This is a genomic window from Thauera sp. SDU_THAU2 (assembly GCF_038260575.1).
Taxonomy (GTDB): domain Bacteria; phylum Pseudomonadota; class Gammaproteobacteria; order Burkholderiales; family Rhodocyclaceae; genus Thauera.
In genome coordinates, this window is sequence record NZ_JBBWUN010000001.1 from 1 (window position 1) to 54,195 (window position 54,195).

General features: G+C 65.8%; 60 protein-coding genes and 17 pseudogenes (2 of these 77 cut by a window edge). 53 read left to right on the forward strand and 24 right to left on the reverse strand.

Annotated features, from left to right (window positions below; all coding sequences use genetic code 11):
- Positions 1–57: 57 nt before the first annotated feature.
- Positions 58–417 carry a hypothetical protein gene (locus AAFL97_RS00005; protein ID WP_341643190.1) on the reverse strand — a complete coding sequence of 120 codons (360 nt, stop codon included), beginning with the start codon at positions 415–417 and terminating at the stop codon, positions 58–60.
- 40 nt (positions 418–457) lie between these two features.
- On the opposite strand from AAFL97_RS00005, the gene AAFL97_RS00010 reads away from it, so the two are divergent.
- From AAFL97_RS00010 to AAFL97_RS00025, 5 genes and pseudogenes are all read left to right on the forward strand, one after another.
- A complete protein-coding gene (locus AAFL97_RS00010; protein WP_341643191.1) occupies positions 458–1,036 on the forward strand; it encodes a hypothetical protein in 579 nt (192 codons plus the stop codon).
- A complete protein-coding gene (locus tag AAFL97_RS24290; RefSeq protein WP_445954430.1) occupies positions 1,005–1,319 on the forward strand; it encodes an acetate--CoA ligase family protein in 315 nt (104 codons plus the stop codon). Before AAFL97_RS00010 ends, AAFL97_RS24290 begins: the two co-directional genes overlap by 32 nt.
- Positions 1,202–1,446 (forward strand): annotated as a pseudogene (locus tag AAFL97_RS00015) (acetate--CoA ligase family protein); the annotation flags it as partial. The gene AAFL97_RS24290 and the pseudogene AAFL97_RS00015, both read left to right, overlap by 118 nt.
- 451 nt (positions 1,447–1,897) lie before the next feature.
- Positions 1,898–1,981, forward strand: a pseudogene (locus tag AAFL97_RS00020) (enoyl-CoA hydratase-related protein); the annotation flags it as partial.
- A gap of 101 nt (positions 1,982–2,082) precedes the next feature.
- A complete protein-coding gene (locus AAFL97_RS00025; protein ID WP_341643252.1) occupies positions 2,083–2,499 on the forward strand; it encodes a hypothetical protein in 417 nt (138 codons plus the stop codon).
- A gap of 120 nt (positions 2,500–2,619) precedes the next feature.
- Here the strand turns inward: AAFL97_RS00025 and AAFL97_RS00030 are convergent, their stop codons facing one another.
- Together AAFL97_RS00030 and AAFL97_RS00035 are read right to left on the reverse strand one after the other, a co-directional pair.
- Complete coding sequence (locus tag AAFL97_RS00030) at positions 2,620–2,805, reverse strand: hypothetical protein (protein WP_341643193.1); 186 nt, start codon at positions 2,803–2,805, stop codon at positions 2,620–2,622.
- 325 nt (positions 2,806–3,130) lie between these two features.
- Positions 3,131–3,292: pseudogene (locus tag AAFL97_RS00035) on the reverse strand (transporter substrate-binding domain-containing protein); the annotation flags it as partial.
- Between the two features lie 12 nt (positions 3,293–3,304).
- Between AAFL97_RS00035 and AAFL97_RS00040 the strand changes: the two are divergent.
- Positions 3,305–3,451, forward strand: coding sequence for a hypothetical protein (locus AAFL97_RS00040; protein WP_341643195.1), 147 nt, complete (start codon positions 3,305–3,307; stop codon positions 3,449–3,451).
- Between the two features lie 343 nt (positions 3,452–3,794).
- Here AAFL97_RS00040 and AAFL97_RS00045 read toward each other — a convergent pair whose 3' ends face one another.
- Genes AAFL97_RS00045 through AAFL97_RS00060 form a run of 4 tightly spaced genes read right to left on the reverse strand, consistent with a single transcriptional unit; the run spans position 3,795 to position 6,115 of the window.
- Positions 3,795–4,535 carry a polysaccharide deacetylase family protein gene (locus AAFL97_RS00045; RefSeq protein ID WP_341643196.1) on the reverse strand — a complete coding sequence of 247 codons (741 nt, stop codon included), beginning with the start codon at positions 4,533–4,535 and terminating at the stop codon, positions 3,795–3,797.
- Entirely contained in the window at positions 4,535–5,167 is a 633-nt protein-coding gene (locus AAFL97_RS00050) for an SDR family NAD(P)-dependent oxidoreductase (RefSeq protein WP_341643197.1), read from the reverse strand. The genes AAFL97_RS00045 and AAFL97_RS00050 overlap by 1 nt, the downstream gene beginning before the upstream one ends.
- Positions 5,164–5,361 carry an SDR family NAD(P)-dependent oxidoreductase gene (locus AAFL97_RS00055; protein ID WP_341643198.1) on the reverse strand — a complete coding sequence of 66 codons (198 nt, stop codon included), beginning with the start codon at positions 5,359–5,361 and terminating at the stop codon, positions 5,164–5,166. The genes AAFL97_RS00050 and AAFL97_RS00055 overlap by 4 nt, the downstream gene beginning before the upstream one ends.
- Position 5,362: 1 nt before the next feature.
- Positions 5,363–6,115 carry an IclR family transcriptional regulator gene (locus AAFL97_RS00060; protein WP_341643199.1) on the reverse strand — a complete coding sequence of 251 codons (753 nt, stop codon included), beginning with the start codon at positions 6,113–6,115 and terminating at the stop codon, positions 5,363–5,365.
- Between the two features lie 189 nt (positions 6,116–6,304).
- Here AAFL97_RS00060 and AAFL97_RS00065 point away from each other — a divergent pair.
- The 6 genes and pseudogenes from AAFL97_RS00065 (at position 6,305) to AAFL97_RS00090 (ending at position 10,264) form a co-directional block, all read left to right on the forward strand.
- Positions 6,305–7,028, forward strand: a pseudogene (locus AAFL97_RS00065) (SDR family NAD(P)-dependent oxidoreductase).
- Positions 7,025–7,249: a hypothetical protein gene (locus AAFL97_RS00070; RefSeq protein WP_341643253.1), complete on the forward strand. Its 225-nt coding sequence runs from the start codon at positions 7,025–7,027 to the stop codon at positions 7,247–7,249. The pseudogene AAFL97_RS00065 and the gene AAFL97_RS00070 overlap by 4 nt, the downstream one beginning before the upstream one ends.
- Entirely contained in the window at positions 7,146–7,748 is a 603-nt protein-coding gene (locus AAFL97_RS00075; RefSeq protein ID WP_341643200.1) for an ABC transporter permease subunit, read from the forward strand. The genes AAFL97_RS00070 and AAFL97_RS00075 overlap by 104 nt, the downstream gene beginning before the upstream one ends.
- Positions 7,748–8,467 (forward strand): ABC transporter permease, encoded by a 720-nt coding sequence (locus tag AAFL97_RS00080; RefSeq protein WP_341643201.1) that lies wholly within the window; start codon positions 7,748–7,750, stop codon positions 8,465–8,467. Before AAFL97_RS00075 ends, AAFL97_RS00080 begins: the two co-directional genes overlap by 1 nt.
- A complete protein-coding gene (locus AAFL97_RS00085; protein ID WP_341643202.1) occupies positions 8,464–9,492 on the forward strand; it encodes an ABC transporter ATP-binding protein in 1,029 nt (342 codons plus the stop codon). The genes AAFL97_RS00080 and AAFL97_RS00085 overlap by 4 nt, the downstream gene beginning before the upstream one ends.
- A complete protein-coding gene (locus tag AAFL97_RS00090) occupies positions 9,431–10,264 on the forward strand; it encodes a M20/M25/M40 family metallo-hydrolase (protein ID WP_341643203.1) in 834 nt (277 codons plus the stop codon). The genes AAFL97_RS00085 and AAFL97_RS00090 overlap by 62 nt, the downstream gene beginning before the upstream one ends.
- Before the next feature lie 186 nt (positions 10,265–10,450).
- Here the strand turns inward: AAFL97_RS00090 and AAFL97_RS00095 are convergent, their stop codons facing one another.
- The 3 genes from AAFL97_RS00095 to AAFL97_RS00105 are packed head-to-tail and all read right to left on the reverse strand — an operon-like array spanning position 10,451 to position 11,563.
- A complete protein-coding gene (locus AAFL97_RS00095) occupies positions 10,451–10,651 on the reverse strand; it encodes a hypothetical protein (RefSeq protein WP_341643204.1) in 201 nt (66 codons plus the stop codon).
- Positions 10,648–11,019: an oxidoreductase gene (locus AAFL97_RS00100; protein WP_341643205.1), complete on the reverse strand. Its 372-nt coding sequence runs from the start codon at positions 11,017–11,019 to the stop codon at positions 10,648–10,650. The genes AAFL97_RS00095 and AAFL97_RS00100 overlap by 4 nt, the downstream gene beginning before the upstream one ends.
- The gene (locus AAFL97_RS00105; protein ID WP_341643206.1) at positions 10,946–11,563 is read right to left on the reverse strand and encodes an oxidoreductase; all 618 of its coding nucleotides are present in this window, start codon (positions 11,561–11,563) and stop codon (positions 10,946–10,948) included. Before AAFL97_RS00105 ends, AAFL97_RS00100 begins: the two co-directional genes overlap by 74 nt.
- A 276-nt stretch (positions 11,564–11,839) precedes the next feature.
- On the opposite strand from AAFL97_RS00105, the gene AAFL97_RS00110 reads away from it, so the two are divergent.
- The 4 genes and pseudogenes from AAFL97_RS00110 to AAFL97_RS00125 all read left to right on the forward strand — a co-directional run bounded on the left by AAFL97_RS00110 (position 11,840) and on the right by AAFL97_RS00125 (position 17,794).
- Positions 11,840–12,412, forward strand: a complete 573-nt coding sequence (locus AAFL97_RS00110) for a hydantoinase/oxoprolinase N-terminal domain-containing protein (protein ID WP_341643207.1) — start codon at positions 11,840–11,842, stop codon at positions 12,410–12,412.
- Between the two features lie 76 nt (positions 12,413–12,488).
- Positions 12,489–15,642: pseudogene (locus AAFL97_RS00115) on the forward strand (hydantoinase B/oxoprolinase family protein).
- A 151-nt stretch (positions 15,643–15,793) separates the two neighbouring features.
- Positions 15,794–16,597: an NAD-dependent epimerase/dehydratase family protein gene (locus tag AAFL97_RS00120; protein ID WP_341643208.1), complete on the forward strand. Its 804-nt coding sequence runs from the start codon at positions 15,794–15,796 to the stop codon at positions 16,595–16,597.
- A 198-nt stretch (positions 16,598–16,795) separates the two neighbouring features.
- Entirely contained in the window at positions 16,796–17,794 is a 999-nt protein-coding gene (locus tag AAFL97_RS00125; protein ID WP_341643209.1) for an NAD(P)/FAD-dependent oxidoreductase, read from the forward strand.
- A gap of 87 nt (positions 17,795–17,881) precedes the next feature.
- On the opposite strand, the gene AAFL97_RS00130 is transcribed toward AAFL97_RS00125, so the two are convergent.
- Both AAFL97_RS00130 and AAFL97_RS00135 read right to left on the reverse strand, forming a co-directional pair.
- Positions 17,882–18,454: a FadR/GntR family transcriptional regulator gene (locus AAFL97_RS00130; RefSeq protein WP_341643210.1), complete on the reverse strand. Its 573-nt coding sequence runs from the start codon at positions 18,452–18,454 to the stop codon at positions 17,882–17,884.
- On the reverse strand, positions 18,451–18,612 hold the full coding sequence (locus AAFL97_RS00135; protein WP_341643211.1) for a GntR family transcriptional regulator: 162 nt from the start codon (positions 18,610–18,612) through the stop codon (positions 18,451–18,453). Before AAFL97_RS00135 ends, AAFL97_RS00130 begins: the two co-directional genes overlap by 4 nt.
- A 290-nt stretch (positions 18,613–18,902) precedes the next feature.
- Here AAFL97_RS00135 and AAFL97_RS00140 point away from each other — a divergent pair, with 290 nt between their 5' ends.
- Together AAFL97_RS00140 and AAFL97_RS00145 are read left to right on the forward strand one after the other, a co-directional pair.
- Complete coding sequence (locus tag AAFL97_RS00140) at positions 18,903–19,652, forward strand: SDR family NAD(P)-dependent oxidoreductase (RefSeq protein WP_341643212.1); 750 nt, start codon at positions 18,903–18,905, stop codon at positions 19,650–19,652.
- Positions 19,645–20,384 (forward strand): annotated as a pseudogene (locus AAFL97_RS00145) (SDR family oxidoreductase). Before AAFL97_RS00140 ends, AAFL97_RS00145 begins: the two are co-directional and overlap by 8 nt.
- A 199-nt stretch (positions 20,385–20,583) precedes the next feature.
- Here AAFL97_RS00145 and AAFL97_RS24295 read toward each other — a convergent pair.
- The 7 genes and pseudogenes from AAFL97_RS24295 to AAFL97_RS00175 form a co-directional block, all read right to left on the reverse strand.
- Positions 20,584–20,763: pseudogene (locus tag AAFL97_RS24295) on the reverse strand (aspartate racemase/maleate isomerase family protein); the annotation flags it as partial.
- A gap of 666 nt (positions 20,764–21,429) precedes the next feature.
- A complete protein-coding gene (locus tag AAFL97_RS00150) occupies positions 21,430–22,041 on the reverse strand; it encodes a ribonuclease activity regulator RraA (RefSeq protein WP_341643213.1) in 612 nt (203 codons plus the stop codon).
- Positions 22,042–22,144: 103 nt separating this feature from the next.
- Positions 22,145–22,930: an SDR family oxidoreductase gene (locus AAFL97_RS00155; protein WP_341643214.1), complete on the reverse strand. Its 786-nt coding sequence runs from the start codon at positions 22,928–22,930 to the stop codon at positions 22,145–22,147.
- A gap of 10 nt (positions 22,931–22,940) precedes the next feature.
- A complete protein-coding gene (locus AAFL97_RS00160) occupies positions 22,941–23,354 on the reverse strand; it encodes an amidase family protein (RefSeq protein ID WP_341643215.1) in 414 nt (137 codons plus the stop codon).
- A 145-nt stretch (positions 23,355–23,499) separates the two neighbouring features.
- Positions 23,500–24,081: pseudogene (locus AAFL97_RS24300) on the reverse strand (amidase family protein); the annotation flags it as partial.
- A gap of 213 nt (positions 24,082–24,294) precedes the next feature.
- Positions 24,295–24,753, reverse strand: coding sequence for a RidA family protein (locus AAFL97_RS00170; RefSeq protein WP_341643217.1), 459 nt, complete (start codon positions 24,751–24,753; stop codon positions 24,295–24,297).
- Complete coding sequence (locus AAFL97_RS00175; protein ID WP_341643218.1) at positions 24,750–25,883, reverse strand: M20 family metallopeptidase; 1,134 nt, start codon at positions 25,881–25,883, stop codon at positions 24,750–24,752. Before AAFL97_RS00175 ends, AAFL97_RS00170 begins: the two co-directional genes overlap by 4 nt.
- 434 nt (positions 25,884–26,317) lie before the next feature.
- Between AAFL97_RS00175 and AAFL97_RS00180 the strand changes: the two genes are divergently transcribed.
- The 10 genes and pseudogenes from AAFL97_RS00180 (at position 26,318) to AAFL97_RS00225 (ending at position 34,084) form a co-directional block, all read left to right on the forward strand.
- Positions 26,318–27,214 (forward strand): glycine betaine ABC transporter substrate-binding protein, encoded by an 897-nt coding sequence (locus tag AAFL97_RS00180; RefSeq protein ID WP_341643219.1) that lies wholly within the window; start codon positions 26,318–26,320, stop codon positions 27,212–27,214.
- A 66-nt stretch (positions 27,215–27,280) separates the two neighbouring features.
- Positions 27,281–28,288 (forward strand): quaternary amine ABC transporter ATP-binding protein, encoded by a 1,008-nt coding sequence (locus AAFL97_RS00185; protein WP_341643220.1) that lies wholly within the window; start codon positions 27,281–27,283, stop codon positions 28,286–28,288.
- A gap of 20 nt (positions 28,289–28,308) precedes the next feature.
- Positions 28,309–28,902 (forward strand): hypothetical protein, encoded by a 594-nt coding sequence (locus AAFL97_RS00190; RefSeq protein ID WP_341643221.1) that lies wholly within the window; start codon positions 28,309–28,311, stop codon positions 28,900–28,902.
- Positions 28,875–30,266 (forward strand): ABC transporter permease subunit, encoded by a 1,392-nt coding sequence (locus AAFL97_RS00195; protein ID WP_341643222.1) that lies wholly within the window; start codon positions 28,875–28,877, stop codon positions 30,264–30,266. The genes AAFL97_RS00190 and AAFL97_RS00195 overlap by 28 nt, the downstream gene beginning before the upstream one ends.
- A 28-nt stretch (positions 30,267–30,294) precedes the next feature.
- Positions 30,295–31,773 (forward strand): GMC family oxidoreductase, encoded by a 1,479-nt coding sequence (locus tag AAFL97_RS00200; protein WP_341643223.1) that lies wholly within the window; start codon positions 30,295–30,297, stop codon positions 31,771–31,773.
- The gene (locus tag AAFL97_RS00205) at positions 31,734–31,886 is read left to right on the forward strand and encodes a GMC oxidoreductase (RefSeq protein WP_341643224.1); all 153 of its coding nucleotides are present in this window, start codon (positions 31,734–31,736) and stop codon (positions 31,884–31,886) included. Before AAFL97_RS00200 ends, AAFL97_RS00205 begins: the two co-directional genes overlap by 40 nt.
- A gap of 38 nt (positions 31,887–31,924) precedes the next feature.
- A pseudogene (locus AAFL97_RS00210) lies at positions 31,925–32,512 on the forward strand (FAD-dependent oxidoreductase); the annotation flags it as partial.
- A 44-nt stretch (positions 32,513–32,556) separates the two neighbouring features.
- Positions 32,557–33,207, forward strand: a complete 651-nt coding sequence (locus AAFL97_RS00215) for an FAD-dependent oxidoreductase (RefSeq protein ID WP_341643225.1) — start codon at positions 32,557–32,559, stop codon at positions 33,205–33,207.
- A gap of 11 nt (positions 33,208–33,218) precedes the next feature.
- Positions 33,219–33,632 carry a LysR family transcriptional regulator gene (locus AAFL97_RS00220; RefSeq protein WP_341643226.1) on the forward strand — a complete coding sequence of 138 codons (414 nt, stop codon included), beginning with the start codon at positions 33,219–33,221 and terminating at the stop codon, positions 33,630–33,632.
- Positions 33,626–34,084, forward strand: coding sequence for a LysR substrate-binding domain-containing protein (locus AAFL97_RS00225; protein ID WP_341643227.1), 459 nt, complete (start codon positions 33,626–33,628; stop codon positions 34,082–34,084). Before AAFL97_RS00220 ends, AAFL97_RS00225 begins: the two co-directional genes overlap by 7 nt.
- 85 nt (positions 34,085–34,169) lie before the next feature.
- Here AAFL97_RS00225 and AAFL97_RS00230 read toward each other — a convergent pair whose 3' ends face one another.
- The 3 genes and pseudogenes from AAFL97_RS00230 to AAFL97_RS24305 form a co-directional block, all read right to left on the reverse strand.
- Positions 34,170–35,114, reverse strand: a complete 945-nt coding sequence (locus tag AAFL97_RS00230) for a threonine ammonia-lyase (RefSeq protein ID WP_341643247.1) — start codon at positions 35,112–35,114, stop codon at positions 34,170–34,172.
- 182 nt (positions 35,115–35,296) lie between these two features.
- Entirely contained in the window at positions 35,297–36,142 is an 846-nt protein-coding gene (locus AAFL97_RS00235; protein ID WP_341643228.1) for an aldehyde dehydrogenase family protein, read from the reverse strand.
- A 55-nt stretch (positions 36,143–36,197) separates the two neighbouring features.
- Positions 36,198–36,800, reverse strand: a pseudogene (locus AAFL97_RS24305) (aldehyde dehydrogenase family protein); the annotation flags it as partial.
- 304 nt (positions 36,801–37,104) lie between these two features.
- Between AAFL97_RS24305 and AAFL97_RS00245 the strand changes: the two are divergent.
- The gene (locus AAFL97_RS00245; protein ID WP_341643230.1) at positions 37,105–37,608 is read left to right on the forward strand and encodes a dihydrodipicolinate synthase family protein; all 504 of its coding nucleotides are present in this window, start codon (positions 37,105–37,107) and stop codon (positions 37,606–37,608) included.
- Positions 37,609–37,648: 40 nt separating this feature from the next.
- Complete coding sequence (locus AAFL97_RS00250) at positions 37,649–38,077, forward strand: dihydrodipicolinate synthase family protein (protein ID WP_341643231.1); 429 nt, start codon at positions 37,649–37,651, stop codon at positions 38,075–38,077.
- Here the strand turns inward: AAFL97_RS00250 and AAFL97_RS00255 are convergent.
- Positions 38,058–38,821 (reverse strand): annotated as a pseudogene (locus tag AAFL97_RS00255) (IS5 family transposase). The gene AAFL97_RS00250 and the pseudogene AAFL97_RS00255 overlap by 20 nt on opposite strands.
- Before the next feature lie 304 nt (positions 38,822–39,125).
- On the opposite strand from AAFL97_RS00255, the gene AAFL97_RS00260 reads away from it, so the two are divergent.
- The 6 genes and pseudogenes from AAFL97_RS00260 (at position 39,126) to AAFL97_RS00285 (ending at position 43,076) form a co-directional block, all read left to right on the forward strand.
- A complete protein-coding gene (locus tag AAFL97_RS00260; RefSeq protein ID WP_341643232.1) occupies positions 39,126–39,689 on the forward strand; it encodes a hypothetical protein in 564 nt (187 codons plus the stop codon).
- Between the two features lie 380 nt (positions 39,690–40,069).
- Positions 40,070–40,231 (forward strand): annotated as a pseudogene (locus tag AAFL97_RS24310) (hypothetical protein); the annotation flags it as partial.
- 556 nt (positions 40,232–40,787) lie between these two features.
- The gene (locus tag AAFL97_RS00270) at positions 40,788–41,030 is read left to right on the forward strand and encodes a methyl-accepting chemotaxis protein (RefSeq protein WP_341643233.1); all 243 of its coding nucleotides are present in this window, start codon (positions 40,788–40,790) and stop codon (positions 41,028–41,030) included.
- A 54-nt stretch (positions 41,031–41,084) separates the two neighbouring features.
- Positions 41,085–41,240, forward strand: a complete 156-nt coding sequence (locus tag AAFL97_RS00275) for a hypothetical protein (protein ID WP_341643234.1) — start codon at positions 41,085–41,087, stop codon at positions 41,238–41,240.
- A gap of 485 nt (positions 41,241–41,725) precedes the next feature.
- Positions 41,726–42,205, forward strand: a complete 480-nt coding sequence (locus tag AAFL97_RS00280; protein ID WP_341643248.1) for an RNA polymerase sigma factor — start codon at positions 41,726–41,728, stop codon at positions 42,203–42,205.
- Between the two features lie 102 nt (positions 42,206–42,307).
- A pseudogene (locus AAFL97_RS00285) lies at positions 42,308–43,076 on the forward strand (IS5 family transposase).
- Positions 43,077–43,106: 30 nt separating this feature from the next.
- Here AAFL97_RS00285 and AAFL97_RS00290 read toward each other — a convergent pair.
- Positions 43,107–43,855: pseudogene (locus tag AAFL97_RS00290) on the reverse strand (IS5 family transposase).
- A 129-nt stretch (positions 43,856–43,984) separates the two neighbouring features.
- On the opposite strand from AAFL97_RS00290, the gene AAFL97_RS00295 reads away from it, so the two are divergent.
- Complete coding sequence (locus AAFL97_RS00295; RefSeq protein WP_341643235.1) at positions 43,985–44,545, forward strand: DUF4880 domain-containing protein; 561 nt, start codon at positions 43,985–43,987, stop codon at positions 44,543–44,545.
- Positions 44,524–44,664 (forward strand): hypothetical protein, encoded by a 141-nt coding sequence (locus AAFL97_RS00300; RefSeq protein WP_341643236.1) that lies wholly within the window; start codon positions 44,524–44,526, stop codon positions 44,662–44,664. Before AAFL97_RS00295 ends, AAFL97_RS00300 begins: the two co-directional genes overlap by 22 nt.
- Before the next feature lie 361 nt (positions 44,665–45,025).
- Positions 45,026–45,340 (forward strand): STN domain-containing protein, encoded by a 315-nt coding sequence (locus AAFL97_RS00305; RefSeq protein ID WP_341643237.1) that lies wholly within the window; start codon positions 45,026–45,028, stop codon positions 45,338–45,340.
- Entirely contained in the window at positions 45,340–45,474 is a 135-nt protein-coding gene (locus AAFL97_RS00310) for a TonB-dependent receptor plug domain-containing protein (RefSeq protein WP_341643238.1), read from the forward strand. Before AAFL97_RS00305 ends, AAFL97_RS00310 begins: the two co-directional genes overlap by 1 nt.
- Before the next feature lie 25 nt (positions 45,475–45,499).
- A pseudogene (locus tag AAFL97_RS00320) lies at positions 45,500–46,861 on the forward strand (TonB-dependent receptor domain-containing protein); the annotation flags it as partial.
- 79 nt (positions 46,862–46,940) lie between these two features.
- A pseudogene (locus AAFL97_RS24315) lies at positions 46,941–47,051 on the forward strand (hypothetical protein); the annotation flags it as partial.
- Positions 47,052–47,066: 15 nt separating this feature from the next.
- Positions 47,067–47,885, forward strand: coding sequence for an ATP-binding cassette domain-containing protein (locus tag AAFL97_RS00325; protein ID WP_341643239.1), 819 nt, complete (start codon positions 47,067–47,069; stop codon positions 47,883–47,885).
- A 325-nt stretch (positions 47,886–48,210) separates the two neighbouring features.
- On the forward strand, positions 48,211–48,513 hold the full coding sequence (locus AAFL97_RS00330; RefSeq protein WP_341643240.1) for an O-methyltransferase: 303 nt from the start codon (positions 48,211–48,213) through the stop codon (positions 48,511–48,513).
- A 627-nt stretch (positions 48,514–49,140) separates the two neighbouring features.
- Positions 49,141–49,878: pseudogene (locus AAFL97_RS00335) on the forward strand (ABC transporter substrate-binding protein); the annotation flags it as partial.
- Positions 49,875–51,245, forward strand: coding sequence for an ABC transporter permease subunit (locus tag AAFL97_RS00340; RefSeq protein ID WP_341643241.1), 1,371 nt, complete (start codon positions 49,875–49,877; stop codon positions 51,243–51,245). The pseudogene AAFL97_RS00335 and the gene AAFL97_RS00340, both read left to right, overlap by 4 nt.
- A 398-nt stretch (positions 51,246–51,643) precedes the next feature.
- Positions 51,644–51,778, forward strand: coding sequence for a hypothetical protein (locus tag AAFL97_RS00345; protein WP_341643242.1), 135 nt, complete (start codon positions 51,644–51,646; stop codon positions 51,776–51,778).
- Positions 51,772–52,122: a hypothetical protein gene (locus tag AAFL97_RS00350; RefSeq protein ID WP_341643243.1), complete on the forward strand. Its 351-nt coding sequence runs from the start codon at positions 51,772–51,774 to the stop codon at positions 52,120–52,122. The genes AAFL97_RS00345 and AAFL97_RS00350 overlap by 7 nt, the downstream gene beginning before the upstream one ends.
- A 526-nt stretch (positions 52,123–52,648) precedes the next feature.
- Positions 52,649–53,029, forward strand: a complete 381-nt coding sequence (locus AAFL97_RS24320) for a PfkB family carbohydrate kinase (protein ID WP_445954431.1) — start codon at positions 52,649–52,651, stop codon at positions 53,027–53,029.
- A gap of 292 nt (positions 53,030–53,321) precedes the next feature.
- Positions 53,322–53,456 carry a hypothetical protein gene (locus tag AAFL97_RS00355; protein ID WP_341643244.1) on the forward strand — a complete coding sequence of 45 codons (135 nt, stop codon included), beginning with the start codon at positions 53,322–53,324 and terminating at the stop codon, positions 53,454–53,456.
- A 25-nt stretch (positions 53,457–53,481) separates the two neighbouring features.
- Positions 53,482–53,847: an SDR family NAD(P)-dependent oxidoreductase gene (locus AAFL97_RS00360; protein WP_341643250.1), complete on the forward strand. Its 366-nt coding sequence runs from the start codon at positions 53,482–53,484 to the stop codon at positions 53,845–53,847.
- On the forward strand, positions 53,823–54,195 hold the 5' portion of the coding sequence (locus AAFL97_RS00365; RefSeq protein ID WP_341643245.1) for a hypothetical protein. The gene runs 5 nt beyond the window's last position; the window shows 373 of its 378 coding nt (coding positions 1–373); its start codon is at positions 53,823–53,825; its stop codon lies beyond the right edge, outside the window. The genes AAFL97_RS00360 and AAFL97_RS00365 overlap by 25 nt, the downstream gene beginning before the upstream one ends.
- On the forward strand, positions 54,194–54,195 hold a 2-nt sliver of the coding sequence (locus AAFL97_RS00370; protein ID WP_341643246.1) for a hypothetical protein. The gene runs 211 nt beyond the window's last position; a 2-nt sliver of its 213-nt coding sequence is all that appears in the window; the start codon is cut by the window's right edge — 2 of its three bases fall inside, at positions 54,194–54,195; the stop codon falls past the right edge of the window. The genes AAFL97_RS00365 and AAFL97_RS00370 overlap by 7 nt, the downstream gene beginning before the upstream one ends.

Sequence of the window (54,195 nt, forward strand, 5' to 3'; positions counted from 1 at the left end):
TGTACTTCGTTCAGTTTCAGATTTGGGTGTTTAACCTTCGGATTCTATCGTGTTTCCCTAGTTTTCGCATTTATCGTGAAACGCTTTCGCGTTTTTCGTGCGCCGCTTCACCCCGGCGCGGCCCTGCGACGGGCGGCCGCCCGCAGACGTGCCGATCGTCGTCCTGGCGCCGGGGCGCACGCCGGAGGCGGCGGAGGCGATTGCCACCCATGCGGGCCGCATGGCGGGAGGCAAGGCGCGGCTCGGGCCTTCTTCCGCCGGCACCGGGTGGTCGACTGCCTCTCGCTCGACCAGTTCTGGTGCACGCTGCACCTGTTTTCCACCGGCGTGCGGTTCGGCGGCGGCGATCTCGCTATCGTGATGACGATTCCGGCGCGCAGCGCCCTCGCAGCCATCGATGCCGCCAGCCGCCTGCATTTGCCGCTTGTCCGGTTTTCGGCCGCGACCCCTGCAGGCCTTGGGTGCGATCCTCGCGCCCGAACTGGGCCCGGCCAATCCCCTCGATATCTGGGCGGGGGAAAAGGACGTCGCCGGCCATGTGGCGACCTGCCTTTCGACCGTTCTCGCGGATGAAGGCACGGGCATCGGCGCGGTCGTCACGGAGTTCGGCGTTCCCGAGGCCGACACCTTCTCGACGCGGATCGCCGAAGGGCTGGCGCGGCTTGCCGGCGGACCGAAGCCGGTCCTGGCCATCGGCTTTTTCGACCCGTCACTTCGCCCCGATCGCATCATGGACCTGGAGCGATCGGGCGTGCCCGTCCTCGACGGGCTCGATACGTCTTTCGAGGCCCTGGCCCAGCTTCGTCGCTACGAGACGAGCACGGTATATACCGTAGCAAGGGGCTTTTCCGCGCAGGAACGGCAACGGGTCGAGGCGGCGCTGGAACATTCGCGCCGGACGACGAGGCTTCCGCGCTCGACCTCGTCGAGGCGGCCGGCATCCCGGCGATCGCCCGCGCCGTGGCCGGGCGAACCTCGACGAGGCGCTCGCGGCGGCAGCGGCCATCGGCTATCCCGTCGTCGTCAAGACGGCTGAGGCCATAGCCCACAAGACGGAGGCCGGCGGGGTCCTGCTCGATATCCGCGAGCCGAAGGCGCTGGAAGCGGCCTATGCCGACCTTGCCGCTTGCGCATCGGCCCTAAGGTGCTCGTCGCTGCGATGGTCAAGGGGGCGATGGAACTGGCGCTGGGCGCCGTCATCGATCCGGTCGCAGGCCCGATGGTCATGGTCGCGGCCGGCGGCATCATGGCCGAGCGCCTGGCGGACCGGCAATTCGCGCTCGCCCCCGTCGGCGAGGACGAGGCGCTCGACATGCTGAAGGAACTCAGGATCAGCCCGACGCTCGATCCCTGCCGCGGCCGGCCGGGCATGGACCGCACGCCGTCGCGCGCGCCGTCTGCTCTCTTTCCCGGCTGATCGGCGCCTTCCCGGACAGGATTTCCGCCATCGATATCAATCCCGTCATCGTCACCGCCGAGGGTATCGTCGCGGTCGACGCGCTTATCCTCGCCCGGCGCGGCATGATGCCGGACCGTTTCCTTCAGCAAACCGGGGGTCTTGCCATGGACACCCCCTCATCCTCACGCAACGGATCGAGCAACGTCCTGGGAATCACGCTCAACTCGGCCGCCCGTCAATGCGATCAACCAGGAAATGAGCCGCGCCATCCACGCGGCGCTGGGCAACTTCAGGACGACTCGGGCCTGAGCGTCAGCATCATCATCGGCTCGGGCGAGCGTGTCTTCTCCGCCGGATGGGACCTCAAGGACGTGGCGGCGTCCGGCTTCGATCCCATGCGCGACGCCGACAACGACAGTGAGCACGGCCCCAGCGGATTTGCCGGGATCACGGGAATATCACGACCTGCTCAAGCCGGTCGTAGCGGCGGTCAACGGCGTGGCCGTCGGCGGCGGCTTCGAGATGGCGCTCGCCTGCGATCTCATCGTCGCCGCCGACCATGCCTATTTCGAGCTGCCGGAGATGCAGCGCGGCTTCCTTGCCGATAGCGTGCGCGATCCAGCGCCTGCCGAAACCGTGCCCCTACAATGTCGCGAAGGACCTGCTGCTGACCGGCCGGCGGGATGCCGGCCGGCAAGCCGGGACTGGGGCCTGGTCTACTCAGTGCATCCGCCGCCGATCTCCGGCAGGCGGCCATCGACCTCGCGACCCGTATCGGACAGGGCGCGCCCCTCGCCTTACGGGCGATGAAGGAAGTCATGCCGCATATCGAGACGATGCCGACCGCCGCTGCACTCGCGCTGACCAAGCCGGGCCGGGTGGCCTGCCCATGTACGAACGCATGGCCCATTCCGAGGATTTCCTCGAGGGCCCGAGGCCTTCGTCGAGAAACGGCCGCCGGTCGGAAGGATCAGCATCAGTTGCAGCAGCTCGACGCAAGCGGACGCCGCGATACACCGGTGGTGGGACGCTTGTCGAACACTTCCGGCTGCGTCAGGCGGGACAAGCCGCTCTGCATGCCGGGCAGCAATCGTGAGTGAGTGAGCGAACCGGCTGGCTGACAATGGCGGCCTGCACACAGCGGGTTGAAGCCTGAAAAACCAAGCCCGCACATGGGCGGGGGTTGGTGGATAGCGCAGAGGTTGTCGAGAGGCTTGCCATCAACCCTTGGGGCTGAGGTCACTGAACCATTTCGTCGACAGCTCGGCGAGCGTGCCGTCCGCGGCCATTTCGCTGATCGCACCCGAGTTCAGGATGGCCTGAAGCTCCGGTTCTTCCTTGCGGTTGCCAGGCAGAACATTGGTGGCCTGAATGCCGCCGACGAGGAGCAGGCCGCTGGTCGTCAACGTGCCCTTGCTAGCTTCGGCGATCGCGAGGCGAGGACGACATTGTCGAACTGGCCATCAAGACGACCGCCTTCGATGTCGAGCTGGACCTGCTCGGAGGACTTGTAGGTCTTGACCTCGACGGCGTCGCCGAAGTTCTGCTCGACGAACTTCAGCGGCTGGTGGAGAGCGAGGCGCCGAGCGTCATACCCTTCAGCACCTCCTTGATTTCCGCGATGGCCTTCGACCTTCCTCGGTATCGGTATTCAGGTGCTCGCCAGTGTGCGGCAGCTTTGTCCAGCCATCGGCGGCAGCCAGGAACGTGTTGGGCGTGATGACGTAGGGATCAAGGAAAAGTCGATGACTTTGCGGCGCTCTTCGTTCGGGCCATCGTCAGAACGACGTCGAACTTGCCGGAAAGAAGCGAGGGGATCTGGCTGTCCCAGTCCTGCGCAACGATGGTGCATTCGAGCTGCGCGCGCTTGCAGACAGCCTCGTTGATCACGTCGAGATCGAGCCCTTGAAGCTCGCCATTGGCCGTTGTGGAATTGAAGGGGCGGAAACGCCTTCGACGCCCACGGTGACTTTCTTCCAGTCCTTGGCAAGTGCGTTGCTGCCGAGAAGCATCGAGAACGCGCAGGCGCCGTTGCTGCCGCGGATTTTTTGAGCATGGTTTCCCCTCGGGTATCGGGGTCGGGTCGTGGATGTCGGCGTCGTGAGACCCCGAGAATAATCCGGCCCGGCGCCAGACTGGGAATTAGTTTGAACCCGCGCACCGCTGCTGAAAAGAGAAATGGCGTTCATATATGTGAATCTGGTTCAGGAAAGTGATAGGCGTTTCGATCCGAAACGAAAGCGCCCGCCGCATCGGAATGCGCCGGGTCTGAGCGTTCGGAAAGGAGCCGCCACCCTCAGGGGCAGGCCCGATTTTACATGGGTCACGACATCCGCATGCGTGGCGAACCAGACGCCCTGTCTCGTCCGGATATGTCCGATCAGTTCCTTCAGGATCAAAGCCGGCTGCGGTGCCCGATGATGTCAGGATGCATCGTCAGCTGGAAAAGGCCGCCTTCTTCATAGGCCGCGTCGAATTCCTGCATGAAGATCTTGAGGATGTCGTGCGGCGCGATCTGGGGACGGAGGCTGCCCCAGCGATCCATGATCAGATAGGCGGCATCGTCGCGAATCCATTCGACCGGCAGTTCGATGACACCCGAAGGCGTACCGTCCAGCAGAAGCTCGTAGCAGTCCACGTCGGCCATCAGGGAGGAATCGTAGAGCAGGCCCATCTCGGCGGTGATCTTCAGCGTGTTCTCGCTGAAGTCCCACGAAGGCGTGCGGATGCCGACCGGACGGACGCCGGTGATCCGCTCCAGCGTATCGGCGGCGCGGTATTGCAGGTCCTGTTCCGTCATCTCGTCCAGCAGCGTGTTGCGCTCGTGGATCCAGCCGTGCAGGCCGATTTCGTGACCCTCGGCGATGAGCGCGCGCTGTTCGTCCGGATAGTGCAGGGCGGTGACGGCCGGCACGAAGAAGGTCGCCGGAATGGCCTTGTCGGCCAGCAGCTTGCGGATGCGTGGAACGCCCTGGCGGGGGCCGAAATGGCCTTGCGAAAGCCCGGATATGGACTTGCCGCCGTCGCGCAGTTCGAACGTGTCGTGGTCGGAATCGAAGGAGAGCGCGACCGCACATTTCGCACTGTCCGGCCAGACGGCGGGCTTCAGGCTGCGCCCCGCGCGGGCGCGGTTCATCAGGCCTTGCAGGCGCTCTTCGGGCCAGGTCCAGGTCGGAAGGACGGTATTTGCAGCGCTCGTGATACGGGGCCTCCGCTGACCGAAAGGGTCTGGCCGGTGATCCAGCTCGCAAAGGGCGAGGCGAGGAAGAGCACGGCATTCGAGATATCGTCCGGCTGGCCGATGCGGCGCAGCGGGATCTGGTCGAGCATGGCCTGCTGGCCTTCCTCGCCGTAGGAGGCCCACTGGCGTTCGTAGTCCGGGCTCGTGCGCAGGAAACCGGGAGCCACGGCATTGACGTTGATGCCGAACGGGCCGAGCTCATGGGCGAGCTGGCGGGCAAGGCTGATGAGGGCGGCTTTCGCGCTCGCATAGGCCTGAATGCCCGTCAGGCTGACCCCGAGGCCGGCGCCGCTGGAAATGAACACCATCTTGCCGGCGTTGCGCGCCTTCATGGCGGGAACGACGGCGCGTGCGACCAGAAAGGCGCCGCGCACGTTGACGTCATAGATGCTGTCCCAGTCGGCCGCCGGAACGGTTTCGACCGGCTGGCGCTTCTGTCCCAGCACCCCGCCGGCGACATGGATGAAGACGTCGAATTCGCCGCCCTGCTCCGCGATCAGTTTGGCAATTCCGTCTTCATCGGTCACGTCCAGCCGAGCGGTGTCGATCGAGCCGCCACGTTTGGCAATCGCGCTCTTCCGGAGGGGACAAGCTCGGCCAGATTGACGTCCGTTGCCAGAACGGCCGCGCCATCGGCGGCAAAGGCCTCGCAGATGGCCCGTCCGATACCGCGGGCTGCGCCCGTGACAAGCACACGCTTTCCTTCGAATTGAATATCCATGTCACTGATTTTCCGTGTTGGGGCCTTTGTAGCCGAGCCGGGAGCTGAGTTCGTCCGCGTTGCGGATGACGGCCGCGATCATCCTGTCGCGGCTTGCATCGAAGCGGGCCGTGACGGTCGCGATATTGAGGGCCGCGATGACCTCGCCCGTTGCGTCGCGCACCGGTGCGGCAACGCCGGATCCGCCGGCGACGGCCTCTTGGTCGCTGATCGCATAGCCGTTCTGGCGTGCCGTCTCGATGATCCGGCGGATCTGCACGCGGTCGATCACCGTATGTTCGGTGATCTGGACGATGCGCTCGCGGGCGAGATAGGCCGCCGTCTTTTCCGGCTTCCAGTAGCCCAGCATTACGCGCCCCATGGCGGTGCAGAAGGAGGCGTCCGATCCGGTCAGATCGGAATCGAAACGCACCAGCTGGTGGCTGACGCTCTTGGCGAGAAGCTTGATGCGGCCGTCCCGGCGGCGGGCGCCAAGAAAAACGGTTTCGCCCTCGGCGTCACGCAGCGCATCCATGATCGGCTGAGCGGTTGCGATCAGCTGCGCGTCGCGCCCGCTCGACCAGCCGGGCCCGTTCCGGAAGGCCTCATGGATGCGGTAGGCTTCGGATTCGTCGCGCGTGACATAGGCGCGGGAGACAAGCGTGGCGAGCAGATTGAACGTGCTGCTCTTGGGATAGGCCAGCTCCGAAACGATCATTTTCAGGGTGAGCGGCTTCTGCGCGCGGGCGAGAAGTTCGGAGCACCTCCAGAACACGAACGGCGGATTTTTACTTCCGAGTCACTGCTTATGTTCATATATGTGAACCAAATTCTCATTGAAGAATATGGCCGCAGCCATACCATGTTCCTGAAATTTTGAAAAGGAGCAGTTTGAGACATGAGTGCACAAGAGAAGGTCGCAATCGTTACCGGCGGTGCGCGCGGAATCGGCAAGGCATGTGCCATGGATCTGGCGCGGGCGGGCTACGCACTCGTTCTGGTCGACCTGCTGGAAAAGGAGCTTGTCGAAACGGCCGCTTTGGTCTCCGCCGAAGGCCGCGAGGTGTTGACTTCGTCGCCGACGTTTCCAGCCATCAGCGTGCTGGCGAGGTTGTCGCGCAGACGATCGGGACGTTCGGCCGGATCGACTTTCTCCTCAACAATGCCGGCAGCTCGGCGCCTGTCGGCATCCTGGAAATCTCCGAGGACGAGTTCGACCGCGCGATCGCGATCAACCTGAAGAGCTGCTTCAACTACATCCAGCATACCGCGCGCACATGCTGAAACAGGGCGGCGGGCGCATCGTCTCCATGTCGTCGCTGAATGCGCTTTCGGGTGGCGTGACGGCGGCAGTCAGCCGCTTCGCCTATGCCGCCGCCAAGGCCGGCATTCTCGGCATGACGCGCGCGCTCGCCAAGGAGCTTGGCCCGGTGATCGCGATCAACGCTATATGCCCGGGTGTGATCCGCACCGAGATCGACACGAACGTGACCGACCGTGCCGAGGAGGTGATCAAGGGCATCGCGCTCGGCCGGCCTTGGCTGTGCCGACGACGTTGCACGGCTGGTGACGTTCCTCGCCACCTCGGAGCCGTGCTTCATGACCGGCCAGACTCTGACGGTCGACGGCTTCCAGTTCAACGTCTGAGCCGCCTTCGAAGCGGCTTTAGAAGGGCAGGGCAAAGATGACGGAGATATTGCAACTGGTCGGTTTCGGTCCCGAGGGCTGGGGGCTTGCCATGCTGACTGCCGCTCTCATGACCGTTGCCGTGGCGGCGTGCGGCTTCCTGATCGGCGGCGTCATCGGTGCTTTCATCGCCCTGGGGCAAGCTGGCCGGCAGCTCGCCGGTCCGCTTCTCCCGCGGATGCCTATACGACTGTCCTGCGCGGTATTCCGGATCTGCTCGTGATCTATCTTTTCTACTTTGGTGGCAGCATGGCGGTGACGGGGCTCTTCAATCTCTGGGGCGAGGCCGGATTCGTCGGCATACCGCCTTTGCCGCCGGCGCAACGGCCATCGGCGTCGTTTCCGGCGCGTATCAGGCCGAGGTGTTCCGCGGCGCGTTCCGCGTGCTGGCCAAGGGCGAGATCGAGGCCGGCAAGGCGGCAGGCATGAGCCAGTTCCTGCTGTTTCGCCGCATCATCGCGCCGCAGGTGCTTCGCCATGCGCTGCCGGGCATCGGCAATGTCTGGCAGATGGCCCTGAAGGAATCGGCGCTGATTTCCGTCACGGGCCTCGTCGAACTGCTGCGCCAGTCGCGCAGATCGCCGCGGGATCGACCTGCAAGCCGTTCGAGTTCTATCTCATCGCCGGAGCGATTTTCCTTGTCATTACATGGCTCTCGCAGCGGGTATTCTCGTGGCTTGAAAAACGCGCGCGCCGCAGCATGGCCGGAGGGGCTCGCCTGATGGATCCGCGTTTCGTCTATGACAGCTTTGTCCAGCTTCTTGCCGGTGTGCCTCTGACGTTGGAACTGACGGCCTTTGCCTTTATCCTCGGCCTGCTTCTGGCGGTGCTGATCGCGCTGATGCAGGTTTCGGGTCTCAGGATCCTGCGCATTCCGGCAGGCGCCTATGTCTTCGTCATTCGCGGCACGCCGCTCCTGGTCCAGATTTTCCTGATCTATTACGGTCTTGGCCAGTTCCGGCCGACCCTGCAGAGCCTCGGGCTCTGGCAATTCTTCCGGGAAGCCTACTGGTGCGGCATTCTCGCGCTGTCGTTGAACAGCGCTGCCTATGGCAGCGAAGTGCTGCGCGGCGCCCTCCAGTCGGTCTCCAAGCACGAGATCGAGGCGGGCCGTGCCTGCGGCATGTCGGGCTTGGTGCTCTACCGGCGGATCATCCTGCCGCTCGCGCTGCGTCAGGCACTGCCGGCCTATGGCAATGAGTTGATCTTGATGGTCAAGGCGACATCGCTTGTTTCGATCATTACCATGATGGAGGTCACCGGCATCGCGGCGCGGCTGATTTCCGAGACGTACCGGCCGGTGGAGGTCTTCATCGCCGCCGGCACGATCTATCTCATCATCAATTTCCTCCTGACGCGGGCCATCTCGATGCTGGACTGGTGGCTGACGCCCCATCTGCGCGGCATTCCGACGTCCGGTAAAGCGGAGCAAGCCAAATGACCGATGGGGCGACCATGCAACCCGTTATCTCCCTGCGCAACCTGCGCAAAAGCTTCGGGGCACTCGAAGTCCTCAAGGGCATCTCGCTCGATGCGTACAGGGGCGATGTCATCGCGATCCTCGGCTCATCCGGCTCCGGCAAGAGCACGATGCTGCGCTGTATCAACATGCTGGAAATCCCGACGGCCGGCGAAGTCGTGGTGACCGGGGAGACCGTGAGGCTCAGGAAGCGGGGGATGGTCTCGCCATTGCCGACCGCCGGCAGATCGACGGTATCCGCGCGCGGCTGCCATGGTCTTCCAGAGTTTCAATCTCTGGTCCACATGACGATCCTCGAAAATCTCATCGAGGCGCCGATCCACGTCCAGCGCCGGCCGCGGGCGGAATGCGTCGCCGAAGCAATGGCGCTCCTCGAGAAGGTCGGCATTGCCGACAAGCGTGATGCCTATCCGGCCCATCTTTCCGGCGGCCAGCAGCAGCGCGCGGCGATTGCGAGAGCGCTCGCCATGCATCCGGAGGTCATGCTTTTCGACGAGCCGACGTCCGCGCTCGATCCCGAGCGCGTGGGTGAGGTTCTGGCCGTGATGCGTTCCCTTGCCGGTGAAGGACGGACGATGCTGCTGGTCACGCACGAAATCGCGTTCGCCCGGGACGTGGCGACCCGTGTCCTCTTCCTGCACGAGGGCGTCATCGAGGAGGACGGTCCCGCGGACGAGGTCTTCCGCAATCCGAAATCGGAACGGTTTCGCAAGTTCATTCCAACACGCAACATGGCTGAAGGCACGTTGATGAGCACACGGGACGCCGAGATCCTGCAATGGATATTCGCGCAGCAGGACAATATGGTATCCCTGTTGTCGGCCCTCGTGAATGTCGATTCCGGATCCTATGACAAGGAAGGCGTCGATGCCGTCGGGGGCGCTTTTGTCGCGCTTCTTCGCCGAGCACGCTCTTCAGACCGCGGTGCGTCCGGTCGCAGATTTCGGCGATACGCTCCTCGTCGGCACAGCGGCGGTCCGGCGTGACAGCGGCCAGCACAACATCCTGCTGATGGGCCATCGCGATACCGTTTTCGGCAAGGGGGAGGCCGCCCGCCGGCCATTCCATATCGCAGGTGACCGCGCCTATGGTCCAGGCATCGCCGACATGAAGGCGGGACTGGTCATGAATGCCTTCGTCCTCGCCGCGTTTCAGAAATTCGCGCCCGATATACCGGTCGTCGCGATGATGACGGGAGACGAGGAGATCGGCTCCCAGGCATCGCTTTCGCATATCGATGAGGAGGCCCGCTATGCCCGTGCCGTGTTCAATGCCGAGCCGGCGCGCCCGACGGGCAATTTCGTCAGCGGCCGCAAGGGCGGCTTTACCTATCGTTTCGAGATCGGCGGCAAGGCAGCACACGCCGGCGTCAACTTCGCGGAGGGCGCCAGCGCGATCGGCGAGCTTGCGCACAAGATTACGGCGCTTCATGCCCTGACCGATGTTCAGCAGGGTATCACGCTGAATGTAGGGCGGGTGAGTGGCGGCTCCTCCACCAACACCGTGGCGGCGAAGGCCTCCGGCGAGGATGGATGTTCGCTTCGTCGATGGCGAGCAGCGCGGCCGCTTGATTGCCGATATCGAGGCGATCTTTGCCCGTTCGACCGTTCCGGGCACGAAAACCATGTTCGAGCGCCAGAGCGAATCCCTGCCGCTGGCCCCGACGCCGGACAATGTTGCGCTTTCCACCATCTATCGCGAAGCCGCGGCTCTCTCGGCTTCGGAAATATCCGGCGAGTTCACCGGCGGATGCGCTGATTCCGGGATCGCCTCCAGCGCCGGGGCGCCGACAGTCTGCGCGACGGGACCGGTGGGCGGAAAAGCCCATACCGAGGACGAATACATCCTTGTCGAGACGCTTTCGCAGCGCGCTGCCATCGTTGCAGCAACGATCGTCCGGCTGCTTGACTGATGGAGGCGCCTGTTGCCGGGCGCCTCGTTTATTTAGGCCTTGCGGCGTTGCAGGCCGCTCCATTCCCCCGGCGCGGCCCATGCATAGGGCGCGGGGTAGGGCAGCGTGACGCCAAGATCGAAGGCGGCATGCCAGCCCCAGCGGGGGTCGTCGAGAAACGCGCGACCGATCGCGACTTGATCGGCCTGACCGCTCGTGATGATGTCGTTTGCCTGCTGCGATCCGGTGATCATGCCGACGGCACGCGTCGTGATGCCGCTCGCGCGGCACGGCTTCGGCGAGCGACCGGATGCTCGTCCTCGGCATTGGCGACCGTCGGGTTGCTGACGGGAATGCCGCTCGAGGTGACGCAGGCATAATCGATGCCGATGGCCTTGAGGCGTGTTGCGAGCATTGTTGCATTCGTGATCGTCAGGCCGTCCTCCGCCCAGTCGCTGCCAGTGATGCGCGCACCTACCGCGATGTCGCCCGCCGCATCGCGGACGGTCTGGGCGATGCGCAGCGGATAGGCCATGCGCCGTTCTGCGTCACCGCCCCAGGCGTCCTGGCGCTGGTTGGAAAGCGGCGAATGGAACTGGTGCAGCAGATAGCCAGTGGGCAATATGGATCTCGATGACCTTGATGCCGAGCCGGGCGGCGCGGACGGCGGCATTGCGGAAGTCGTCGGCGATCTGATCGAGGTCCTCCTCGATTGCGGCCTGCGGAAGGGCCCAGCCCTGTCGGTGGGCGATTTCCGGCGGCGCTAGGGTCTGCCAGGCATCGCTGCCGGAAAGGCTCCCGCCGGGCGTTTCCCAGGGGCGGTGGGCCGAGCCCTTGCGGCCGGCATGCGACAGTTGGATGCCGAATTGGGTGCCCCCAAGTGCAACCCGGCGGGCCTGATCGAGGACTGCGCCCAAGGCGTCCTCGCTTGCGTCCGAATAAAGTCCAAGGCAACCATGCGTGATCCGCCCCCGGCGTGAAACGGCCGTCGCCTCGATCATGACCAGTCCGGCGCCCGACATGGCGAGCGACATAAGATGCTGCGTGTGCCAGGCCGAGGCGCAGCCGTCATTCGCCATATACTGGCACATGGGCGCAACGGCGATGCGGTTCGGCAAGGATATCGGACCGAGGTGGAGGGGCGTGAAAAGCGGAGCTACGGGCATTAAGGTTCACTTGCATTGGGCGGCCGGTCTATGGCGCAGGACGGATCGGAAGCGTGACCAAAGACGATCCGTACCCGCTTTGGCAACCAGAAACCCGTTCACATCCGGAAACGGAACATCGTGCTGCCGCCACGATGGCCTGCATGTCGGAGTGGCATAGTTTGCCAGCGCGATGCCGACCGCATTAAGCTCGTCATGAACGGGGCAGGCGTCACTGAATTGGTTTTGACACATGTATGATAACAGATGTATCCTAGAATTGACTGCAGGCGTTGAGTGTCTTTTTTACTCGCCGTGCGAATGAAGGTGTGGGGAACGAAGACAGTGAGCAGCACAACGCGCAACTGCCGGGTGGGCGTCGATATCGGCGGCACCTTTACCGATATCGCCCTCGACCTCGACGGTATGCTCCATTCCACAAAGGTTTTGACGGACTACACCGCGCCGGAACGGGCGATCCTCAAGGGCGTGAAGGCGGCCGCCGAAATGGCGGACGTGGCCCTTTGCGAGATCGACCTTCTGATCCACGGCACGACGCTCGCCACCAACGCGCTGATCGAGCGGCGCGGCGCCAGGACCGCCTTCGTCACCACCGAAGGCTTTCGCGATGTGCTGGAGATGCGCACGGAAAACCGCTTCGAGCAATACGATCTCGACATCGTGCTGCCGCCGGCCCTCATCGCCCGCGCCGACCGCTTCACGGTGCGCGAGCGTATGAACGCGGCCGGCAAGGTGCTGCTGCCGCTGGACGAGGTCTCGGTTTCCGCCGTGGTGGAGGCGATTGCAGCGGGCGGCTACGAAGAGCGTGGCCATCGGCTTCATCCATGCCTATGCCAACGGCGCGCATGAGACGGTGGTACGCGACGCGATCCTCGCGCGCCTGCCGCATGTCTCCGTCTCGATCTCGTCGGAAGTCTCGCCGCAGATGCGCGAGTTCGAGCGCTTCAACACCGTCTGCGCCAACGCCTATGTCAAGCCGGCGATCAAGTCCTATCTCGACCGGCTGGTCGTCTCGCTGAAGGAGATCGGCGTTTCCTGCCCGGTCTTCATGATTCATTCCGGCGGCGGCATCGTCTCGGTGGAAAGCGCGTCCGAATTCCCGGTCCGCCTCGTGGAATCCGGCCCGGCGGGCGGGGCGATCTTCGCCGCCGACATCGCCCGCCGCCACGGGCTCGATACGGTCCTCTCCTTCGACATGGGCGGCACGACGGCGAAGATCTGCCTGATCGAGAACCAGGTGCCGAAGACGGCGAAGACCTTCGAGGTCGCGCGCACCTATCGCTTCCGTAAGGGCTCCGGCATGCCGATCTCCATTCCTGTCGTCGAGATGGTCGAGATCGGTGCCGGCGGCGGTTCCATCGCCGGGGTCGACGGCATGCGCCAGATTCGCGTCGGCCCGCATTCGGCGGCTTCCGAGCCGGGCCCGGCCTGCTACCAGCGCGGCGGCAAGAACCCGACCGTCACCGACGCCGACCTGATCCTCGGCAAGCTCGATCCGGACAATTTCGCCGGCGGTGCGATCCCGCTCTCCGTCGAGGCGAGCCGGCAGGCGATGCGCGACGACATCGGCGCCGTCATCGGCCTCGACGCCGATGCGGCCGCCTACGGCACCTGCGAGATGGTGGACGAGAACATGGCCAATGCCGGCCGCGTCCACACCGTCGAGAACGGCAAGAACATCGCCGATTTCACCATGATCACCTTCGGCGGCGCGGGCCCGCTGCATGCCGCGCGACTCTGCGAGAAGATGGGCATCTCCACCTTCCTCGTGCCGCCCGGTGCCGGCGTCGGCTCGGCCATCGGGTTCCTCCGCGCGCCCTTTGGCTACGAGTCGGTGCGCAGCGCCGTCTTTAGCCTCGCCGGTTTTGATGTCGCGGAAGCGAACCGGCTGGCCGAATCCATGGAGGCGGAAGCGCTCGGCTTCGTCGAGGGCGGGCTCGACACCGGCGCGCCGGTGATCGAGCGCACGCTGTTCATGCGTTATGCGGGGCAGGGCTGGGATATTCCCGTGCCGCTTTCGGAAAGCCGCTTCGATGCGGCGAGCGAGAAAAGGATCGCCGCGCTGTTCGAGACGGAATACGAGCGCTTCTTCGGCCGCGCCATCGAGGGGCTGGACATCGAGATCGTGAGTTGGTCGGTCAAGGCCTCCTCGCCGCTGCCGCCGGTGGAGCCCGTCTCCGCCGTCGCCGAGGGGAGCGCGGTGGCGCCGGCAAAGACCCGCCGGCTGTTCGAGGCCGCGCAGGGGGCCTTCCTCGACGCCGGCATCCATGAGCGCGACAGCCTCAGGCCCGGTGACGTCGTCAAGGGCCCCGCCGTCATCGTCGAGCGCGAGACCTCGGCCGTGCTCACCGCCTTCCTTCAAGGCCGTCGTCCAGAACGACGGCTGCCTCCTCGTCACCCGGAGCTGATCGCCATGAGCCAGTCCTCCATGAACCAATCGATGATCGATATCCATATGCAGGTGATGTGGAACCGCCTGATCTCCGTGGTGGAGGAACAGGCGCAGACGCTGATCCGCACCGCCTTCTCCACCTCGGTCCGCGAGGCGGGCGACCTTTCCGCCGGCGTCTTCGACCTCGAGGGCCGGATGCTGGCGCAGGCCGTGACCGGCACGCCCGGCCACGTCAACGCCATGGCCGAGTCGGTCGCGCACTTCATCCGCGACATCGGCCCGGAGAACATCTTCGAGGGTGACGTCTACATCACCAACGACCCGTGGAAGGGCACCGGCCACCTGCACGACATCACCGTCGTCACGCCGTCCTTCCACCATGGCAAACTGGTCGGCTATTTCGCCTCGACCGCCCATGTGGTGGACGTCGGCGGGCGCGGCTTCGGGCCGGATGCGCGCGAGGTCTATGAAGAGGGCCTGTTCATCTCGATCATGAAGTTCTTCGAGCGCGGAGAGCTGAACCGGACGCTGATCCATATCGTGCGCAACAACGTGCGCGAGAACGACAAGGTGGTGGGCGACTTCCACGCGCTCGCGGCCTGCAACGAGACCGGCCACCGCCGCCTCATCGACATGCTGACGGAGTTCAACCTCGAAGACCTGTCGATGATCGGCGGCTTCATCCTCAAGCACAGCCGCGAGGCGACGCTGGAGCGACTGAAGAACCTGCCGCATGGAAGCTGGTCCTACAGCCTCGATCTCGACGGCTACGACGAGCCGGTGCATCTCGCCGCGAAACTTTCCATCGGCCCGGAGGGTGTGCTGGTCGATTTCGACGGCACCTCGGCCATGAGCAAGTTCGGTATCAACGTGCCGCTGGTCTATGCCAAGGCCTATGCCTGCTACGGCATCAAATGCGTGGTGGCCCCGGAAATCCCGAACAACTTCGCCTCGCTCGCCCCCTTCGAGGTGACGGCGCCGGAAGGCTGCATCCTCAACGCCAAACGCCCCGCTCCGGTCTCCGTACGCCACGTGCTCGGCCATTTCGTGCCGGACCTCGTGCTCGGTGCCCTGCACCAGGCGCTACCCGGCAAGGTGCCGGCGGAAGGGGCGAGCGCGCTTTGGAACCTGCACATGAGCGTGCGCCCCGTCTCCGACCAGATCGGCGGCAAGGGCGCGGAAATCCTGATGTTCAACTCCGGCGGCTCGCGCGCGCGCCTCGCTCGACGGCCTCAATGCGACGGCCTTCCCGAGCGGCGTGCACACGATGCCGATCGAGGCGACGGAGAATGTCGGCCCGGTCGTCATCTGGCGCAAGGAGCTGCGCGAGGGGTCCGGCGGCGCGGGCGCGCAGCGCGGCGGGCTTGGCCAGATGATCGAGATCGAGGCGGCCGAGGGTTTTTCCTTCCGCTTCTCCGCCATGTTCGACCGGCTGAACCACCCCGCGCGCGGCCGCGACGGCGGCGCTGACGGGGCGGCCGGCAGCGTCGCGCTGGACGACGGCACGGTGCTGAAGGGCAAGGGCCTGCAATTCGTGCCGGAAGGCCGCCGGCTCGTGCTGTCGCTGCCGGGCGGCGGCGGCTACGGCGATCCGGGCCAGCGCCCGGCCGAGGCCGTCGAGCACGACCTGAAGCACGGCTATATCACCGAGGCGCAAGCCGCCTTCTACCGCAAGGCAAAGCCATAACCCCGATCCGCTTCGAGAAGACCCGCGCCGCCTCCATGAAATCCTCGCCCTCCATGGCCAACAGGGCGATGCCCATACAGGGTGACACCGGGATTTACGAACATATCGTCGCCGACGCGCTGTCAAAGCTGCATTGAAAGGAGCCCTGCCCATGTCCCATTTCCAGAAGAGTCTGCTCACGGGGGCGGCCGGCGGCGTCGGCTCCGAGCTTCGCCTGTCCGGCACGCGGCTTGCGAAGACCGTGCGCCTCTCCGACGCAAGCCCTGCGACAACCTCGCCCCGCGAGGAGGATTTCCCCCTCGACCTCGCCGATTTCGACGCGGTCTCCAGGGCCATCGACGGCTGCGACGCCATCGTCCATATGGGCGGGCAGGCGGTCGAGGCGGCGTGGCAGACTATCCTCGACAGCAATATCTCCGGCGGCTACCACATCTACGAGGCCGCCCGCCGCCATGGCGTCAAGCGCATCGTCTATGCCAGCTCCGTCCATGCCATCGGCTACTACGAGCGCAACGAGACCATCGACGGCACCGTGCCGACACGGCCGGACAGCCTCTACGGCGTCTCGAAGACCTTCGTGGAGAACCTCGCCCGCTATTATTTCGACAAGTTCGGCATCGAGACGGTGTCGATCCGCATCGGCTCCTGCTTCCCGGAACCGACCGACCGCCGCCACCTGATCACCTGGCTCTCCTATCGCGACTGCCGGCAGTTGGTGGAAAAGTGCCTCTCGGCCGAGCGCACCGGCTTCATGGTCGCCTACGGCATGTCGGACAATTCCCGCGCTTTCTGGGACAACCGCGCCGCCGCCTCGCTCGGCTACAAGCCGGAGGACAGCGCCAACTGCCTATGCGGGAAAAGGTCTTCGCGAAGACGAAGCAGGGCGATCCGAACGATCCCGCCGTGCGCTTCCAGGGCGGCATCTTCTGCCAACGGCCATTTCGAGGACACGTGATGCCGGCGTCGAAGACCTCCTATGACGTGGTGATCGTCGGCGGGGGCAGTGGTCGGCTCCTCGGCGGCCTATTTCCTCGCCATCAATCCGGATTTCACCGGCTCCGTGCTGGTGATCGAGAAGGACTGGACCTAACAGCGTTCCGCCACCGCGCTCTCCTCCAGCTCGATCCGCCACCAGTTCTCCAATGCGATCAACGTGAAGGTCTCGCAGTTCGGCACGGGAGTTCATCCGTACTTTCCCGTGGAGAACGTCGCCGTCGACGACGACACGCCGGAGATCGGCTTCCACGAGAACAGCTATCTCTTCCTTGCCGGGGACGAGCGCGGCGCGGCCGTGCTGCGCCGCAACCACGAGACGCGGGTCGCCTGCGGCGCGGCCGTGACCCTGCTCGATCCGGACGGACTTGCAAGGCGCTTCCCCTGGCTGAACACGGAGGGCCTGACGCTCGGCAGCACCGGTGAGGCGGGCGGGGGCTGGTTCGACAGCGTCGGCCTGCTGCAGGGTTTCCGCAAGAAGGCCCGCTCGCTCGGGGTCGAGTATATCGAGGACGAGGTGGTGGCGGTGAACCGCGAGGGCGACCGCATCGTCTCCGTCACGACCAAGGGCGGGCAGGAGATCGTCTGCGGCACGCTGGTCAACACCTCCGGCACCAACGGCAAGAAGGTCGCCCGCATGGCCGGCCTCGACATTCCCGTCGAGCCGCGCCGCCGCTCGCTCTTCGTCGTGGATTGCCGCACGCCGCTGGAAGGCAAGGTGGGGTTGACCATCGACCCGACCGGCGTGTTCTTCCGCCCGGAAGGCAGATTCTACCTGATGGGCACCTATCCCAAGCACGATCCGGAAGTGGACCCGAACGACTTCGACGTGATGCACGACGAGTTCGAGGACGAGATCTGGCCGACGCTGGCGAGCCGCGTGCCGGCCTTCGAGGCGATCAAGGTGGTCAATAGCTGGGCCGGTCACTACGACTATTGCACGCTCGACCACAACGTGATCCTCGGCCCACATACCGAGGTGCGGAATTTCCTCTTTGCCAACGGCTTTTCCGGCCACGGCCTGCAGCAGTCGCCCGCCATGGGGCGCGGGCTTTCGGAACTGATCGCATACGGCGGCTTCCGTACGCTCGACCTTTCGCCCTTCGGCTACGAGCGCGTGGTCGAAAACCGCCCTTTCCTCGAAGACGCCGTCATCTGAACACAGGACAGGAACCGTCGCTTTTGCCAGTACCCTGTCGTTTCTGATCCTATGCTTCTGTGTCTGCGAGTAAGCGATATGACTGGGTCAGTCGTCCGCTTCGTTTCCACCGGCTCGTCCAGCAAGGCACGGTAGCGGTTTGGGCTTTCGTTCAGATTGCGCCACCAAGGCCTGGCGGGCCGCTTTCGAGTCACCTTGGGTGATGGCCGCCAGGATGGCGGCATGCTCCTTGTTGATCTTCTTCAGGTAGGCATTGTAGGAGCGGCCGGATTGACGGTGCTTCAGGACGAGGTCGAAATTGATCTCGCCCATCACAGCTTCGAGGAAGCGGGGGAAATGCGGGTTGCGGGTAGCCTTCGCGATGGCGAGGTGAAACTCGAAATCCGCCCGCGCCTCGACTTCGGCATCGTTCTTGTCGAGGTTCTCGATATGGTCGAAAGCGCGCGCAATCTCGGCGAGGGCTTCCGGCGTCCTACGCTGGGCGGCGAGGGCTGCCGACTGCATCTCGACGCCGAGGCGCAGTTCAAGAATTTGCATGGCCGACCGGATGTCGTCGATGCGATTGATCTCGAAATGCAGCGACTTGGCATCCTTTTCCGTAACATAGGCGCCAGCGCCCTGTCGCGTGATGACGCGACCGGCGACTTTCAGCGAGGTCAACGCCTCGCGGATGACGTGCGCGAAACCCCGAACTCCTCGCACAACTGAGCGCTTGACGGAATCTTTTCTCCAGGGGGATAAAGGCCGCTGTCGATCCGCTCACTCAGTTTGGCGACGACGATTTCGGCGAGATTGCCGCGCTGCGTAATGACAGACATGTATTCGCGCTCGTGGTTTTATTCACATTTATCACATATCATACATGGTGTTTGTGCTTAAGGGAAGCATTGCCTACTCCCTGAGACAACTAAGAACTACTTGGATTCGGTGTAGCCGTGATTTTAAGCTGAGAATGTACGATTAGGCTGCCGCGATGGCGGTCTCTGTGGGAAACACGGGACAAAATGCCGGTTGCCGGCTCAGGAAATGGCTTGCACCCATCAGATATGGCATATAAGTGATAACATATAATATGGTGATGCAACTCGAATTTCGCGGACCCTGAAACTTGAATAACCAGACTGTTGTCATCGTCGGCGGCGCTTCGGGCCTCGGCCTCGTGACCGCCAAGCTGATGGTTGCGCGAGGTGCGATGAAGGTCGGCCTCATCGACCGCAATGAAACCCTGCTCGCCTCGTCCGCAGCGGACCTCGAAGCGCTGGGCGCCGAAGTGGCGACCGCCGTCGCGGATATTTCCCGCGCCGAAACGGCCCACGGGGGCTTCGAGGCGGTCGCCGCCCGGCTCGGCCGTATCCATGCGGTCGTCAACAGCGCGGCGATCTATCCGCGCAAACCCATCCTGGAAATTTCCGACGAGGACTGGGATCTGGAAAATGCCATCAACATCGAGGGCACCTATCAGCTGATGGTGGCGGCAGTGCGCCATATGCGTCAGTTCGTAAATGTGCCGGAAGTGACCGGCCGCATCGTCAACGTCACCTCCGTCGATGCCTTCAAGGCGCATCCGCAGAACGCTCATTACGCCGCCACCAAGGCCGCCGTTGTCAGCCTGACAAAATCATTCGCGCAGGAATGCGCCAAGGACCAGATCCTGGTGAATTCCGTCGCACCGGCCGGCTTTGCGACGGACCGAGCCCGGGAACTTGGCTTCCTGCCGGAACTGGCGAAGGCGAGCGCCCTTGGCCGTGCAGCAGAGCCTGTCGAAATGGCCGAGTGGATCGTCATGATGGCATCGAGCCGGAACACCTATGCGACAGGCGAGAATGTCGTCGTCAGCGGGGGCTATATCTATGTCTGATGCCTACCGCACGGCCGTCGTCACGGGGGCGACAAGCGGCATCGGCAAGGCGATCGTGCCGGCACTGCGGGCGCGCGGCCTTGCTGTTTACGCCATCGGCCGCAACGGGATGCAGCTTGCCGATCTCGCGAAAGCGACTGGTGCGATCCCGTTCAGGCGGACGTGCGCGATACGGCGCGCATTGTCGAGGCGCTTGCCGGCGTGGAGGTCGACGTGCTCGTCAACAATGCCGGTATCCTGTCCACCCGCGCGACCTTCCAAGACATCGATCCGACCGAGATCGACGCGATGATCGACGTCAACCTCAAAGCGCCGATGCATCTGACGCGCGCTGTGCTGCCCGGCATGGTGGCGCGCAAGCGCGGCCATCTTATCTATATCGGCTCCAGCAGTGGACAGGCGCCCTATCCGAGCATGGGTGTTTATGGCGCGTCGAAGGCCGGCCTCAGCCTGTTTTGCGACAATCTTCGTTGCGACCTGCTCGGCACCTCCGTGCGCGTCAGCGAGATCGTCCCCGGCCGCGTCCAGACGGAACTCTACCGCACCTCGATTGCGGACAACCAGGCAAAGGCCGTACTCTATGACGGTTACCGGCCGATCCAGCCGGACCACATTGCCCGCATCGTCGACGATGTGATCGCGCTGCCCGTCTATGTGGATGTCGCCCGTATCGAGGTCTTTCCGACCGATCAGGCGACCGGCGGTGGAACGATGGTGAAGTTCGAGGAATAGCAGCGTAGTGATCCGCTCAACTCTGTACGGTCGTCCCGGTGACAGCCGTGGTCCGTGAGAAAGTGGGCCTTGCCGACATCGTTCATTACGCCCTTGCGCGACACTTGCGGGCAGGCTCCAAAGCCACGTACCGACAGTCGGAAGTGGCTTTAGGCCCTTGACAGGCGACAGCGGGCAGCAGCTGACAAGGCCGGCGATGTCACCAATTCTCGCGCATCAGCCTGCCGAAGCCGGAGATGGGTTCTTTCCAGCCCGCGAGCGTCATGGCGTGCCAGAATGCGGCCTGGTTGGAGGTGACGCAGGCGAGGCCTGTCGTGGCCTCGATCTCGTCGATCGTGTCGAGGGCCTTCGTGGCGGTGCAGGAGATGAAGATTGCCTCCGCGTCTCCGTGGTCGGTGCTCGGGCAAGATCGCTATAGGCGCTTTTCGGCACGGAACCTATGTCCATGTCGGTGTCGAGGCCGAAGCAGGAGACCGGTCCCGGCTCGATTCCGCCGTTTTCCAGCATGCGCAGAACGTTCGCCGTGTTCGCTATCGTATAGGGCGTGATGACGGACACCTTCCGCACGCCCAGCGCCTTGAAAGCGGCGATCGTTCCGCTGCCGGGATTGGTGACGTGGACGCCCGGGCGGACGCTGCGCACGAGATCGGCCACCCGGTCCTCGCCGATGAAGGAGGTCGCGCTGGTGCAGCCGAAGACGACGGGATCGAGGCGGAGGAGCAGGCAGGCAACGCTCGGCGGTGCCCGGAATGCGATCGGCCATGTCGAGGAAGGTGCGTTTCGAGTTCGGCTGTTCGAGGAAAATGCGGGAGGTGACGAGCGCGACGATCGTCCGGCACCATGCGGGCGAAATCGCGGTCGACGGCGAGGTCGTCGCAAAGCGCGATCAGCCCGATCGGACCTTTTCGCCGTAATTGTCCTCCATTCTGCCGCCCGGCACCGGCACCTGCCGGATTTCAGGCGATGCGATCTGCATCGGCATTTTGTCCTCCTTGTCCTTATCATCGTTTTTGGGGCGTGGGTCGCCCCTGATCCCGCCCGCTTCTCAGCCGTTGCCGGCTTTGAAGGCGTCGTAGCGGGCGCGCGTTTCCGCGTTCATGGGGTAGAGACCGGGAAGCGCCACGCCACGACCGACCTCGTCCATGATCCAGGCCTCCATGCGCTCCTGTTCGACGGCTTCGTCGACGACGGCCTCCAGCATCGCCGCGGGGATGACGACGGCGCCGTCGTCGTCGGCGACGATCGTATCGTTCGGGAAGACGGCAACGCCGCCGCAGCCGACCGGCTCCTGCCAGTTGACGAAGGTCAGGCCGGCGACCGACGGCGGGGCGGCGACGCCCTGGCACCAGACGGGAAGGCCGGTGGAAAGGACGCCGGCAAGGTCGCGCATCACGCCGTCGGTGACGAGGCCCGCCACGCCGCGCCGGGCCATGCGCGCGGTGAGGATGTCGCCGAAGATGCCGGCATCCGTGATCCCCATGGCGTCGACGACGGCGATGCATCCATCCGGCATGGCTTCGATGGCTCCGCGCGTCGAGGTCGGCGAGGACCAGCTCGCCGGCGTCGCGAGGTCTTCGCGTGCGGGCACGAAGCGCAGCGTGAAGGCGGGGCCGACCTTGCGGCCCTGGCCCTTCGTCAGCGGCGCCGTTCCGCTCATCCAGACGTTCAGGTCCTTTCTTGAGGAGGACGGTGGTCAGCGTTGCGGTGGAGACGCCCTCGAGGGCGGTGCGAATGTCTTCCGTCAGTTCCATGATGATCCCTCAGATGCTGGCGATGAGGCCGCCGTCGACACGGATGACGGAGCCGGTGATGTAGGAGGCGCGCCGCGACGCGAGGAAGGCGACGGTGGCCGCGTATTCGCTCGGATCGCCGTAGCGGCCGACCGGGATCGTGCCGCTGCTCTCGGCGCTGACATCGGCGACGCTGCGGCCCTCCCGCCTGGCCTTCTGCTCGTCGAGGAACAGGATCCGGCCCGTCGCGATGCGGCCCGGCAAGATGATGTTCGCGGTGATGCCGTCCCGGCCGACTTCCCGCGCCAGTGTCTTCGACCAGCCGACGAGCGCCAGCCGCAAGGCATTTGAGATGCCGAGATTGGGGATCGGCGCGACGACGCCGGACGAGGTCGAGGTGATGATGCGCCCCAACCTGCTGCCCGCATGTCGGGGGAGCGCCGAATCCGTGACCGCGATCACGGACCGCACCATCTGGTCGAAATGCCTGGACCAGGCTTCCGGAGACTGGCCGGCCGCCGGCGTCGGCGGCGGGCCGCCGGTATTGTTGACAAGAACGGAGATCGGGCCGAACGCCGCCTTGACGGTGGCGATGCGTTCCTCGAGGACCGTGAGGTCGCCTATGTCCCAGATGAGCGCCCGTCCCGTGCCGCCTGCGTCGCGGATCGCGGCGGCCGTCGCCTCTGCGGCGTCGGCGTCAATATCGGCGGCGACGACCTTCGCGCCTTCCGCCGCCAGTTCGCGTGCGATCGCCCCGCCCAGTCCACCGCCGGCGCCGAACACCAGCGCGCTTTTGTCCTTCAGTCCCAATTCCATGCTTTTTCCTTCAAGAGTCGTGCAGGCAGGATTCGACGGCTTGCGCCGCTGCCAGCAGGTTTAGGTCTTCGCCCCGCCGGCCGATCATCATCAGCCCGACCGGCGGCGCGCCCGGCGCCTGCACGGGCAGGGACACCGCCGGCAGGTCGAGGATGCTGGCGATCAACGTGTTGCGCAGCGCCGCGGCGTTGAGCGCGAAGAAGCGTTCGTCGTCGTCGAGTTCGGCCAGTCGCGGCGGCAGGATGGCGACGGTCGGCATGACGAGGGCGTCGAAGGAAGCCATCGCCCGGTCGACCTCGGCGCGCAGAGACGCGATCCGCCGCTGCGCCGCGACATAGTCGGTGGCAAGGATCGTCCCGCCCCGCCGCCATGCGAGCGAGGACGCGCGGATCGTAGTCGGCCTGCCTGTCGAAGAGGGCGCCATGGGCGACCAGGCCCTCGACCGCCGTGACCTGCCCGGCGCGCAGAGCCGTGGCGGGGGCGTCCCAGTCGAAGCCGGCGCAGCTTTCGAGAAGCGCGCCGTCGCGGGCAAGCGCCGTCAAAGCCGCCTCGACGGCCGTGGCGACCTCCGTCGCGAGCCCGGCAAAGGGCATGCCGTCCGCACGGCCGAGGCGCAGCGACGAGACAGCCGGGACCGGTTCGTCGTTCGCCGCTCCCGTCAGGACGGCGTCGAGAAGGCGGCAGTCCTCGACCGTCGGGGCGATAATGCCGGGCGTGTCGAAGCTGTCGGCGAGCGGGAAGGCGCCCGCAGCCGGCATGCGCCCCTGCGACGGGCGCCATCCGGCAATGCCGCAGAAGGCCGCCGGAATGCGGGTCGAACCGCCGGTATCGCTGCCGAGCGCGGCATAGGCGAAGCCATCGGCGACGGCGACGGCGCCGCCCGAGGTCGAGCCGCCCGGAGAGCGGCCACGCCCCCCGTCGGCGTCGCGGTCCCACGGGCTGCGCGGCTGCGGATAATGCGGATTGGTGCCTAGCGCCGAATAGGCGAACTCGTTCATATGGCTCCGGCCCATGATCACCGCACCGGCCGCCTTGAGGCGCGAGACGGCCTCGGCGTCCTTTGCGGCCGGCGGGGCGTCGGCCAGCACGCGCGAGCCGACCGTCGTGACGTCGCCGGCAATGTCGAACAGGTCCTTGATCGCGACCGGCAGTCCGGCGAGCGACCCGGCCCGCCCGTCGCGCCGGCTCGATCGGCGGCGAGCGCCTGGGCGCGGGCGCCGGCCGCGGCGACGGAAAGGAAGGCGCGGCGTCCCTCGCCGTCCGGCGAAGCGATGCGCGCGAGAACGGCCTCCACCAGGGCCTCGGCGGTAAGCGAGCCGCTTTGCATCGCCGCGAGCGCTGCGGTGGCCGTTGCCGGAAGTCTGTCAGTCGACATGAAAGATCGCCTCCACCTCGACGGTCACCTGGTGCGGCAGCGATCCCATCCCGACCGCGCTGCGAGCGTGGCGGCCCTTCTCGCCGAAGACCTCGACGAAGAGATCGGAGGCGCCGTTGATCACCTTCGGGTGATCCTTGAAACCGGGATCGGCATTGACCATGCCGAACACCTTCAACACGGTGAGCCGGGAGAGATCGCCGACGGACGCCCTGGCGGCCGCGATGAGCTGCAGCGCGCAGAGCCTTGCATGCCGGTAGCCCTCGTCGAGCGTGACGTCGACGCCGAGTTTGCCGACCGCCAGCTCACCGTCCGCACGGTGCGGGGTCTGGCCGGAAAGGAACAGGAATTGCCCCGCGGGTTTCGCCGGCACATAGGTGTCGGTCGGAGCGGCCAAGTCCGGCAGGACGAGCCCGAGGGCGGTGAGCCGTTCTTCGGGCGTCCTCATGCGAGATACCTTTCCGCGATCGTGCGATAGACGCGGACGGAGGCTTCGAGCTTGTCGATCTCGCAATATTCGTCCGGCCGGCCGCTATGCCCCACTTCGCCCGGTCCGATGATGACCATGGGAAGGTTCAGGACGGGTGCGACGACGGCGCAATCGGAGTAGTAGGGCACGCCCTCGGGGCCGCCCGGATAGCCGGTCTCGTCCTTCAAGGCCGCAAGGCAGAGCTGAACGAAGGGATGATCGTCGGGCGTGTCGACCGGCGGCTTACTGTCGAGGAGCTCGAGCGCGATGTCCGGCCCGGCGACGGTCCGGAAGGCGGCGAGAACGGCCTCTGCCTCCAGGCCGGGGACGAGGCGGACATCGATGTCGCAGACGGCGCGCGGCGGGGTCAGCGGGGTGGCCAGTCCGCCGGAAATGACGCCGGGATTGATCGTCGGCGGTCTCAGGTGGCGATGGTGCGGTGCCTTCAGGTCGAGGTCGTGGACGCGGTCGATGAAGCGGGCGAGGCGGACGATGGCATTGCCCCGGTCGCCGGTCTCGCCGTCGCGAAAGGCGGAGTGGCCGGTGTCGCCGCTTGCGGTCGCCCGGATCCAGGCGGTCCCCTTCTCCGTCACGAAAAGGCGCATGGACGAGGGTTCGGAATTCAGGAGGGCCCCGACGCCGTCGAAGTGGCCGCCCTCGACCAGCGCCTTGGCGCCGAGCAGGCTGGAATTCTCCGCCGCGGTGAAATGCAGCACGAGATCGCCAAGAAGAGGCATGCCGGCGCGCTTGATCTCGATTGCCGCCATCGCCATGGCGGCCATGCCGCCCTTCATGTCGGTCGCGCCGCGTCCGTAAACGCGCCCGTCCTCGATCTCCCCGGAAAAGGCGTTGCGCGTCCAGGTCACGGGATCGACGCCGATCGTGTCGAAATGCGCGGACATGGAGAGGGCGGGCCGTTCGCCGCTGCCTTTGACGCGGGCAATCAGGTTGGTGCGGCCCGGCGCGATCTCCTGGAAGCGGCACGCGATGCCCTCGGCCTCAAGCATCTCGGCGACGATTTTCGCCGCGGTTTCCTCGTTGCCCGGCGGATCGATCGTGTCGATCGCCAAGAGCGCCCGTGTCAGATTGAGGACCTCGCTGTGGTTCATGCTTGCTTGCCTTTCCGTTCGGGCGTGGCCCGACGCGTGTTAGAAATGGGTGCAGGAGGATGTGGCCCGCGAGGCTGCCGGGTCGGAACGGCGAGGAATCGGGTGCCGGGGAAGCCGGCGTTGCATCAACTCTGGATCGCAGCTTTCGCCGGTCATGGCGGGCCTTTCGCCTCATGCGGGTTCAACTGGCGCCGATAATGAGGATCAGGCCGCGCCGGAGAAAGCAAAAACCGTGAACACCCCTGAATGGAACGGTTACAGCTATAGGCACTAAATCCTTGTTTCCCAGAGACTTAAGGTGTCTTGATGTAAGCCCTCGTTACATGTTGTATCAGTTTCATTGATTGTAATTTTCGCCTCCCCTCGTAGTCTTGTCGCAGTCGCAAACAGCGGCACAACGCGGCCAAGACCGCGCACGAAAAGGGGAATTACGCATGTCCTACAAGCACATGATCATGAAGACGCTGGCGGCCGCGGCGCTGGCCGCGCTCTCTGTCCCGGCGGCCGCGGAGCCAGAGACCCGCTCGCCGATAAAGCTCTTTTTCGTCGGAGCCTCCGACAGCGATTTCATCAACGCCGTCTATGGCGAGGTGATCAAGGAATACGGATATCGCGTGCGATACGTCCGGTCCGACTTTTCGGCGCATTTCCTCGCGGTGGAAAACGGCGATATCGATATTACGCTCGGCGCCTGGCAGACCATTCCGGAAATGACCGAGGCCGCGCTCGCGACCGGCAAGGTCAAGAATTTCGGCCCGACCGGCGTCAAGGTCGTCGAGGGCTGGTGGTATACGAACGAGCTCGTGCAGTATTGCCCGGGCCTGCCGGACTGGACGGCGTTCAAGAACCCGGATTGCATCAAGGCGCTCGCCTCGGCCGATACCGCGCCGCTCGGACGCTATGTCGATGCGCCGGCCGACTGGGCGAGCGATTCCGCCGACTTCATCAAGAAGGAAGGCCTGCAGATCGCCAACGTCAATTCCGGATCGGCGGCCGCGCTCGTCACGGAGCTGAAGGCCGCCGTGGACCAGAAGAAGCCGTTTATGGGCTGGGGCTACGAGCCGCACTGGGTGATCAACGACACGCTCGGCAGCTACGTCCAGCGTCCGGGCTTCCGGCCGGTCAACGAGGTCCTCAAGCTCGGCAATATCGAGGCGACGAACAAGATCCCCAACGCGGTGCATATCCTCGAGAAATTCGTGCTCAGCCGGGAAGAGGTTGCCGCCGCGATGGACCGGGTCGACAATGGCGGCCTGTCGGTGGAGGACGCCGCCCGGGAATGGATGGCGGCGAACGAGGCGGTCTGGAAGGCGTGGCTCCCCGCCGACTGATCGATGTCGCAACAGGTGGTCGGCGGTCCGCCGCCTTCCGCTGTATCCCGTTCGTGGAGATGGCCGATGAGTGACGTGATCCTGCAAGCGCGCAACGTGTGGAAGGTCTTCGGAAAAGGGGCGAACGGCCTGCCCGGCGACCCCGGCGCCTGGGATGCGGCGGCCCTGCGACGGCAGGGCGGCGTCGTTGGCGTCCAGAACGCCACGTTCGATGTCCGGCGCGGCGAGAGCTTCGTCATCATGGGCCTCTCGGGCTCCGGAAAGTCGACGCTGCTGCGGTGCATGACCGGGCTTTATCCGGTCTCGGGCGGCAACGTCATCCTCGACGGCGTCGACCTTTCGCGCGCCTCGCGCGATGCCCTCGTTGCCCTCCGGCGGCAGAAGGTCGGCATGGTGTTTCAATCCTTCGCGCTGCTGCCGCATCTGACCGCGCTCGACAATGTCGCCTTTCCGCTGCAGGTCACCGGCGTTCCGCGCGCGGCGCGTCGGGAGCGGGCGGCGAAGGTCCTCGCCCTTGTCGGCCTGAACGGCCTTGAAGGCCGTTTCCCGTCCCAGATGAGCGGCGGCCAGCAGCAGCGTGTCGGCATTGCGCGAAGCCTGATCGCCGATCCCGCGGTCTGGTTCCTCGACGAGCCGTTCTCCGCGCTCGACCCGCTGATCCGGCGCGAGATGCAGGACGAGTTCATGCGCCTGCAATCCCAGCTCCAAAAGTCGATCGTCTTCGTGACCCATGATCTCGAGGAGGCCGTGCGGCTCGGTGACCGGATCGTCATCATGGCCGAGGGCCGAATCCTCCAGATCGGCACGCCGGAAGACGTGATCATGAACCCCGCGACCGACTATGTGCGGCGTTTCGTTTCCGGCATGCCGAAAAGCCGCGTGGTGCGCGTCGGCCGCATCATGCAGGACGCCTCAAACGCACCGGAGCCCACCGTCGCGACCATCGCGGCGAGCGCGACCTTGAGCGAGGTGCTGCCTCGCCTCCTGCAATCCTCCGGCCCGGTGCCGGTTGCCGACGCCGATGGCAGGATCGTCGGCACCGTCGATCGCAACGAGGTCGTGGCATGGCTTTGAGCATGGCTGGAACCCGCCCCGTGACCGTCAATGTCCGCCATCTCGCCTTCGGGCTCTGCCTGCTGGCGGCGCTCGCGATCTGGCTTGCCTCCTTCGAGGTCCCGGCGCTCTTCCGCTGGCCGCAGGCGGCCATCCTGCCGCTCGGCGAATGGCTGAACGGCGCCCTGATCCACCTGCTGCGGGAGACGACGATCGGCGGAACGACGATCACTGAAGTTTCTCGTTTCGTGGCGGAAACCGCGGCCTGGCCCGTGACTTGGCTGATCGAGGCGATGAATGAGGGGCATTTCTACGACCTGTCGAACGGCGGCGAATTCTGGCTGGCGCCGCCGCCCGCGCTTGGCGTCGCGCTCGCGCTCGTCCTCTTCACCCATGCGCTCGGCGGCAAGGGACCGGCCGTCATGGCCATCGCCACCTTCGCCTTCACCATGCTGCTCGGCCTCTGGCCCAGCACGCTGACGACACTGATCGCGGTACTGTTCTCCGTTCTGGTCAGCGTGGCGGTCGGCGTGCTCCTCGGCATCTGGGCCTGCCGGAGCGCGCGGGTCTCGGCGATGCTGTCGCCGGTCTATGATTCCTCCAGACCGTGCCGGTCTTTTCCTATCTCGCCGTGATCATCCTCGTCTTCGGCTTCGGGCAGGTCGCGGGCCTCATCGCCACGGTCATTTTCTCGATGCCGCCGATGGCGCGGGCGACCGAACTGGCGTTGAAAGGGGTGCCGACGGAGCTCCAGGAACTGTCGGAGATCGCCGGATGCACGCCGCGCCAGAAGCTCTGGCTCGTCGACCTGCCGGCGCGCGCGCCGGTTCTGCTGCTCGGCATCAACCAGGTGATCATGCTGTCGCTCGCCATGGTCATCGTGACGTCGGTCATCGGCGCCGGGGGCCTCGGCGCGGATGTGATCTCGAGCCTCAGGTCGATGCGCCTGACGGAAGCCCTGCTTGCCGGCCTCGCCATCACCTTCATCGCCATCGTGCTCGACCGCGCCACGCGGGCCTGGGCGGCAGGCGGCGAGACGCACCGAATCCTCGGGTTCGCGAGCTGGAAGTCCGGCCTTGTCGTCCTTGCCGCTGCCATCGTCTTCGGCATCCTCTTTCCGGAAGTCGGCCTGCTCGAGGACAGGCCGATCATCAGCCTCGGCCGCCAGCTCGATCAGGCGCTGAACGCGTTCAACGTCGCCGCCGGGCCGACGCTCACCGGCTTCCAGAATATCCTCATCACCTGGGTCCTGCGGCCCGTCCGCGAAGGCCTCGCGGCCATGCCCTGGGGAACGGTGGCGCTCGCGCTCGCCGCGCCGGCATTGCTTGCCGGGCGGTTCCGGCTCGCCGTGACCATCGCCGCCCTGCTGGCGCTCATCGCCGCCTTCGGGCTCTGGGACAAGGCGATGATCTCGCTCTACCTCGTCGTGCTGTCGATCGCCGGTGCGTTCCTCATCGGCTTTCCGTTCGGCGTGCTCGCCGGTCTCTACAATGGCGTCAACCGCTTCGCCACCATGGTGGTCGACCTCATCCAGACCCTGCCGACCTTCGTCTATCTGATTCCGGTCGTGGCCCTCTTCGGCGTCGGCGACTTCGCCGCCCTGCTGGCGATCCTGGTCTTCGTCATTGCTCCGATCGTGCGCTATACCGCGGCAGGCCTCCGGCAGGTGCCCGAGCCGCTGTCGGAAGCGGCGACCATGGTCGGCTGCACGACGATGCAGCGGCTGCGCTACGTCCTGATGCCGGCCGCGCTGCCGCAACTGATCCTCGGCCTGAACCAGGCGGTCATGCTCGGCTTCTCCATGCTGGTCATCACCGCGCTCGTCGGCTCGCGCGGCCTGGAAGAGACGACGCTCGTCGCCGTCTCGAAGGTTCGGCCGGGAGACGGGTTGATCGCCGGCTTCGGCATCGCCGTTCTCGCGATCGTGCTCGATCGCCTGCTCGGTCTTGCGGCACAGGCGGCCGAGCGCCGCTTCACGCCCGCGCGTGGCGGCCACTGACGCGGTTCATACGAAGGGGAACTCACTCATGCAGACATTCGACTTCATCGTCGTCGGCGCGGGATCGGCCGGCTGCGCGCTCGCCTACCGGCTGAGCGCCGATCCATCCCGCAGCGTCCTTCTCCTCGAGGCGGGGCCGCGCGACTGGAACCCGCTGATCCGCCTGCCCGTCGGCGAGGCGCTGACGATCGGCGGATCGATCGACTGGCAGTTCAAGACGCAGGCCGAGCCCGGCCTCGACGGCCGCACGCTCGACGCGCCGCGCGGCAAGGTTCTGGGCGGCTCGTCCGCCATCAACGGCCAGCTCTATGTGCGCGGCCATGCGGGCGATTTCGACGAATGGGAAAGCCTTGGCCGCCCCGGCTGGGGCTACGGGGACGTGCTGCCCTATTTCCGGCGTGCCGAAAGCTGGGCCGGCGCACCAGACCAGGCGCGCGGCACGATGGGCCCCCTGAAGACCATTCTCGGCCGCTATCGCACGCCGCTCTACGAGGCCTTCCTGGCGGCCGGCGCCGAACGGGGCTACGGCCTCAGCGAGGACTACAATCGCGGCGACACGGAAGGTTTCGCCTGGGCGCAGTTCACCCAGGAGCACGACCGGGCCCGCCGCTGCTCGTCGGCGCATGCCTATCTGAACGCGGCGGCCGGAAGGAAGAACCTCACCGTCCGCACCGGCTGCCAGGTCACGGCGCTGACATTGTCCGGCCGGACCTGCACGGGGCTCACCTATGTCCAGCGTGGCAGGACCGAAACGGTCGCGGCGGGCGAGGTGATCCTCTCCGCCGGCGCCTACCAGTCCCCGCAGATCCTGATGCTTTCCGGCATCGGCGCCGGCGCCGATCTCAAGGCCGCCGGCGTCGCGCCGAAGCACGACCTTCCCGGCGTCGGACGAAATCTCCAGGACCATTGCGGCGGCCTGATCCAGTCCATGTGCCGCGAGCCGATGACCTATCACCAGTTCCGCAACCTGTTCCGCGCGCTCGGCGCGATCTGGGACCTCTATGTGAATGCGCGCGGCCCGCTGTCCGTCTTCCCGATGAACGCGGTCGCCTTCCTGCGCAGCGATCCGGGCGAGCCGCGCCCGGACCTGGAATTCCTGTTCTTTCCCGTGGCGACCGATCTGCGCGGCGGCACCAACCGCTACGCCGCCTTCAACGGCTATGCGATCACCTGGGGCATCATGCGGCCGCGTTCGCGCGGGTCCGTGACGCTCGCCTCGTCCGATCCGCTGGCGAAGCCGAAAATTCAGCACAACTATCTAACCGATCCGCACGACGTGAAGGTCAACAACGCGGGATTCCGGATCGCCCGCGAGCTGAACGCAACCCGGGCCTTCGACCGCTTTCGCGGCGAGGAGGTGGATCCCGGTCCCGATTGCGTCTCCGAGGAGGATATCTCGGCCTACAACCGTCGCACGATCGAAGCCATTTTCATCCGTCGGGCAGTTGCCGCATGGGCAGCGACGGCATGGCGGTCGTCGATCCCTCGCTTCGCGTCCACGGCCTGACGGGACTGCGCGTCGCCGATGCCTCGATCATGCCGCGCGTCACCTCCGGCAACACCAATGCACCTTCCATCATGATCGGCGAGCGGGCGGCTGATATCGTGCTGGCAGGTTGAGGGCAGGGTCCGGGGAGACAGTCTTGGCAAGGATCGTGGTGATCGGCGCCGGTGTCGTCGGAGTGGCGACGGCCTGGCGGCTTTGCAAGGCCAGCCACGCCGTCACCCTCGTCGATCGCAACGACGGACCGGGCGGCGGCGCGAGCCGGCGCAACGGGGCGCAGCTCAGCTATTCCTATTGCGATGCCCTGGCCTCGCCGGCCCTCTTGGCACGGATGCCTGGCATCCTCGCGGGACGGGATCCGGCCTTTCGGGTGCGGTTTCCGGCCGATCCCCGGTTCTTCGTCTGGGGAATGCGCTTCCTGATGAATGCGTCGGAAACGGCGAGCCGGCGCAATACCCGGGCATTGCTCGCCATGGCCGCGCAGACCGAGCGGCTGTTGCCGGACCTGCTTCGCGAGTTCCCGCTCGATTTCGATTATGCGGTGGCGGGCAAGCTCGTGCTTTGCCAGGATCGGGACAGTTTCGAGAAGGCGGCCGGGCAGGTGGCCCTGAAGCGTGCCGGCGGCTTCGAGGCCGAGCGGGTGACGCGGAGCGAGGCGGAGCGGCTCGAGCCCGCGCTGGCCGGATATGCGCACGGATCTCGAGGGCGCCATCTACAGCCCGAAGGACGCCGTGGGCAATCCCGAGCGCTTTTGCGAAACGCCGACGCAGGCGCTCGCCGGCCATTATGGGCTCCGGACGCTTTACCGCGCGGGAGGCGAGCGAAATCCTCGCGCCGGGCGACAGGGTGGCAGGCGTCCGGTTTCATGCGCGCGACACGGAGCCCTGCGACGCGGTCGTCGTCGCGACAGGCTACGGCACCGGCTTGCGCGGCGCCGGGCTCGGCGGCTCCGCCATCTGGACGGTGCAGGGATATTCGCTGACGGCAAGGGCGAAACCAGATGCGATGCGCGTCTCGGTCACTGATCCGAAGCGGCGTCTCGTCTTCGCCCGCCTCGGCGAAACGGTGCGGGTCGCGGGTATCGCGGATATCGGGCCGCGTGAATTCGCCTTCGACCAGAGCCGGTTCGATACTTTCCGGGCGGCTGCCCGTAGCTGTTTTCCCGGCGCCTACGACGCGGCGGATGCCGAGGGCTGGAGCGACGCGCGACCATGCGCGCCGGACTCCCGGCCGTTGATCGGCCGCGGCAAGGTGAGAGGTCTCTATCTCAACCTCGGCCATGGTGCCTGCGGCTGGACATTGTGCCTCGGCGCAGCCGATCGCGGTGGCGCGCACCATCGCCGAAGACATCGCTTGAGCACCCGTGCCGACTGCGCTACGATTTTGATCGCTGCCAAGGGATATGCGGCTGCGGCTAGGATGATCTGGTGCCCATGAAGCTTCCGCCAATGAACACATTGGCCACGTTCAGCGTCGCAGCCCACCGGCTGAACTTCTCCCACGCAGGCGAAGACCTGAACATTACCCACGCCGCCGTCAGCAACCAGATGAAGCGCCTCGAAGACTGGTTCGGTCGCAAGCTGTTCGAACGTTCGGGCCGGGGCCTCAAGCTCACGGCTGCCGGCGAGGAGCTGCTGCGATCGGGTCGACGCGTCGCTTTCCATCATCGAATCGACAAGCCAGAAGCTGCGTATCTCGCGCGACCGCCGCCAGATCTTCGTCGCCTGCCTGCCGTCGATCGCCACGCGATGGCTGGTGCCTCGCCTCGGCGACTTCATCAAGCGCCAGCCGGGCATATCGGTCGAGCTCTCCCTATGCGGAGGCCTACCAGAGTTTCGACCCGGAGCGGCACGACGTGCTGATCACCCATCTGAACCGCCTGCCGGACCATGCGCAGGTTCTGCCGATCTTCAACCGGGCGAACAAACCGGTCGCAAGCGCCGCCTATGTGCGCGAGCACAAGGACGCGTTCGACGGGCGGCTGGAGAACACGCGTCTCCTGCACGATGCCTCGATGCAAGCCTGGGAGGACTGGTTCGCCGTCGCCGGCTTCCGGCCGAAGCGCTTCACGCACGGGCCGGTCTTTCCCGACTTCAATTATCTCTTCGCCGCCGTCCTGGCGGGGCAGGGGGTCGCGCTCTGCCCCGTCGAGGTCTTCGGCTGGGAGATCGCCCGCGGCGATCTCGTCGTCCTCTCGGACATCGCGACCTGCACGGACGAGAGCTACTATATCGTCACCACGGAACGGCGCCCTCCGGCGGTCACCCAGTTCGTCAAGTGGTTCGCGAAGCGGGTTTCGGAGCCGCTTGTCTAATAGGCGCCGACGAGCCCGTATTTCGACACGACGAATTGCGCCGTTGCGAGCAGGGCGACGACCGCCACGACGATGGCGTATCTGATCAGCCGGTCGGTGGGCGTTTCGTTTGATCCCACGATCGCCTCAGGCTTGCCGGCCAAGCGCGCGCATGAACATCTGCTCGTCGACATTGCCTCCGCTGCAGACGATGCCGAGGGTGCGACCCTCGACGGGGAGGCGGCCGGACAGGGACCGCCGCGAGCGCGGTCGCGCCGCCCGGCTCCAGGACGACCTTGAGCGAACGCCATGCCTCGTGCATCGCCGCCAGGACCGCCTCGTCCGTGACCGAGACGCCGTCGGCGCCGTGGCGGCGCAGGATGGGCAGCGTGAGCTCTCCCGGCGCATTGGACAGGAGCGCGTCGCAGATGGATCCGGACAGGCGCGTGTTCCGATAGACCGTGGTGCCCTCGAGCGAGCGCGCCATGTCGTCGAAGCCCTCCGGCTCCACCGTCGTCACCCTCGCCGACGGGGAAACGCCGGACAGGGCGAGCGCGCAGCCGGCCGCAAGGCCGCCCCCGCTGCACGGAATGGCGAGGGCGTCGAGCCGCGCGTCGAGGGCTCCTGCCTGCTCCACCATTTCGAGCGCGACGGTGCCCTGCCCGGCGATGACGAACGGATTGTCGAAGGGGGCGATCAGCTGGTAGCCGCGCTCGCGGACGACTTCGGCGCCGATCGCCGCCCGGTCGTCGCGTTCCCGGTCGTAGAGCACGACCTCGGCGCCGTTCGCGCAGGTCTGATCGACCTTGGTCCTCGGGGCGTCGCCCGGCATGACGATGATCGCCGGGATGTCCATCAGCGCCGCCGCCGTCGAGACGGCGATCGCATGGTTGCCCGAGGAAAAGGCCACGACGCCGGCGAAGCGCGCGTCGAAGCCGCCCAGGATGGCGTTGAGCGCGCCGCGGAACTTGAAGGCGCCGCCGACCTGCATCGCGTCGAGCTTGAAGAGGAGCCGCCCGCCGAATCGGGCATTGAGCGCCGCCGATTCGATGAGGGGGTGATGCGGGCCCGACCGCGAATTCTCTCACGCGCCCGCAGCACATCCGAGTGGCAGAGGTCAGGAGAATGGGTCACGGTCGCTCCTCGTTTGGGCCGCGCGAGACGGCCTTGCCTTCCTGCCCCTATTACCAGCACGTTTCCGTCGGGTGGCCAAATCCCCGGTCGCCGCCCGGCTCAGGCGTTGATGGCCGAGATCAGCAGCGATTTCGTTTCGAGGAAGTGATCCATCTGCTCCGCGCCGAGATCCTTGCCCATGCCCGACAGGCCGAGGCCGCCGAACGGGAAGGAGGGATCGAGAAAGCCGTGGCCGTTGACGTAGATCGTGCCGGCGTCGATTGTATCGGCCACGGCCAGGACCCTGCCGATATCGCGGGAATAGATCGCCGCGCCGAGGCCGTAACGCGTATCCCGCGCGAGCCGCACGATCTCCTCCGGTCCGTCGGCAACAGTGAAGGCGAGCACCGGGCCGAAGATTTCCTCGCGCCAGACCGGATGATCGGTCGGCGCGTTCTCGACGATGACGGGGCCGACGAAATTCCCCTGGTTCTGCTCGCTCGAACGATCGATGGCGAAACGGAGCTTGTCCTGCCGCGCGCGCTCGACGAAGGAGAGGACCTTTGCCCGGTGCTGGGCGGAGACCAGCGGACCCATGGTCGATTCCGGGTCGAGTCCCGGCCCGGGCCTGACCGCCGCGGCCTTCTCGACCAGGCGACCGAGAACCTCGTCCGCGATCGTCCTGTCCACGATGGCGCGCGAGGAGGCGTCGCACACCTGGCCGGCATTGAAGAAGATGCCGTTGAAGAGCCCCTCGACGACGAGGTCGATATCGCTGTCCGCAAAGACGAGCGCCGGCGACTTGCCGCCGAGCTCCAGCGTCATCCGCGTCATGTTGCTTATGGCGGCCGTCCCGACGACCCGGCCGGAGGCGGTCGAGCCGGTGAAGCTGACCTTGTTGATGCCCGGATGGGAGACAAGGGCCGAGCCGGTGACCGAGCCGCTGCCGTTGACGACGTTGAACACGCCCGGCGGGGAACCCGGCCTCGCGAATGAGCTCCGCGAGCCGCAAGGCGCCGATCGGGGTCACCTCGCTCGGCTTGGCGACGACGGTGCAGCCGGCCGCAAAGGCGGCGGCCATCTTCCAGATCAGGGTCTGGAGGGGAAAGTTCCACGGCGCGATCGCCGCGACGACGCCGACTGGCTTCTTCAGCGTCATGCCGAAGACGCTCTGGTCATAGGAAGCCATCGCGCCGGTGCGGCCGGAGATCTTCGTCGCCCAGCCGGCGAAATATTGCAGGACCTCGATCGCCTGGCCGATGTCGATTGCGTAGGATTGCTGGCGAAGCTTGCCGGCGTCGATTGTCTCCAGGAAAGCAAGCTCCTCCTGATGCTTGATCAAGAGGTCGGCGAGCTTGAGGATCAGCCCCTGCCGGTCCAGCGGACGGAGCCGGCTCCAGTCGCCCTCGAACGCCGCGCGTGCCGCACGCACGGCCTGATCGACCACTTCGGGACCGGCTTCGAACGTCTGGGTGACTACGCTGCCGGTACTTGGCTCGTAAACGTCGACCGGCTTGCCGGAGGCGACGGCTTCGTCGGCGATCCAATGGGTGACCGGCCGCGTCGCTAGCTCAGCCAGGCGGGCTGGAACGGACCATTGACTGAAATAGGCCTGGATATCCACGATGTCGCTCTCCTTAATGACGGATCGCAGCGGATACTGTCACCGGGACGGCCGTTTCAAAATCAAAATCGGCTTACGGTCCTTGCTGTAAAAGTTACAGATGAGGGGAGGGGAATACCTTTTCTCTTTCTGTTACAGTGACTTGAGCGTGGGCTGGCCGCCGATCTGTAAGCTCGCTTTGCAGATGGGCACGGGTTTATTTGCTTCCCGCCCGCGGCACCATTGATTAGCTTGATCGACAGCAAGGCCGCGCCGGAGACGCGCGGGCCAAGCAACGTCAACAGGCATGGAAGGACGGCCAGACGTGACTTTCAATACCCAATCCGGCGGCGTCTATTCCATCGCCACCACCCCGTTCCTGGAAGACGGATCCATCGACTTAGCCTCGATCGACAGGCTGACGGATTTCTACGAGGAGAGCGGCTGCACCGGTGTCACCATTCTCGGCATCATGGGCGAAGCGCCGAAGCTGGAGCCCGAGGAAAGCCGCGCCATCGTCAGGCGTGTCGTCTCCCGGACGAGGATCCCGGTCATCGTCGGCGTGTCCGCGCCGGGCTTCGCCGCCATGCGGTCGCTGGCGCGCGACTCGATGGACATGGGCGCTGCCGGCGTGATGATCGCGCCGCCGTTGGCGCTTCGCACCGACGACCAGATCGTCAATTACTTTTCCGGCGCCGTCGAGGCTGTCGGCGACGACGTGCCTTGGGTGCTGCAGGATTATCCGCTCACCCTGACGGTGGTGATGAGTCCCGGCGTGATCGCCAGGATCATCTCCAACCATCCGTCCTGCCTGATGCTGGAAACATGAGGACTGGCCGGGGCTGGAGAAAATCTCGACGCTGCGCGCCATGCAGAAGGCCGGCGAACTGCGTCCCTTCTCGATCCTGTGCGGCAATGGCGGCCTGTTCCTCGACTTCGAGCCGGAGCGCGGCGCCGATGGGGCGATGACCGGCTATGGTTTCCCGGACATGCTGACCGAGTTGCTCACCCTGTTTGCCGCCGGCAAGCGTGACGAGGCGCACGACCTCTTCGACGCGCATCTGCCGCTGATCCGCTACGAGCAGCAGCCCAGCATCGGCCTTGCCGTGCGCAAGCACGTGCTGAAGCGGCGCGGCTTGATCGCCGCCGACGCGCAACGCAAGCCGGCGCAGATACTGACCCCTGCCGCCAAGGCCGAGGTCGACTACCTCCCCAGCCTCATCGCCCCCTCCGACAAAAGAGCCCCCCCTTCCCTACCCGCCCCGCTAGGGTCCGGACTCAATTGCACCAATATATGAGAGCGGCTGCGATAAGGGCGCTGGCGAGGAAGTTCCTGGCGAGTTTGTCGTATCGGGTGGCCACCCGTCTCCAGTCCTTGATGCGACACCAGAGGCGCTCGACGAGGTTGCGGGCCTTGTAGGCGGTACGGTCGTAAGCGATGCGCGCCCTGCGGCTGGCTGTCGAGGGGATGACGACCTCGGCGCCTTGGGCAGCAATCGCCGCACGGATGGCGTTGGTGTCGTAACCGCGGTCGGCGATGAAGCGGTCGAAACGGCCGTTTGCCGCCTCGATCAGCGTGCCGGCCATGGTCATGTCATTGATGTTGCCGGCCGACAGCATGAGCAGGCGCGGCCTGCCTTGAGCGTCGGTTAGTCCGTGGAGTTTGCTGGTCCGTCCGCCGCGCGAGGTGCCGATGGCTTGCGCGAAGGCCCCCTTTTGCGCCAGCAGCCGATCGGGTGCGCCTTGATGTGGGTGGCGTCGACAGCGACCGTTCCCCACACGCCGCTGTGCCCGGTCAGAGCTTCGAACATGCCCAGCCAGATGCCTTGTCGGCTCCAGCGGTTGAAGCGATTGTAGACCGTCGTGTAGGGGCCGTATTCGGGCGGGCAGTCACGCCAGCGCGCACCGCTCTTGAGCATATGCACGATACCAGAGATCACTCGCCGGTCATCCACGCGATGCGCACCCTTGCGCCCATGCGGTAGCAAAGGCTCAATCCGAGCCCATTCCGCATCGCTCAGCCACGTCAATTGCCGCTTCATCAAAGCCTCCATTCCAACGGAAAACTTCAAGCAGCAAATCCAACCGGCGCCAACCCTATTGAGTACGGAGCCTAGTTCATGAAAGGAAGGGGGGGGGGGTAGGCGGAATGGCATCTCCGGCTCCATGAGTGCGTCTCATCCGCGTCCATGGGGTTCGATATGGATTTGTTCGGAATGCCCAAAAATGCGGCAATGGAGGGGGGAATTCGTTAAGCATGGCGGCATAGTTTGCCGCCTCGGGGCCGTGCGGCTTCGAGGAAGGGGATCCGTCGGCATCTGCGGCGGATGTTTGAGGACAGGGGACATGCTGTTTAATTCGACCACCAGCCGTAATATTTTCGCGGTCGCCGCCTGCGGCCTGGTCGCCACCATCGCGGCTTCAGCCGTATTGTTCTACCGCTCTTACGAGGACGTGCGCGCCACCAGCCTCGACCGCATGCGCCAGATCGCAAAGGCGGAGGCGCTGGTGTCGGAAAAGCGGATCGGCGGCACCGTCCATATCATCGACGGGCTCGGCGCGGTCCTGGAGACGATGAAGGCGGACGGCGAGCCGGACCGCGGCAGGGCCGACCGGGTTCTCCACCATATGCTCGAACGCAGTCCCGACATCCTGGCGCTCTGGACCGGCTGGGAGCCGAACGCCTTCGACGGCCGGGACGCCGATTTCGTCGATGCGAAGGGCTACGATTCCATCGGGGCGCTACGTGCCTTATTTCGTTCGCGGCGAAGACGGCAGGATATCCAGCACCGCGCTCACCGACTATGCGGTGCCCGGCCCGGGCGACTTCTACCAGCAGCCCTTCACGCAGCAGAAGACCGTCGTCATCGAGCCCTATCCCTATGCCCATCGACGGCAAGGACGTGCTGATCACCTCGGTCTCCAAGCCGATTGTCGTCGAAGGCAGGACGCTGGGCGTCGCCGGCCTCGACCTGTCGCTTGTCGAAACGAGCAAGGCACTCTCGGCCGTCCATCCCATGGAGACGGGCTATGTCAGCCTGGTGAGCGGCGGCGGCAGGATCGTTGGCCACCCCAATGCGGAGCTGATCGGCAAGAGCCTCGCCGAAGGCGGCGCGGAAACGGCCGGATGGGCCGAGCTCGTCGCCGAGCCGGGCGCCGAGCACGAGATCGCCGCGCCCGACGGCACGGCCTATCTCGCCGTCGCTTCGCCGGTCGCGCTCACGCCGGAGATCACCTGGTATGCGATCATCGCCGTTCCCAAGGGCACGGTCTTCGCGCAGCTGAACGCGATGATATGGGATGCGGCCCTGATCGTCGCCACCGCGGCGGCGCTGCTCGCGCTTGCCGGCTGGCTGATCGCGCGGCGCTTCATCGGCCGCATCGCCAATATCATCGGCGAGACGGCGCAGATCGCCAAGGGCGATCTCGCGCTCGAACTGAAGGACAGCAAGGTCGAAGACGAGATCGGCGATCTCGCCCGCTCGCTCGAGGTGCTGCTCGAAAACAACCGGGAGAAGGCGCGCCTCGAGCAGGGAGGCGGACGCCAATCGCAGCCTCGGCGAGGAAGAGCGCATCGCCCGCGAGCGCAAGGCGGCGAAGGAAGCGGCGGATATCAAGTTCGCGGTCGACAGCCTTGCCGGCGCCCTGTCGAAGCTGGCCGGCGGCGACATGTCCTGCCGCATCGACAGCCCTTCGTGGCGCACCTCGACCGCCGTGCGCGGGACTTCAACGGCTCCGCCGCGCACCTGCAGGACGCGCTCCGCGAGTGGGCGGAGAACGCCCGCGGCATCGACGCCGGCGCGAACCAGATCCGCGCGGCCGCCGACGACCTGTCGCGGCGCACCGAGCAGCAGGCCGCCTCGGTGGAGGAGACCGCCGCCGCGCTGGAGGAGATCACCGCCACCGTCGCGACTCCACCCGGCGCGCCGAGGAGGCCGCGAGCTGGCTCGTCGGCCCGCGCGTCGGCGCGGAGCATCGGGCGAGGTCGTGCGCCACGCGGTGGAGGCGATGGAGAAGATCGAGCAATCCTCCAGCGAGATCACCAAGATCATCGGCGTCATCGACGAGATCGCCTTCCAGACCAACCTCCTGGCGCTCAACGCCGGCGTGGAGGCAGCGCGCGCCGGCGAGGCCGGCAAGGGCTTCGCCGTCGTGGCGCAGGAGGTGCGGGAGCTCGCGCAGCGCTCGGCCGATGCCGCGCGCCAAGGAGATCAAGGCGCTCATCACCACCTCCGGCCAGCAGGTCGGTGAGGGCGTCGCGCTCGTCAGCGACACGGGCCGCGCGCTGGAGGTCATCGTCGCGAGGTGCAGGAGATCAACGAGCACATCGCCGCCATCGTAGAAGCCGCGCGCGAACAGTCGTCCGGCCTCCAGGCAGATCAACACGGCCGTCAACACATGGACCAGGGCACCCAGCAGAACGCCGCCATGGTCGAGGCAGACGACCGCCGCCAGCCATAGCCTCGCCATGGAGGTCCGCGCGTTGAACCAGCTCCTCGGGCAGTTCAGGCTGGGCATCAATGCCGGGGTCCAGCGCCCTGTCGGCCGGGCCGCCTGACGGCTCTCGCGGCCCTGTCGATTGTCGCGATACGCATCCGGGTTGGCCCGGATGCGGCTTCGATGACCCATGTCGGCATCGCGCCGCCCTGACGATGACGGTGCGGGACCACCGACGCTCTCCTCATTGTTGCCGAAGCGCAACGTCGTGTGAAAAACGCCGACGGCCCGGATATCCGCCGGCAATCGGGCGGCGGGACTGCCGTCAATAAAATCAAGCACTAAACATGACATTTTGAGGCAGGATTCATTTCGGAGGATGGGATCCCTGCGTATCACCGCCTTTGCGTGGATTTCTTTCCTCCTTATAGGTCGCTGTCGGCGCCGAAGGCGGGCTTTGTCGTTTTGTCATGGACTGGCGTTGAGCAGACTGAACATCCGGAAAACTGATCGCTACCTTCGCAAGGTCCGGCCGCGGCTGGAGGCCGGCGCGCACGGGCAACCGGGCAGCGGCCGAGGACCTGGTGCAGGACGCCTGGCTGAAGCTGGAGGCCGCGCGGCCGGAACAGGCGATCGACAATCCGGTCGGCTACATCACCCGCGTCGCCAACAACCTCGTCGCCGATCATATGCGCAAGGAACGCCGCCGCGCCGCGATCGACGGCGAGATCGCCGACCTGCTCTGGGACGATGTGGATGCCGTCTCGCCGGAACGCGCCCTGATCGGCCGGGAAAACCTGAGGACCGTGCGCGCCGCCCTCGACGAGCTGCCGGAGAAGACACGGCGCATCTTCCTCATGAACCGCATCGAGGGCATCCCGCATCGCCGGATCGCCGAGAGGCTCGGCATCAGCGACGAGGCGGTCTATTACCACATCCGCCGCGCACTGGAGCAGCTGGCGGCGCTGCGCGACGATCTCGTCGACTGAACTTTTTTCTGAAGTTTCTCTAGGTTCAATCGACATTCAGGATTCAGTTCTGTCGGTGAGTGTGATTCATAGGTTTCCAGATTGATTGATCTGGAGACCATGATGTTGAAGCCCAAGCGGTACGAACTGACGCCTGAACAATGGCGGCGGATCGGGGATTTGCTCCCCGGCAAGCCCAGTGATCCAGGCCGTTCGGGGAGCGATAATCTCACCTTCGTCAACGGTGTGCTTTGGGTGCTGCGCTCGGGCGCGCATTGGCATGATCTTCCCGAGCGCTACGGCAAATGGAAGACCGCCCACAAGCGCTTCACACGATGGGCGAAGGCCGGTGTGTGGGAGCGCGTCTTCGCCGACCTCATCGACGATCCCAAGAACGATTATGTCAGTCTCGACTCGACCCTTGTACGCGCCCATCAACAGGCAGCCACCGGAAAGGGCGGCGGCCAAAAAGGGGGGATCAGGCTCTGGGGCGTTCCCGAGGAGGACTGACGACCAAAATACACATGGCCGTGGATGCACTCGGCCGGCCACTGAAGCTGATCCTTACACCCGGCCAGCGCGGCGACGCGCCCTGGCCCCGGCCCTGCTCGAAGGTCTTTCGCCACGTCGCGTGCTGGCCGACAAGGCCTATGATTCCAATGCTCTTCGCAGCCTTATCGCCAGCATCGGCGCCGAAGCGGTCATCCCTTGCAACCCCACCCGAAAGACGCTGATCCCTTACGACTTCGAGGCCTACAAGGTCCGTAACACCATCGAGCGCTGTTTCAACAAGCTCAAGCACTTCAGACGCATCGCAACACGCTTCGACCGCCACGCGACACACTTCCTAAGCTTCCTGCAAATCGCCGCAGCAATACTGTGGATGCGATGAATGTCGATTCAGCCTAGGGCTCGTGGGGGTTCACCGGGAATTGATGACAGCGGCTGCGAGGTAGATCATGGCTGAGAAGCTACGGTCTGTTTTGCACGCCCGCATGGCGATGCCCTGAACTCTTTGAGCTTGCAGAGAAGTTCTCGATAAGGTGGCGCCATTTGTAGAGATCGCGGTCGAGAGGCAGTGGTCTGGCGCGACGCGGATGTTGAGAGATGACGATCTTGGCGCCGCGTTCGTTGAGATCGGCGAGGATGGCGTCGCTGTCGAAGGCCTTGTCAGCGATCAGGCCGCCAAAGGCGATGCCGTTGAGCAATGGCGGGACGCCCACCGTGTCGAAGCGGTGGCCCGGCATGAGGCGGAAGCGGACCAGATTGCCCAGCGCGTCGGTAAGCGCGAGGATTTTGGTCGTCATACCGCCTTTGGAGCGCCCGTGGCCTGGCTCTGAGTCCCCCTTTTGCACCTTGACCGTGCCGGTGGACCTTCGCGATCGTCGCATCGACCATGGCATATTCCATGTCCGGTTCGTTCGAGCACGCCTCGAAAAGCCGGACGAAGATATCCGGCTGCGCGCCAATCTCTGAAACGCCGGAAGGCCGTGCTCCAATTGCCGAAATGCGCAGGCAGGTCGCGCCAAGGACTACCCGTTCGTGCAATCCAGAGCACGGCTTCGACAAAACGGCGATTGTCGCTGCCGCTCCGGCCAGGGTCGCCACGCTTCCCAGACAGTGCGGCTCCATCTTCGCCCACTGGGCGTCCGTCAAAACATATCGATCCATCCAAAGCGTGATCACATCTCACGCACTTTGTGAATCCCCACAGACCTTCGAGCAAGGCGCGCCTTCGCGCGCGTCTATAGAAGCGCCCGACTCCGGGCGCCCTGAGCCGATCTCTGTTGCAAAGCCTGAATGGACGAACGAGACAAACGCTCCGAAACGGACCGCCGGATTGCCCTGGATGCGCGCGACTGGATCGTGCGCCTCACATCCGGCCATGCCAGCGAGGCGGATCTCCAACGCTTCCGGGCCTGGCGCGACGATGCGCCGGAGCACCGAAGGGCGTTCGAGCGCGAGCGCCTGTTCTGGCGGCAGTTACAGGCCCTCGACGGAACGCTGGACGTCGTGCCGCCCCATCGCGTGGCCCGGCAACCGGCGATCGGCCGGCGGGCCTTCCTGATCGGCGGCGGCGCGGCGGCGGCGGCCGCGGTCGCCGCCATTACGGTGACGGGAAGGCCTCGTCCGCGTCTCCGGCGGGCCGGGGCAGGCGGAAAGCGTCGAGGTCGAGGCCGCCAGCGCGAGCGCTATGCCGCCAACGGCCGTCCGGGCGGGGTGACGCCGGTCGATACGGATGCGGAGCTCGCCTGGCGCACCGGCCGGGTCATCTTCGAGGGACGCCCCTTCGCGGGCGCGGTCGCCAGCTCGGCCGCTAGGTGCCCGAGCGGATCGTCATGGCCCCCGGCATCGACGTAGATGTGCCGGTGAGCGGGATCTTCTCCGCCGACGAGGCGCTCGCCGCGGTGCAGGCGCTAACAAAGACGCAAGGCTTCACGGCGCGCCGCGTTCCGAGCGTGCTGATCGTCATTTCCTGACCGTCGATAAAACTTCTCAAAAAAAGTTTACTTTCTGTCTTTAGGCAAAGCCTTCCCTCGCGCGTCAATGGGGTGAAGGGACAGGGTGGAAGCGACCGCTCCCTTCGATCTGGGGGCCGCATGGCCATTTTGCAGTGAGAGGGGTTCGATGAACGACGTGAATGCGCGACGAGGGTTCTTGCCGGGGAGATCGCCGGCTGCTCACCACGCTCATGATGGGCACGGCGCTGTGGCTCGGCGCATTTCCGACGCTCCTCAGCGGCGATGCAGACCGCCGCGCAGACGGCGCGTGCCCACCGTTTCGACATTCCGGCCCAGCCCTCAACCGGGTTCGCTACGCGCCCTCGCCGAGCAGACCGGCGTGCAGATCGCCTATGAGACCGCGGTCGCCTCGGGCGCGACCGCGCCGGCCGTGCAGGGCACGATGAACACGGAGCAGGCGCTGGCGCGGCTCTTGTCCGTTTCCGGCCTGCGCTACAGCTTCACTAATGCCAACACGGTGACGATCCTCGATCCCGCCGTCGCCGTGGAGGAGGGCGGGTCCGATCCGGGCGCAACCATGCTCGACACCATCACCGTCACCGCCGGCGGCTTCTCCCAGTCGGTGATCGAGGCGCCGGCGAGCGTCACGGTCATTCCCGCCGAGGAGCTGGAGCGCCGGCCCTACGCTCGCTGATGGACGCGGTGCGCCATGTCGAGGGCGTCACGATGATCGGCGGCGACAAGAGCGACATCTCGATCCGCGGCATGCCCGCCGCCGGCACGCCGATCATGATCGACGGCCGCCGCCGAACAGCACGCGCGAGCTGAACCCCAAGGGCGGCAACGCCGTGGACGACAACTGGATCCCGCCGATCGGCACGCGGTGGAGCGTATCGAGGTGGTGCGCGGCCCGATGTCCTCGCGCTACGGCTCGGACGCCATGGGCGGCGTCATCAACATCATCACCAATAAGGTCGCGGACCGCTGGTCCGGCTCGGTCGGCGCGGACATGACGATCCAGGGCCACTCGCGCTCGGGCAACGCCTATCAGGGCGATTTCTACGTGACGGGCCCCATCGTGCCGGACCTCCTCGGCCTCCAGCTCTGGGGCTACAGGACCTCGAGGAACGAGGACAGGATTCCCGGCGGCTTTAACGACAACGACAATATCAACGGCACCGCGCGCGGCTCTGGTACACGCCGACCCCGGACCACGACTTCATGCTCGAGGCGCACCGCAGCCGGCAGGAATACCTGGAAACGCCCGGAAAGAGCGCCACCGGCCCCTCTCGAACGTCTATCGCGACTACCAGCGCGAAAGCTACACCTTCGCCCATACCGGCCGCTGGGGCGAAGGCGACCTCGCAATTCTCCTATATCTACGACCACGGCTCGCGCGACGCCTTCACCGACGGCCTCGCCGATAGCTGGATGCCGGACCTCACCAACCACGCTCGACGGCAGCATCGTCACGCCGCTCGGCGACAGCCACATGCTGAGCGTCGGCGGCCAGTGGCGGCGCCAGAGCCTCGACATCGGCGGCATGCGCAACGGCAACCTGCCGCCGTTGCCGGACGGCTCGCCGGCGACCGGGCAGCTCATGGCCAAGGTCGACCAGTGGGCGCTCTTCGTCGAGGACGAGTGGAAGCTCACCGACAGCTTCGCGCTGACGGGCGGCGCGCGCTACGACGACAACTCGATCTTCGGCGGCCACGTCTCCCCGCGGCTCTACGCCAACTGGCAGGCCTCGGACAACTGGGCGATCAAGGGCGGCGTCGCCACGGGCTTCGTCGCGCCGACGATGCAGCAATACGTCCCCTATATCGGCAACGGCCAGCGCGGCGGCGCGACCACCTGGGGCAATCCGGACCTGCGGCCGGAAACCAGCCTCAACAAGGAAATCGGCATCTACTACGACAACCTCGACAACTTCTCGGCCAACGTCACCTATTTCCACACGGACTATAAGGACAAGATCGCCAACACCGGCTCGCGTTGCCTCAATGCGCCGAGCGGCCAGCCTTCGGACGTGAACGGCTGCTGGGTCGGGCCGGACGGGCGGCCGATGAGCGTCTATTTCAACGTCCCCAAGGCGACCATCCAGGGCGTGGAACTCGCCGCGCGCTGGACGATGACCGAGACGCTGGCGCTGAGCGGCAGCTATACCTATACGGACTCGAAGATGCAGACGGCGGGGATCAGCATCTACGGCTTCCCGCTCGACCAGGCCGACGGGCTGGCGCCCGTCCTTCAACGGCACCATCGGCCTCGTCATCCCGCACCTCTTCCGGCTGATGATCGGCCCGGCGCATCGTCTGCTGATCCCGTTTTCGGCGGCCGACGGGGCGCTGCTCGTCATGCTGGCCGACCTTGCGGCGCGCACGCTCGACCCGCCGTCGGAAATCCCCATCGGCGTCATCATGGGCTCGCTCGGCGGGCCGTTCTTCCTGTGGATGATCTATCGCAGCCGTCGCCTCGAATCTCCGCCTCATGATCGAGCTTCGCGACGTCACCGTCTCCATCGAGGGGCGCGACCTTCTCCACAAGGTCACCCTATCCTGCGCGCCGGGCTCGCTCACCGCGCTCGTCGGGCCGAACAGGGCGGGAAAATCCCGCTGCTCTCGGTCGTCGCCAGCGACCGGAAGACCGATGCCGGCGAGGTCCTGCTGAAAGGCGGCAGATCGGCCGCTACAGCGTGCACGCGCTGGCAGCTCCGCTCGGTCTTTCCGCAGGGCTCGGTCATCCGTTTCGGCTATACGGTGGAGGAGGTGGTGGCGATGGGCCGCGCCTTCCGCGACCTGCCGCCCGACGAGGACGAGGCGGCCGTGCTCGGGGCGCTGAGGACCTCGGAGGTCGAGCACATGGCCTTTCGCAACGCCCAGACGCTCTCCGGCGGCGAGCAGGCCCGCACCACCTTCGCCCGCGTCGTCGCGCAGGTCACCCCCATCGTGCTCCTCGACGAGCCGACCGCCGCCCTCGACCTTCGCCACCAGGAACGGGTTCTGGCCACCGCGAAGGCCATGGCGAAGGAAGGGGCGACGGTCGTCGCGGTGCTGCACGACCTCAACCTCGCCGCCGCCTTCGCCGACCGGGTGGTTTTGCTGAGCGACGGGGCATCGCCGGAAACGGCCCGCCGTGGGACGTGCTGCAACAGGAGCGCATCGAAACCGTTTACCGCCAGAGCATCCGGTGCGCGGCTGTCCCGTCGTCCTGACGACATAGAAGGAAGTTTTCCATGACCTGCACCCTTTACCGCGCCGATGTCGCGGCCACGCGCGCGCGAGCACGCCGCCGCCCGCCGCCAGCGCGAGGAGCGGATCGCCGCCGCCGAGGCCGGCGCGCCGCCGGTCTCCGCCCGCGATTTCCGCACCTCGGAGATCCACCGCACGTCCTATCTCTCCATCGGCCCTCGGCAGGGCAGCTTCCTCTACGGCGCGGCGCGGGCGAGCGGGGCGAGGACCATCGTCGAGTTCGGCAGCTCCTTCGGCATATCGACGATCTATCTCGCCGCCGCCGCTTGCGACAACGGCGGCACGGTGACCGGCTCGGAGTTCCATCGAAAAGGTGGAGAAGGCCGGCCGCAACCTTGCCGATGCCGGCCTTGCCGGCGTGGCGATGATCCGCGGCGGCGATGCGCGCGAGACGCTCGCCGATATCGAGGGGCCCATCGACCTCCTGTTCCTCGACGGCGCGAAGGAGCTCTACCTGCCGATGCTTTCGATGCTGGAGGACAGGCTGAAGCCCGGCGCGCTGGTCATCGCCGACAATGCCGACATGCTGGCGGAAGACGACGACTTCCTGCGCCATGTCGGCGCGGGGAGCGGCAGCGCTACGTCACCGCGCTCATCGGCTTCCACAAGGGCTTGATGAGCCATTCCCTTTTCCTCGGCTGAGCTTTCGCCAAGACGGCGGGGAGCGTGCCCTTTTCCCCGCCGGCAGGACCTGTTGTCCCGCCGAAAGGGCGATGGCCACCTGTACCGCAAGAACCGCACCATGGGCCTTTCCCTAACGGCCTGATCGCACCGCGAGGCCGCGGGGGCTTCCTCTTGCGGCTTACCCAACTTTACCCAAAGCGCGCGCTTCTTTCCCCCGGCGCTTCATCCCAGCGGATATCACCGATGCAGGTGGACCTGGGAGTGGAGCGGTTCGCCATTGAACAAACTGGCTGAACGCCAAGGGAGGATAGCATGCGCAATTCATTGGCTGCTTTGCGACGACGCGCGTCGCGTTGCGAAAGGGGTCCTGTTCGGCTCCGTGCTGCTGGCCACGACGGGGATGGCGACGGTCGCGGCGCGGGCCGAGGGCATCGACTGGCGCCAGTTCGAGGAACGGCGATCACCTGGGCCTACGACATTCACCCCTATGCGGACGCCCTGGCGGCCGAACTGCCCGAGTTCGAGAAGCTGACGGGCATCAAGGTCACGCCCGAACTCTATCCGGACGATTCCTACTGGAACAAGCTGACGATCCAGCTCACCCACGAAGTCCCCCGCCTGGGATGTGGTCGGAACCGGCATCCAGCCGGCCCGGGACCTGGCGCCCGGCGGCCTGCTCGAGCCGCTCGACCAATATCTCAACGATCCCAAGCTGACCGACGCCGGATACGATTACGAGGACTTCTTCCCGTCGCTGCGCGCCGCGCTCACCTGGGCGGTGGAGGACGGCAAGATCGTCGCCGGCGACGGCGGCCAGGTCTGGGCGATCCCGCACGCCTTCGAGAACATCCAGCTCTTTTACCGCAAGGACATCCTCGATAAGCACGGCATCGCCGTTCCCAAGACGCCGCAGGAGATGGGCGCGGCCTGCGAGGCGCTGAAGGCGGCCGATCCGGCGATCACGCCGCTCGGCGTGCGCGGCGTGCGCTTCTGGAGCAGCATCCATACCGCGGCCGTCTCGATCGCGCGCTCGTACGGAGTGAAGGACTTCGTCGAGAAGGACGGGGCCCTCGATACCGGGCTCGACTCCCCGGAATCGATCGCCTTCCACACGGACTATGTGGACATGATCAGGAAGTGTGCGGCCCCGTCTTTCGCCAACGACAACTGGTATCAGGTGGTCGACGGCATCTCTTCCGGCCGCACCGCCATGGCGATCGACTCCAACATGTTCGGCTTCTGGAACGACGTCGCGGGCCAGCCGGCCTCCGGCAAGATCGCCTTCGCACCGCCGCTTCGCGCGCCGAAGGCGCGGAGAACTTCGAATCCAACATCTGGATTTGGTCGCTGGCGATGAATGCCGCCTCCGAGAAGAAGGGCGCCGCCTGGCTCTTCATGCAATGGGCGACGTCCAAGCAGGTCGCGCTCGCGGGTGCGGTCGGCGGCAAACTCGTCAACCCGCCGCGCACCTCCACCTGGAACGACAAGGCGTGGCTCGACTACGCAGCCCAGCCCGAGTTCAACAATTTCGTCGAGAGCTTCAAGGCGACGCAGGACCGGGCCGCGCTGGCGTTCACGCCGCGCATCGGGTTCGGCGAGGCGATGAACGCCTGGGCCGTCGCCATACAGAAGATGGTGAACGTGGCGACGACGTGGAGGCGACCCTCAGATCGCTGGCCGACGAAATCCGCGCCGGTCTTTGAGGACGACGGGCGGCAGCCCGCTGCCGCCCTCCGACACCACGATGGAGAATATCACGATGGCACCTCTCGTTTCGAAGCCGGCGACGGCCGGGCAGACCGATGCGTTCGCAGGAAGCGCGAAGCGTGTCGATCGGTCGACGGCCTCTCCGACAGAAGGGTCGATTGGCTGAGCCTCGCCGTCATCGCCCCGGCCGTCCTGATCCTGGTCGGCTTCCTGCTGCTCTTCTTCTACGGCGTCTGGCAGTCGCTGACCGACCTGCGCCTCGGGCGGCCCGCCGTCGGGTTCGTCGGACCTCGCCAGGTATGCGGCGCTCGCAAGGAGCCAGGACTTCTGGAACAACGTGCGGGTGACGGTCACCTATGCCGTCTCGGCGGTCGTGCTGCAGGCGTTGCTCGGGCTCGCCATCGCCAAGCTGTTCGCCTCCGGCGTTTTCCTGGCGCGCCTGCTGCGGCCGATCATCCTCCTGCCGCTGGTTCTCCCGCCCATGAGCGTCGCGCTCATGTGGACGACGATGATGAACCGCAAAGCGGTGTCCTCAACTCTCTCTTCTCGCTCGTCGGGCTCGGCCCCTATGCCTGGATATCCGGATCCGGCGACGTCGCTACTCTCGGTCGTCCTCATCGACGTGTGGACATACACGCCCTTCTTCGCGCTCATCATCTTCGCGGGCCTCCAGGGCATAACCGACGACATTCTGGCGAAGCCGCCCGCATCAACGGCGCCAAGGCCTGGGCGACGTTCGCCAGGATCGAGCTGCCGCTCGTCGCCCCGTACATCCTCATCGCCGCCGTCTTCCAGCTGATCGGATCGATGAACCAGTTCGACATCATCTTCGGGACCACCCAGGGCGGCCCCGGCAATTCGACTGCGGCACTTTCGGTGCAGGCCTACCTGACGGCCTTCAGGAATCTCCCCTTCGGCCGGGGCGCGGCGCTCATGGTCGTCAACTGGCTCATCGTCGTCGTCGGCGCCTTCCTGATGGTCCGGGCCTGGCAGGCGGTCCGCCGCCGCGTCAACTGAGGAGGCAATGATGGACTTCACCCGCTCGCCCGCGACCACCCTCGTGCTCAACGCGCTCGTCGCGCTTTGCGCCCTCGTCCTCGCGTTCCCGCTCGTCTGGATCGTGATGATCTCCCTGAAGACCCAGACCGACGTCCATAGCTTGGCCGCCGACCTTCTTCTTCGCGCCGACGCTGGAAAACTTCCGCGTCCTCTTCGACGTCGCGCAGGCCGGCGCCGCGAGCTACGGCACGATCAAGGTCGACCCGCAAACCCGGTCGTCAACAGCATCGTCGTGGCTCTGGGCTCGATCGTGGTTTCCCTCGTCGCCGGCGTGCCGGCGGGCTACGTTCGCGCGGCGCGACATCCCCTTCAAGGAGGACATCGCCTTCTTCATCCTCGGCTTCGAGTTCGCGCCCGTGCTGCTGGTCGTCATCCCCCTGTTCAGCCTCTTCCAGGCGATGGGGCTCTACGACACTTACCTTGGCATGATCTGGGTTTACCAGGTCGTCACCGCTGCCGATGATCGTCTGGCTCAGCCGCTCCTATGGTGAGGATATCCCGAAGGACATCGAGGAGGCGGCCGCCATCGACGGGGCGAAGCCGGTCCGCGTGGTCCTCCATATCCTCGTGCTTCCATCTCCTCAAGCCCGGCCTGATCGGCGCGTCGCTGCTGGTTCTCCTGCTCGCCTGGCACAATTTCGCGCTCGGCCTGATGCTGAGCTCGACGAAGACTCCGGTCACCGTCGCCCTATTGAAGCTGCTCAATCCCGGCGTCCAGTTCTATCCGGTCATGGCGGCCGGGCTCGTCATCACCATGATCGTTCCCGGTCATCCTGATCGTCGTCGGGCAGCGCCATCTCGAGAACGCGGCCTTACCTTCGGAGCGGTCAAGTGAGCGACGCGCCCCTCATCTTTTTCGGCACGACCAATCTCGATCTCTGCTTCAACGTCGAGCGCCTGCCGACCCCGGGGAAAGCCTGATCGGCGCGCTCGCCTGGCATCCGGGCGGGAAGGGGGGCGAACCAGGCCGTCGCCGCCCGCGAGGCTCGGCCTGCGGCCGAAGCTCTTCACCCGCATCGGCGACGACGAGGCGGGCGGCGTCCTCATGGACTCGCTGCTGGGCGCGGGCGTCGTCACGGATGCGGTCCAGGTCGCCCGGGCCGAGGTGACCGGCTCCGCCCTCGTGATGGTCGGCGACGACGGCGCGGCAACATGATCGTCATCGATCCCGGCGCGAACGCCAACGTCACCGCCGATGTCATCGACGAGGTCGCGGCCCATATCCGATCCCGGTGCGATCCTCGTGGCCGAGATGGGATTGCCGGTCGAGGCCCTGGAGCGGCTCTTCGCCCTGAAGCGCACGCTGGGCTTCACGCTCGTCTTCAATCCCGCGCCCGTGCGGCAGGGGCTCTCCGCGCCGCCTGGTCGGAGGTGGACTATGTGACGCCGAACGGTCGGAGGCCTACGAGCTGACCGGGGTCGAGATCGTCTGCTCCAGGACGGCGGCGCAGGCCGCGAATGCGCTGCTCGCCCTCGGCCCGAAGGCCGCGCTGATCACGCTCGGCGAGCGCGGCGCCTTCTATTCGGACGGCGAGCAGTCGTTCCTGGTCCCGTCCTTTCCCGTCGTCGTGGTCGATACGACGGCGGCGGGCGATGCACGTTCAGCGGCGGCTTCGCCGCCGCGCTCGCGGCATGCCGGTCGACGCCGTCCGCTCCCGGGCGATGGCGGTCGCCGCCCTCTGCGTCACCCGGCGGGGCGCAGCCCTCCATGCCGACCGCGGCCGCGGTCGACAGATTCCTGAACGAACGAACCCTACTGGAGATAGAATGACATCCCCTCTCTTCTCAATGCCGGGCAAGACGGTGCTCGTGACCGGGGCCGGCGGCGGCATCGGCGCTGCGATCACGGCTGCCTTCCTCGCAGAAGCGGCGCGACCGTGATCGCGACCGACGCGAACCGGGAGGCGCTGGAGCGCGCGCTGGCGAAGGTCGAGGGCGGCGACTGGGCCGTCACCATGTCGATGGATGTCACGAGCGAAGCGGACATCGAGCGCGTGATGAATGCCGTCGCCGAGAGGTCCGAGCAGGCTCGACGTGCTCGTGAACAATGCCGGCATCAAATCGGCGGAATCATTGCTCGCCGGCGACAAGGCGAAGATCGACCGCACCATGGACATCAATTCCGGCGCCGTCCTCCTCTGCTCAAGCTCGTCGTCAACCGCTTCATGAAGCAGGGCGGGGCCGCATCGTCAATATCGGCTCGTCGCTTTCGTCCCAGGGAGCGGTGTTCAACTATCAGGCGGGCGGCGCCGATTATTGCTTCTCGAAGGCCGTCGTCCACGACCTGACGAAGCTCCTCGCCTATGAATGCGCACCCTATGGCATCAACGTGAACGGCGTCGCGCCGGGCATCATCGATACGCCGATGCACGGACGCCCGCGCGAGGAGACGGAAGCGCGTCATGCCGGCCGTATCCCGCTCGGCCGGGTGGGCGTGCCCGAGGATGTCGCCGGCATCGCGGTCTTCCCTTGCGAGCCCTGCTTCGGCTTACATCACCGGCCAGATCGTTCACGTCAATGGCGGGATGTTGATGAATGGCTGAGCATGCAAGCACGATGAACTGGCCCTCGGTCACGGGGATCGTCTCGGATCTCGACGGCGTCGTCTATCGGGGCAAGACCGCCATTCCCGACGCGGTCGAGGCCTTCCGCGCCTGGTGGGCCGCGGGCATTCCCTATTGCTTCGTCACGAACAACTCGACCCATACGGCCGAGGACGTCGTGGCCAAGCTCAACGGCTTCGGGCTGGAGGCGACGATGGAGAACGTCGTCACCTCGGCCGTCACGGCCGCGCAACTGATCCGCAGGAGCTACCCGGCGGGTACGCGCATCTACGTGATCGGCGCGCCGTCCCTCAGGAAGCGATCGCGGACGCCGAGCTCGAGATCACCGGGGAGGACCCCGCCGT

Bases quoted from the DNA above. Each gene is read 5' to 3' on its own strand.
- AAFL97_RS00070 (WP_341643253.1), top strand. From the start codon at position 7,025: ATGACGGAGATATTGCAACTGGTCGGTTTCGGTCCCGAGGGCTGGGGG.
- AAFL97_RS00170 (WP_341643217.1), bottom strand. From the start codon at position 24,753: ATGAGGACGCCCGAAGAACGGCTCACCGCCCTCGGGCTCGTCCTGCCG.
- AAFL97_RS00160 (WP_341643215.1), bottom strand. From the start codon at position 23,354: ATGGCGCCCTCTTCGACAGGCAGGCCGACTACGATCCGCGCGTCCTCG.
- AAFL97_RS00300 (WP_341643236.1), top strand. From the start codon at position 44,524: ATGGCCCCCGGCATCGACGTAGATGTGCCGGTGAGCGGGATCTTCTCC.
- AAFL97_RS00095 (WP_341643204.1), bottom strand. From the start codon at position 10,651: ATGATCACCGGATCGCAGCAGGCAAACGACATCATCACGAGCGGTCAG.
- AAFL97_RS00085 (WP_341643202.1), top strand. From the start codon at position 8,464: ATGACCGATGGGGCGACCATGCAACCCGTTATCTCCCTGCGCAACCTG.
- AAFL97_RS00120 (WP_341643208.1), top strand. From the start codon at position 15,794: ATGTCCCATTTCCAGAAGAGTCTGCTCACGGGGGCGGCCGGCGGCGTC.
- AAFL97_RS00350 (WP_341643243.1), top strand. From the start codon at position 51,772: ATGGTGAGGATATCCCGAAGGACATCGAGGAGGCGGCCGCCATCGACG.
- AAFL97_RS00185 (WP_341643220.1), top strand. From the start codon at position 27,281: ATGAGTGACGTGATCCTGCAAGCGCGCAACGTGTGGAAGGTCTTCGGA.
- AAFL97_RS00310 (WP_341643238.1), top strand. From the start codon at position 45,340: ATGGACGCGGTGCGCCATGTCGAGGGCGTCACGATGATCGGCGGCGAC.
- AAFL97_RS00220 (WP_341643226.1), top strand. From the start codon at position 33,219: ATGAACACATTGGCCACGTTCAGCGTCGCAGCCCACCGGCTGAACTTC.
- AAFL97_RS00340 (WP_341643241.1), top strand. From the start codon at position 49,875: ATGAATGCCGCCTCCGAGAAGAAGGGCGCCGCCTGGCTCTTCATGCAA.
- AAFL97_RS00155 (WP_341643214.1), bottom strand. From the start codon at position 22,930: ATGGAATTGGGACTGAAGGACAAAAGCGCGCTGGTGTTCGGCGCCGGC.
- AAFL97_RS00005 (WP_341643190.1), bottom strand. From the start codon at position 417: ATGCAGGCGGCTGGCGGCATCGATGGCTGCGAGGGCGCTGCGCGCCGG.
- AAFL97_RS00215 (WP_341643225.1), top strand. From the start codon at position 32,557: ATGGGCTCCGGACGCTTTACCGCGCGGGAGGCGAGCGAAATCCTCGCG.
- AAFL97_RS00325 (WP_341643239.1), top strand. From the start codon at position 47,067: ATGGGCTCGCTCGGCGGGCCGTTCTTCCTGTGGATGATCTATCGCAGC.
- AAFL97_RS00025 (WP_341643252.1), top strand. From the start codon at position 2,083: ATGCCGGCCGGCAAGCCGGGACTGGGGCCTGGTCTACTCAGTGCATCC.
- AAFL97_RS00055 (WP_341643198.1), bottom strand. From the start codon at position 5,361: ATGGATATTCAATTCGAAGGAAAGCGTGTGCTTGTCACGGGCGCAGCC.
- AAFL97_RS00205 (WP_341643224.1), top strand. From the start codon at position 31,734: ATGGCGGTCGTCGATCCCTCGCTTCGCGTCCACGGCCTGACGGGACTG.
- AAFL97_RS00180 (WP_341643219.1), top strand. From the start codon at position 26,318: ATGTCCTACAAGCACATGATCATGAAGACGCTGGCGGCCGCGGCGCTG.
- AAFL97_RS00045 (WP_341643196.1), bottom strand. From the start codon at position 4,535: ATGAACCGCGCCCGCGCGGGGCGCAGCCTGAAGCCCGCCGTCTGGCCG.
- AAFL97_RS00200 (WP_341643223.1), top strand. From the start codon at position 30,295: ATGCAGACATTCGACTTCATCGTCGTCGGCGCGGGATCGGCCGGCTGC.
- AAFL97_RS00270 (WP_341643233.1), top strand. From the start codon at position 40,788: ATGGAGAAGATCGAGCAATCCTCCAGCGAGATCACCAAGATCATCGGC.
- AAFL97_RS00080 (WP_341643201.1), top strand. From the start codon at position 7,748: ATGGATCCGCGTTTCGTCTATGACAGCTTTGTCCAGCTTCTTGCCGGT.
- AAFL97_RS00105 (WP_341643206.1), bottom strand. From the start codon at position 11,563: ATGCCCGTAGCTCCGCTTTTCACGCCCCTCCACCTCGGTCCGATATCC.
- AAFL97_RS00295 (WP_341643235.1), top strand. From the start codon at position 43,985: ATGGACGAACGAGACAAACGCTCCGAAACGGACCGCCGGATTGCCCTG.
- AAFL97_RS00260 (WP_341643232.1), top strand. From the start codon at position 39,126: ATGCTGTTTAATTCGACCACCAGCCGTAATATTTTCGCGGTCGCCGCC.
- AAFL97_RS00150 (WP_341643213.1), bottom strand. From the start codon at position 22,041: ATGAGCGGAACGGCGCCGCTGACGAAGGGCCAGGGCCGCAAGGTCGGC.
- AAFL97_RS00135 (WP_341643211.1), bottom strand. From the start codon at position 18,612: ATGTCTGTCATTACGCAGCGCGGCAATCTCGCCGAAATCGTCGTCGCC.
- AAFL97_RS00175 (WP_341643218.1), bottom strand. From the start codon at position 25,883: ATGAACCACAGCGAGGTCCTCAATCTGACACGGGCGCTCTTGGCGATC.
- AAFL97_RS00250 (WP_341643231.1), top strand. From the start codon at position 37,649: ATGCAGAAGGCCGGCGAACTGCGTCCCTTCTCGATCCTGTGCGGCAAT.